The 45,058-nt window shown below is 68.7% G+C and carries 39 protein-coding genes, 2 tRNA genes and 2 pseudogenes (1 of these 43 running past the window's edge); 7 read left to right on the plus strand and 36 right to left on the minus strand.

The features are described 5' to 3' along the window. Positions 1-306, plus strand: partial view of a succinic semialdehyde dehydrogenase gene (locus AAGI91_01295; protein MEM1041242.1) — the 3' portion only. It extends 1,326 nt beyond the left edge of the window; only the last 306 of its 1,632 coding nucleotides appear in the window; its start codon lies beyond the left edge, outside the window; the stop codon is at positions 304-306. 46 nt (positions 307-352) lie between these two features. Here the strand turns inward: AAGI91_01295 and AAGI91_01300 are convergent. The 5 genes from AAGI91_01300 to AAGI91_01320 form a co-directional block, all read right to left on the minus strand. Further along, positions 353-425: transfer RNA gene (locus AAGI91_01300), tRNA-Glu, on the minus strand. A 49-nt stretch (positions 426-474) separates the two neighbouring features. Beyond that, positions 475-548: transfer RNA gene (locus tag AAGI91_01305), tRNA-His, on the minus strand. A 117-nt stretch (positions 549-665) separates the two neighbouring features. Further along, positions 666-3,011 carry a two-component regulator propeller domain-containing protein gene (locus tag AAGI91_01310; GenBank protein MEM1041243.1) on the minus strand — a complete coding sequence of 782 codons (2,346 nt, stop codon included), beginning with the start codon at positions 3,009-3,011 and terminating at the stop codon, positions 666-668. Positions 3,012-3,121: 110 nt separating this feature from the next. Then, positions 3,122-3,601 (minus strand): 6,7-dimethyl-8-ribityllumazine synthase, encoded by a 480-nt coding sequence (gene ribE / locus AAGI91_01315; GenBank protein ID MEM1041244.1) that lies wholly within the window; start codon positions 3,599-3,601, stop codon positions 3,122-3,124. Between the two features lie 207 nt (positions 3,602-3,808). Continuing rightward, positions 3,809-4,624, minus strand: coding sequence for a PHP domain-containing protein (locus AAGI91_01320; protein MEM1041245.1), 816 nt, complete (start codon positions 4,622-4,624; stop codon positions 3,809-3,811). A 237-nt stretch (positions 4,625-4,861) separates the two neighbouring features. On the opposite strand from AAGI91_01320, the gene AAGI91_01325 reads away from it, so the two are divergent. Next, positions 4,862-6,013, plus strand: a complete 1,152-nt coding sequence (locus tag AAGI91_01325; GenBank protein ID MEM1041246.1) for a lysylphosphatidylglycerol synthase transmembrane domain-containing protein — start codon at positions 4,862-4,864, stop codon at positions 6,011-6,013. Then, on the plus strand, positions 5,994-7,061 hold the full coding sequence (locus tag AAGI91_01330; protein ID MEM1041247.1) for a DUF72 domain-containing protein: 1,068 nt from the start codon (positions 5,994-5,996) through the stop codon (positions 7,059-7,061). Before AAGI91_01325 ends, AAGI91_01330 begins: the two co-directional genes overlap by 20 nt. A 4-nt stretch (positions 7,062-7,065) precedes the next feature. Here the strand turns inward: AAGI91_01330 and AAGI91_01335 are convergent, their stop codons facing one another. The 13 genes from AAGI91_01335 to aat form a co-directional block, all read right to left on the minus strand. Continuing rightward, positions 7,066-7,689, minus strand: a complete 624-nt coding sequence (locus AAGI91_01335; protein ID MEM1041248.1) for a helix-hairpin-helix domain-containing protein — start codon at positions 7,687-7,689, stop codon at positions 7,066-7,068. A gap of 88 nt (positions 7,690-7,777) precedes the next feature. Continuing rightward, positions 7,778-8,443, minus strand: coding sequence for a DUF480 domain-containing protein (locus tag AAGI91_01340; GenBank protein MEM1041249.1), 666 nt, complete (start codon positions 8,441-8,443; stop codon positions 7,778-7,780). Then, positions 8,443-9,186 carry an RNA pseudouridine synthase gene (locus tag AAGI91_01345; protein ID MEM1041250.1) on the minus strand — a complete coding sequence of 248 codons (744 nt, stop codon included), beginning with the start codon at positions 9,184-9,186 and terminating at the stop codon, positions 8,443-8,445. The genes AAGI91_01340 and AAGI91_01345 overlap by 1 nt, the downstream gene beginning before the upstream one ends. Further along, positions 9,176-10,105 carry a PHB depolymerase family esterase gene (locus AAGI91_01350; GenBank protein MEM1041251.1) on the minus strand — a complete coding sequence of 310 codons (930 nt, stop codon included), beginning with the start codon at positions 10,103-10,105 and terminating at the stop codon, positions 9,176-9,178. The genes AAGI91_01345 and AAGI91_01350 overlap by 11 nt, the downstream gene beginning before the upstream one ends. A 49-nt stretch (positions 10,106-10,154) precedes the next feature. After that, positions 10,155-11,888, minus strand: coding sequence for a Na+/H+ antiporter NhaC family protein (locus AAGI91_01355; GenBank protein MEM1041252.1), 1,734 nt, complete (start codon positions 11,886-11,888; stop codon positions 10,155-10,157). Positions 11,889-12,116: 228 nt separating this feature from the next. Continuing rightward, a complete protein-coding gene (locus AAGI91_01360) occupies positions 12,117-12,491 on the minus strand; it encodes an elongation factor Tu (GenBank protein MEM1041253.1) in 375 nt (124 codons plus the stop codon). Further along, the gene (gene prfA, locus AAGI91_01365) at positions 12,492-13,568 is read right to left on the minus strand and encodes a peptide chain release factor 1 (GenBank protein MEM1041254.1); all 1,077 of its coding nucleotides are present in this window, start codon (positions 13,566-13,568) and stop codon (positions 12,492-12,494) included. A gap of 78 nt (positions 13,569-13,646) precedes the next feature. Then, positions 13,647-15,482, minus strand: a complete 1,836-nt coding sequence (gene glmS / locus AAGI91_01370; GenBank protein MEM1041255.1) for a glutamine--fructose-6-phosphate transaminase (isomerizing) — start codon at positions 15,480-15,482, stop codon at positions 13,647-13,649. A gap of 72 nt (positions 15,483-15,554) precedes the next feature. Continuing rightward, positions 15,555-16,592 carry a 3-deoxy-7-phosphoheptulonate synthase gene (gene aroF, locus AAGI91_01375; protein ID MEM1041256.1) on the minus strand — a complete coding sequence of 346 codons (1,038 nt, stop codon included), beginning with the start codon at positions 16,590-16,592 and terminating at the stop codon, positions 15,555-15,557. A 60-nt stretch (positions 16,593-16,652) separates the two neighbouring features. Further along, positions 16,653-17,393 (minus strand): bifunctional demethylmenaquinone methyltransferase/2-methoxy-6-polyprenyl-1,4-benzoquinol methylase UbiE, encoded by a 741-nt coding sequence (ubiE, locus tag AAGI91_01380; protein ID MEM1041257.1) that lies wholly within the window; start codon positions 17,391-17,393, stop codon positions 16,653-16,655. A gap of 101 nt (positions 17,394-17,494) precedes the next feature. Continuing rightward, the gene (gene pfkA, locus AAGI91_01385) at positions 17,495-18,469 is read right to left on the minus strand and encodes a 6-phosphofructokinase (GenBank protein ID MEM1041258.1); all 975 of its coding nucleotides are present in this window, start codon (positions 18,467-18,469) and stop codon (positions 17,495-17,497) included. Between the two features lie 87 nt (positions 18,470-18,556). Further along, positions 18,557-19,480 (minus strand): N-acetylmuramoyl-L-alanine amidase-like domain-containing protein, encoded by a 924-nt coding sequence (locus AAGI91_01390; GenBank protein ID MEM1041259.1) that lies wholly within the window; start codon positions 19,478-19,480, stop codon positions 18,557-18,559. 77 nt (positions 19,481-19,557) lie between these two features. Further along, entirely contained in the window at positions 19,558-20,157 is a 600-nt protein-coding gene (aat, locus tag AAGI91_01395; GenBank protein ID MEM1041260.1) for a leucyl/phenylalanyl-tRNA--protein transferase, read from the minus strand. 120 nt (positions 20,158-20,277) lie between these two features. Here aat and AAGI91_01400 point away from each other — a divergent pair, with 120 nt between their 5' ends. Together AAGI91_01400 and AAGI91_01405 are read left to right on the plus strand one after the other, a co-directional pair. Continuing rightward, positions 20,278-20,775 carry a biotin/lipoyl-containing protein gene (locus tag AAGI91_01400; protein ID MEM1041261.1) on the plus strand — a complete coding sequence of 166 codons (498 nt, stop codon included), beginning with the start codon at positions 20,278-20,280 and terminating at the stop codon, positions 20,773-20,775. A gap of 63 nt (positions 20,776-20,838) precedes the next feature. Further along, complete coding sequence (locus AAGI91_01405; GenBank protein ID MEM1041262.1) at positions 20,839-21,816, plus strand: SDR family oxidoreductase; 978 nt, start codon at positions 20,839-20,841, stop codon at positions 21,814-21,816. Positions 21,817-22,294: 478 nt separating this feature from the next. Here the strand turns inward: AAGI91_01405 and AAGI91_01410 are convergent, their stop codons facing one another. The 17 genes and pseudogenes from AAGI91_01410 to acnA all read right to left on the minus strand — a co-directional run bounded on the left by AAGI91_01410 (position 22,295) and on the right by acnA (position 42,649). After that, complete coding sequence (locus tag AAGI91_01410) at positions 22,295-23,101, minus strand: ZIP family metal transporter (protein MEM1041263.1); 807 nt, start codon at positions 23,099-23,101, stop codon at positions 22,295-22,297. A gap of 64 nt (positions 23,102-23,165) precedes the next feature. Then, complete coding sequence (locus AAGI91_01415; GenBank protein ID MEM1041264.1) at positions 23,166-24,803, minus strand: AMP-binding protein; 1,638 nt, start codon at positions 24,801-24,803, stop codon at positions 23,166-23,168. 10 nt (positions 24,804-24,813) lie between these two features. Next, a complete protein-coding gene (locus AAGI91_01420) occupies positions 24,814-25,218 on the minus strand; it encodes a RidA family protein (GenBank protein MEM1041265.1) in 405 nt (134 codons plus the stop codon). A 58-nt stretch (positions 25,219-25,276) separates the two neighbouring features. Further along, a complete protein-coding gene (locus AAGI91_01425) occupies positions 25,277-26,452 on the minus strand; it encodes an acyl-CoA dehydrogenase family protein (GenBank protein ID MEM1041266.1) in 1,176 nt (391 codons plus the stop codon). Between the two features lie 108 nt (positions 26,453-26,560). Then, the gene (locus tag AAGI91_01430) at positions 26,561-27,385 is read right to left on the minus strand and encodes an enoyl-CoA hydratase family protein (protein ID MEM1041267.1); all 825 of its coding nucleotides are present in this window, start codon (positions 27,383-27,385) and stop codon (positions 26,561-26,563) included. A 74-nt stretch (positions 27,386-27,459) separates the two neighbouring features. Beyond that, the gene (locus tag AAGI91_01435) at positions 27,460-28,248 is read right to left on the minus strand and encodes an SDR family NAD(P)-dependent oxidoreductase (GenBank protein ID MEM1041268.1); all 789 of its coding nucleotides are present in this window, start codon (positions 28,246-28,248) and stop codon (positions 27,460-27,462) included. A gap of 105 nt (positions 28,249-28,353) precedes the next feature. Further along, on the minus strand, positions 28,354-30,630 hold the full coding sequence (locus AAGI91_01440) for a T9SS type A sorting domain-containing protein (protein MEM1041269.1): 2,277 nt from the start codon (positions 30,628-30,630) through the stop codon (positions 28,354-28,356). A 180-nt stretch (positions 30,631-30,810) separates the two neighbouring features. Continuing rightward, positions 30,811-33,129, minus strand: coding sequence for a bifunctional salicylyl-CoA 5-hydroxylase/oxidoreductase (locus tag AAGI91_01445; GenBank protein ID MEM1041270.1), 2,319 nt, complete (start codon positions 33,127-33,129; stop codon positions 30,811-30,813). A gap of 69 nt (positions 33,130-33,198) precedes the next feature. Beyond that, positions 33,199-33,834 carry a T9SS type A sorting domain-containing protein gene (locus AAGI91_01450; protein ID MEM1041271.1) on the minus strand — a complete coding sequence of 212 codons (636 nt, stop codon included), beginning with the start codon at positions 33,832-33,834 and terminating at the stop codon, positions 33,199-33,201. A 12-nt stretch (positions 33,835-33,846) separates the two neighbouring features. Then, a pseudogene (locus AAGI91_01455) lies at positions 33,847-34,323 on the minus strand (lamin tail domain-containing protein). Between the two features lie 84 nt (positions 34,324-34,407). Next, a pseudogene (locus tag AAGI91_01460) lies at positions 34,408-35,130 on the minus strand (endonuclease). A gap of 216 nt (positions 35,131-35,346) precedes the next feature. Beyond that, a complete protein-coding gene (locus AAGI91_01465) occupies positions 35,347-36,189 on the minus strand; it encodes a phosphosulfolactate synthase (GenBank protein MEM1041272.1) in 843 nt (280 codons plus the stop codon). A 158-nt stretch (positions 36,190-36,347) separates the two neighbouring features. Further along, positions 36,348-37,739 carry an MmgE/PrpD family protein gene (locus AAGI91_01470; GenBank protein ID MEM1041273.1) on the minus strand — a complete coding sequence of 464 codons (1,392 nt, stop codon included), beginning with the start codon at positions 37,737-37,739 and terminating at the stop codon, positions 36,348-36,350. Positions 37,740-38,077: 338 nt separating this feature from the next. Next, positions 38,078-38,974, minus strand: coding sequence for a LysR family transcriptional regulator (locus tag AAGI91_01475; GenBank protein MEM1041274.1), 897 nt, complete (start codon positions 38,972-38,974; stop codon positions 38,078-38,080). 126 nt (positions 38,975-39,100) lie between these two features. Then, complete coding sequence (locus AAGI91_01480; protein ID MEM1041275.1) at positions 39,101-39,385, minus strand: type II toxin-antitoxin system YafQ family toxin; 285 nt, start codon at positions 39,383-39,385, stop codon at positions 39,101-39,103. After that, entirely contained in the window at positions 39,385-39,645 is a 261-nt protein-coding gene (locus AAGI91_01485; protein ID MEM1041276.1) for a type II toxin-antitoxin system RelB/DinJ family antitoxin, read from the minus strand. The genes AAGI91_01480 and AAGI91_01485 overlap by 1 nt, the downstream gene beginning before the upstream one ends. Before the next feature lie 283 nt (positions 39,646-39,928). Continuing rightward, positions 39,929-42,649, minus strand: a complete 2,721-nt coding sequence (acnA, locus tag AAGI91_01490) for an aconitate hydratase AcnA (GenBank protein ID MEM1041277.1) — start codon at positions 42,647-42,649, stop codon at positions 39,929-39,931. 314 nt (positions 42,650-42,963) lie between these two features. On the opposite strand from acnA, the gene AAGI91_01495 reads away from it, so the two are divergent. Both AAGI91_01495 and AAGI91_01500 read left to right on the plus strand, forming a co-directional pair. Continuing rightward, positions 42,964-43,770 carry a lycopene cyclase domain-containing protein gene (locus tag AAGI91_01495; protein MEM1041278.1) on the plus strand — a complete coding sequence of 269 codons (807 nt, stop codon included), beginning with the start codon at positions 42,964-42,966 and terminating at the stop codon, positions 43,768-43,770. Continuing rightward, positions 43,767-44,786, plus strand: coding sequence for a Brp/Blh family beta-carotene 15,15'-dioxygenase (locus AAGI91_01500; protein ID MEM1041279.1), 1,020 nt, complete (start codon positions 43,767-43,769; stop codon positions 44,784-44,786). Before AAGI91_01495 ends, AAGI91_01500 begins: the two co-directional genes overlap by 4 nt. A gap of 89 nt (positions 44,787-44,875) precedes the next feature. On the opposite strand, the gene AAGI91_01505 is transcribed toward AAGI91_01500, so the two are convergent. Beyond that, the coding region (locus tag AAGI91_01505; GenBank protein MEM1041280.1) for a hypothetical protein at positions 44,876-45,058 on the minus strand (183 nt) is incomplete at its 5' end.

Raw genomic sequence — 45,058 nt, forward strand, 5'->3', positions numbered from 1 at the left:
TGGACGCGCGACCTCAGTGCCGGGCACCGCATCGCCGAGCAGATCGCGTGCGGTACGGTCGGCATCAACGATGGCTATGCGGCGGTATGGTCCTCGACCGACGCGCCGATGGGCGGCATGAAGCAGAGCGGCCTCGGGCGGCGGCACGGACGCGAGGGCATCCTCAAGTTCACCGAAGCCCAGACGATTGTGACCCAGCGCCTGGCCCCGCTGACGCCGTCGGCCTTCGGGCTGCCGATGAGCGCCTTCGCTGGGGTGGTGGACACCGCGTTTCGCCTCATCCGGCACCTGCCGGGGCTGCGCTAGGCACCAAACACAGAGGCCCCGAGCTACCGAAGCAGCTCGGGGCCGGTACCGCGTACGGGATTTGAACCCGTGTTACCGCCGTGAAAGGGCGGCGTCCTAAACCCCTAGACGAACGCGGCATGGGCTCGGCGGGGCGTGGGCCGCTGGGCGGGCCGCCCGGCCGAGCAGGGTGCCTGACGGGTTTTGAACCCGCGACCTCCGGAACCACAATCCGGCGCTCTAACCAGCTGAGCTACAGGCACCATGCGCTCCACGCGCATGGCGCAGAGAGGTCAAGATACGCGAACCCCCGGATTCGGTTCAACCACCCCGGCGCAGCGACGCGCGAAAATTCGCCCAAGCGGCGCGGCCTCGGGCCCCTAGCGGATCACCGCGATCTTGCCGTACGCCGTTCCCTCGCCGTCCTGCCCGGCCGCGGCCACGATGTAGACCCCCGACGGCACGAGGTCGCCCGTCCGGCGGTCGCGCCCGTCCCAGCGGACGCTCCCGCCGCGCGTGTCGAACGAGGCGACGACCTGCCCGTCGACCGTGAGCACGCGCACGTCGGCGCGGTCCACAAGGCCCGTGATGGCGATCTCCGGGAGCGCGCCGCCGCTGGCCCGCACCGGGTTGGGGTAGATAAACAAGTCCTCAGCCGTCGCCGAAGGCGCGAGGGCGTCGCCGTCGTAGCGGTAGACGCCGCCGCTCGTGGCGAAGTAGACGGCCCCGGTCGCGTCGTCGATGTCTACGGCCGCGATCACGTCCGACGGCAGCGGCGCGTTTTCGGTCGTGAAGTTGGCGAGGACCTCGTTGCCCTCGGCGTTGATCAGCCACGCCCCGGCGTCCGAGGCGAGCCACTTACGGTCCGCCGCGTCGACCGCGATGTCGAGCACGCGGAGGTCGCGCAGGAAGAACGACGCGCCGTCCGGCGTCCGCGTCCAGGTGATCTGCTGCGCCGGGTCGCCGACGAAGATGGAGCCGGGCGAAAAGACCGTCGCCAGGCCGCGCTCGGTGCCGATCCAAAGGCGTCCGCTGCGGTCCTCGACGATGGCGTTCACCTCGTCGCTCGGTAGCCCCGTCCCCACCGAGCCCGCCGACCGGACGACGGCCGCCCGGTCGTCTGCCACGTCCAGCGGGTCCGCGCCCGTGTCCAGGACCAGGAAGCCACTGTCCCGGTTGCCCGTAATCCACTTCTGCCCGAACGAGTCGATATAGACGCTCTCGTACGCATAGTTGGTCGAGACGCCGCTGGGACGGTCGAGGGCTGTCCACACGCCGTCGGGCGTACGCAGGTGCAGCGGCAGTGCGGCGAACTTGTTGGTCGCCCAGAGCCGCCCGCTGGCGTCCGTGTCCACGCCGTCGGCGATGATGAAGTCCGGGTTGCTGTCCGACGATTGCTCCAGCGTCGAGTTCTCCTGCGTGTACAGGGTCACCTCGTCGTCGGGGGCGTACTGAAAGACACCTCGGCCCTCAGTCCCGAACCACACGTTGCCCTGCGCGTCGGCATGGACCGTGCGGACGGTCGCGCGGTCAGGCAGCGCCCCGTTGGCGAGCGAGAAGTTGGTCCACGCTGCTCCGTCGAAGCGGGCGAAGCCGTTGATGCGGTCGTTGGGAGCCACAAACCCTGCCCAGACGTTCCCCTCCCGGTCCACGTCGAGGTCCAGGATGGCATTCGTAAGCGGTCCGTCGGGGATTAGTCTGAGGTCCGGCTCGACGACACCCGGCTCAAGCGGTTCGAGCAACGGAAACGCGATGAGCCCCTCGATGCGGTCTCCGACCCACACCCGGCCGTCCGGCCCGGCCGTTCCGCCCAGGAATCCCCCTGCCCCGGTCAGACGATAGCTGCTGACCTGCCCCGCCCCGTCGATTCGAAGCACCTGGAAGACTGCCGCGGCGATAAGGTCGTCGTCCAGCACGAACAGGTCGAAGAACGACCGCGTCGCAGACGTGAACCGCGTCCACTGCCCGTTCACGCGCCGGTATCCCCCGCCCGGCGTGACGATGTCGCCGTTGTTGGGATCCGTGATTCGCTCTGTGCCTGCGAAGAGCGTTCCGTCGAAGAACGCGAGGCTGAGCACGTCGGTCAGCGTATCGGTGTCCAGCGTCCAGGCCGAGGGCTCGCGCAGGTTCGGCGCAGCGAGCGGCGCGTAGGCGATGCCGCCGCGCGTCCCGACCCAGAGCCCGGGCTGCCCGTCGGGAAGTGGTGCCGGGACTACGTCCCCCACCGAGGTGCCGCCCGCGAGCGTGCCGAAGCGCTCATACGTGTCGCGCACCTCGCCCCGGACCGCGTCGAAGACGACGACGCCAAACTCGGTCGAGATGAGCAGCGAGTCGGCCGCCACGTCGATGCGGTTGATGCCGCGCGCGTTGAACCGGTCGGCCTGGGCGATTTCGAAGAAGGGCTGCACCTCGCCTGAGGTGGCGTCCACCCGGTCCAGCGCGCCGTCCGGGTAGCCAACCCACACCACATCGCGCGCCGCGTCGTACGTGATCGCCTCCACGTCCACGCCGCTCAGCCCATCGACGGGCGTGAAGCGTTCGATCTCGCCCGTGTCCGGCGCGTACCGGTAGACGCCGCCGTCGGTGCCGACCCAGAGCGCCTCGTCCGAGGCCGTCACCGCCTGGGCGTTGCGGAGCGAGGGAAAGGCCTGCCAGCGGTCGTCCTGAGCGGAAGCGGGGGACACCGTCAGAAGTAAGACGGCGAGCAGCAGAGGGAGTAGGCGCATCGGGAAGCTCCAGGGTGGATAGTGAACCGCGACGAGCACTAGATCAGGGCGCGGCTGGCTGGGGCGTAACGAACGGTCCGATGCAGAGCGTGTTGAGCAGGGTCAGAAAATTACGAACGGGAAGGGCCCAGCTCGCGCAGCAGGTTCACCATCTCGATGGCTCCAGCCGCCGCCTCGGCTCCCTTGTTGCCCGCCTTCGTCCCGGCGCGCTCGATGGCCTGCTCGATGGAATCGACCGTGAGCACGCCGAACAGGACCGGGACTCCGGTGCTGAGCGAGGCCTCGGCGATCCCAGAGGCTACGCCGCCGGCGACGTAGTCGTAGTGCGAGGTCGCTCCGCGGATCACCGCGCCGAGGCAGATGACGGCGTCGTAGGTCCCCGAGGCTGCCATCTTCTTCGCCACGAGCGGAATCTCGAACGCACCCGGACACCACGCCACGTCCACCGTGTCGAGGTCGGCCCCGTGGCGGCCGAGCGCGTCGAGCGCGCCGTCGATGAGAGGGCGCGTGATAAACTCGTTGAACCGCCCGGCTACGATGCCGAAGCGGGCACCGGAGACGACGAGCGGGCCTTCGATGAAGTTGGGCATGGGGGGTGATGCGGGGCGTGCGATGCGTGAGAGGCCAGTCAGAGGCTCAGACCTCAAAGGTACGCACGGGCAGGAGACGGTGCGCCTGCGGCGCGGAATGGGAGGAATGGGGAGAACGGGCGGAATGGGAAGAAGGGACGTTGGCGCGAAGCGCGAGGGTCTCGTTGACTTTCTCGGCTTTTCTTTCCACTCCTCCCACTCCTCCCATCACGCTGCTCGGCGCAGAGGGACCGTCCGGGCGACGGGTACCGTGTAGCGTCCGAAGCGCTCGTCGTCGCGCGGGTGGAAGCCGTGATAGTCCGAGCCGCCGGTCTCGAACAGGCCGAGGCGGCGCGCGACCGAGCGCCAGTGCTCGCGCAGGTCGTCGTCGTGCGCCGGGTGCACCGTCTCGATCCCGTCGAGGCCGACCGACGCGAGGTGCTCGGCGAAGCGGACCTGCACCCACGCGCCGGGATGGGCGAGCACGCAGACGCCACCCGCCGCGTGGACGAGCGCGATGAGCTCCTCCGCCGACGCCTTGCCCTTAGGCACGAACGCCGGGGCCCCGTTGCCGATGTACTGCTCGAAAGCCCCCTGCACCGTCTCGGCATGCCCGGCTTCGACGATGGCCCGGGCGATGTGCGGGCGGCCCACGGTTCCGCCGGCGGCGAGGTCCAGGACGCGCTCCAGCCGGATCGGGCGGCCGAGCGTGGCCATCCGGGCTGCGATCTCCTCGGCGCGCTCCCGCCGCTCCCGCCGGTACCGGGCGAGATGAGTCCGCAGCCCAGCGTCCTCGAGATCGAACCCATAGCCGAGGAGGTGGACATCGGTGCCGTTCACGTTCGCGCTCAGCTCGACGCCCGGGATGAGGTCGATCCCGTAGCGCCCGGCGGCGAGCGCGGCCGTCGGATAGGCCGCAAGCGTGTCGTGGTCGGTGACCGAGAGCACAGCGAGCCCGCGCAGGTAGGCCTTCTCGACGAGGCCCGGCGGGGAGAGCCGGCCGTCGGAGGCCGTGGTGTGGGTGTGGAGGTCGGCGCGAGGCATGGGGCGAAGGTACGGGCATCCCGGTGACAGCGGTGTGACGGTGCGCCTGCGGCGCGGAATGGGAGGAATGGGGAGAACGGGCGGAATGAGCAGACGAACGTCAGCGCGAAGCGCGAGGGTCTCGTTGACTTTCTCGGCTTTTCTTTCCACTCCTCCCACTCCTCCCACTCCGCTCTTCCCCGCCTTTTCTCCCCTCCGCTTCGCGCTGCCGCCTACCTTTGGCCCGCGATGTCCTCAATGCCCCTGCCTCCGCCCGACACGCTCGCACCCGGCGAGCGCACCGCGCACCGCTCGCCCTCGCTGCGCGGCTTGGTCGTGCCGGTGCTGCTGAGCGTCACGGTGCTAGGCCTCGTTCTCTATTTCACCTGGGAGCCGGACACGCTGGGCCGGATGACGCGCGGCCTGAACGCGGGGCTGCTTTGGCTGGCGTTCGGGATGGTCGGCGTGCGGATCCTGCTGGGCGGCGGCCGGCTGCGCTACATCTCGCACGGCACGCTCTCGCTCGTGGGCGGAATGCGCGGCGCGGTCGCGTGGGACTTTATGTCGGCCGTAACCCCGTCGGCCGTCGGCGGGGCGCCGCTGGCGGCCTACTTCGTGGCGAAGGACAACCGCATTCCGGTCGGCGAGGCGACGGCGATCCTGCTGTTCTCGATGCTGATGGACCAGATCTGGTTCGCGGTCTCGATCCCGTTTATCCTGCTCTCTTCGGTCTGGATCGAGGTGTTTCCCCCGTCGCTTGGCCTGGCCGGAGCGGGGACGCTGACGGTGTACTTCATCGGGATGATGCTGTGGGCGTGCTTCTTCGCCTACGCGACGCTCATCCGCCCACAGATTCTGGAGAGCGTGGCGACCTGGATCGTCCGGCTGAAATGGCTGCGCCGGTTCGAGGGCCGGGTCCGGCGCGAACTCGTCGAGTTGCGGCGGCGGGCGGCGGTGCTGCGCGGCCAGCCCCCGCACTTCTTCGTCATCGGCTTCTTCTGGTCGGCAGGCATCTGGCTGACGCGCTACGTGGCGCTGCTGCTGATCGTGCTCAGCGTCTACCCGCTTCTGGACGCCTTCACGTTCCTCGTCCGCACCGGCGGGATGATGCTCACCGCGATGGCGGTCCCCACGCCCGGCGGCTCCGGCGGGATCGAGGGGCTGTACGTGCTCTTCCTCGCCCCCCTCATCCCGAAGGCCATCGTCGGGGCGACGCTGCTGACGTGGCGGCTGATGGCCTACCACTTCTTCATCGCGGTCGGGTTCGTCATGACTGCCCTCGCGGTCAAGAGCCGCTTCGCTGGCCGGAACGGAGCCGACCGGAACGGGGCCGACCGGAACGGAGCCGACGCGGACGGCGTCGAGGCTCCACCGCCCGCGCCGCCCGCCCATGTCGAACCACTCCCCTGACGCCCTCGGCGTCGACGACCGCCGCGCTGACCTCGCGGCCTACGACTTCCGGCGCGTCCACCCGCGCCTCGCCTTTGGGACCGCCTCGGACCGCTACGCCGCGTGGATCGGGCAGGTCTACCCCGAGCGCTGGCAGAGCGAAATCCAGACCCGGAAGAAAAAGCTCGGCGGCCAGAGCTTCGAGGAGCGGCAGCTCCCGATTGCGTCCGTCGTCGACTATTTCAAGCACTTCTCGGTCCTGGAGATCGACTTCACGTTCTACCGACCGCTCCTGGAGGACGACAGCGAGCCGGGCAGCAACTACTTCGTGCTCCAGCAATACGCCGAGCACGCGCCCGGCGACGCGCGCTTTCTGCTGAAGGCCCCGCAAGCCTTCGCCGCGCGCACGCTGCGGCACGGCGGAAAAGGCGGGCCGCGCTACGAACCCAATCCGACCTACCTCGACGCCGACGCCTACACCCGGCAGTTCCTCGACCCGGCCGTCGAGCTTCTCGGCGAGCGCCTGCGCGGCATCCTCTTCGAGCAGGAATACACCCGCGTCGCCGAGAGTCCCGAGCCCGAGGCGTTCGTGGCAAACCTAGACGGGTTTTTCCGCAGGGTGCCGGACGAGGCCCAGACGCACCTCGAAGTCCGCTCGCCGCACCTGATCGTCCCGGCGTACGTCGACTGGCTGGAGGCGCGGGGCCTCGGGTTCGCCTTCAGCCACTGGCAGTACCTACCCTCGATCAAAGAGCAATGGGAGCGGACCGCCGGACGGCTCACGGCGGCCGACGGACACGTCGTGCTCCGGCTCCTCAACCCGCGTGGGACGTCGTACGCCGAGGCGTTTGCGCTGGCCTATCCGTTCGACGCGCCGGTGCCGAAGCTAGCCGAGACGAAGCAAGCGCGGCAGATGGTGGACGAGGCGACAGCCCTCGCCTACCGCGCTGCCGAGTCCGACCGGACGCTGAACGTGATCGCCAACAACCGGGCGTGGGGCAACTCCCCCGCCCTCGCCCAGGCCGTCGCCGCCCGCTTCCTCGACTTCGCCACTGCGCGTGGCGCGTGACCGACTAGGCTGCTCGGCGTAGCCGCAGGCGGGAGGCCTGTTCGGCCCCTTCCATCTCGGCGAGCGTGGCGAGGCGGTAGGCGTCGCGGCGGACGCGCTGCCGCCGGTCGAGCGCGGCCCACTGGAGGAGGCTGTTGAGCTGGAGCCGCAGCGCCGCCACCGTCTGCCGCCCGACCCCCTTGAGGCCGAGAAGTCGCCCGTCGTACGCCGCCCGTTCGAGCGCGTCGAGGGTCGTCACGCCGAGGTCGTCCACGATCTGGCGCGCGAGCGCCCGGCTGATGCCCGGCACCGAGGCGAAGAGGACGACGGGGTCGAAGGCGTCGTCGGCACGCGTGCGGCGCCCGAGGTAGCCGGTCTCGATGTAGCGGGCGATATGCGCGCTCAGACTCTCACCGACGCCGTGGATCTCCATGAGCGCGTTGACGCCGCGCTCGGCATAGACCTCGGCGAGCGGCGTGGCGTACTCGCGGATTGCCTGGGCCGCGTTGTGGTAGGCCCCGATGCGGTACGGGTTGGCGCCTCGCTCTTCGAGCACGTCGGCCATCTGGTCGAGGACGGCAGCGATCTGCTCGTTCGTCGGCGCGTCGGGGGCGACCGGTTCGGTCGCGGTGTTTTTCGTCGTGGTCATCGGTCTGCTCTGGCTGGTTAACCCCTCAGGATACGCAGGCCAAGTGCCACCGTTATGTCGCACCACTCCAGTATAACACAATCCCATCCTATTCGAACTGGCGGCGGAAATCGCTGAGTGCCTCGCGCAGCTCCTGAAGCTCAGCCTCTAGCCTCTCGACCCGCTCTTCCAGCGCCTCTACCCGGTCCCCTTTCTCCCGTGCCGATTGCATCGCGGGCGAGAAGCTCGACGACGGCGTCTCGCTTTCTTCGACCTCGGGGGTCCCGGCCAGCAGGTGTGCCCATCGCGCCTCTTTCCGGCCCGGCTGCACCGGCAGCTCCACCGCGAGCGGCTCCTCCCGCTCGGCCAACCCGTGCAGCGTCGCCTCGGCAACCTCCAGCGACGCAAACGCGTGCATCCGCCCCGTCCGCCCGCGCACCTCGCCTGCAGTCTGCGGCCCGCGCAGCATCAGCACCGCAAGCGCGGCGACGCCTGCTTCGCCAAGCCCAAAGTGGTGGTCGAGCAGGTGGCGGTATTTCGTAGACCGGCTGCCGGCGCGGTCGCTCGTCCCGGCGAGGCCGCGCCGTATCAGGCTGTCGAGCGCCGTTGCCACGGCGTGACCGTCGAGGTCCATCACCGGGTCGCGGCCCGTCTTCTGGTTGCAGGCGGCGACGAGCGCGTTGAGCGTCATCGGGTAGTAGTCCGGCGTGGCGAGCGCCTTCTCGGCGAGCGCTCCGACGACGCGGACTTCGGCGGGGTCAAGCGGGGTGTCCATCAGGCTTCCACGGTAGAGCGAACAAGGTCGTCAAAATACCCGTCCCACGTCGAAGGTGGCAGGGCAGAAAACGACATCGGCTCGCGCTTTGTCGGGTGCTCGACGGTCAGCCGGTAGCTGTGGAGCGCGAGGTTGCGCCCGTCGAATTCGCGCTTGGCCCCGTAGCGGAGGTCGCCGAGGATCGGGTAGCCGAGCGCGGCAAGCTGGACCCGAATCTGGTGCGCCCGCCCGGTCAGCAGTTCGACCTCGACGAGGCTGACTGCGCCCGATTTGGTACGGTTGCTCGCGAGCGCCTGCCAGCGCAGTTCGGCGCGCTTCCCCTGCGGGTGCCCCGGCTTGACGACGCGGACGTGCCGGTCGATTTTGGCGAGCCAGTCTTCCCGGCTTCCCTGCCCGGTGAGGCGGCCTTCGACGAGGGCGAGGTAGCGCTTCTGCGGGGTGCGGCGGCGGAACTGGTCGCTCAGGCGCGACGCCGACTTCGAGGTCCGGGCGAGGACCAGGACGCCGGAGACGGGCCGGTCGAGCCGGTGGACGAGGCCGAGAAAGACGTTGCCCAGCTTGTCAAATTTGTTTTTGAGGTGCGCTTTGCCGAGCGTCAGCAGGTCGGCGTCGCCGGTGTAGTCTTCCTGCACGAGCAGCCCTGCCGGCTTGGAGACGGCGAGCAGGTGGTTGTCGAGGTAGAGCACCTCGAACCGTGCGCCGTCTGCTCGCCTCACCGCGCCCTGCTCTGGACTATCGCGCATCGAAGAAATCCCACAGCACTTCGCTAGCCATGATCTCCTGGCTCGTACGCCCTACTAAAAAAGGCGGTAGCGGGTCCGTGAGGCTCCCCGGCCATGTGTGCCCCCCGCCCTCGACCCGGTAGAGCCGCACCGACGCCTGCTCGTCGCACGGCGCGGCGTCGTAAATCAGGACCTGCGTGCCGTCCGGCTCGGCGTCGATCGTCTCTGTCAGGCGCGGGGCCGGACAGCCGTTGAAACCGGCCCAGCGGCGGGCGGCATCCTCGATGCCGAGCATGTTTTCCTCCGGGTCACCGGCGTAGGGTACGAGCGTGTCTTCGGTGCCATGCACGAAGGCGACAGCCACCGGCTCACTCGGCCCCTGGGTGGTATCTAACTCGTCGGATACGGACCCAGCCACCGTCCCGATACCGCCGACGAGATCGGCTCGCTCGACGGCGAGGCGCTGCGCCATGAAGCCGCCGTTGGACATCCCCGCGGCGAAGACGCGGTCCGCTGGAATCGGGAAACGGTCGCGGACGCGCCGGACCACCTCGGCCAGGAAGCCAACATCGTCCACGCCGCGCTGGTCGGCAGGCGTGGTGCCTCGGCCGTCGGCCCAGCTTCGCGCCACGCCATCAGGGTAGACGACGACGAACCCCTCGCGGTCGGCGATCTCGCTGAAGCCGCTGAAGTCGCGCATGGAGGCCCCGCTGCCGAAGCGCCCGTGGAGCGCGAGCACGAGCGCGTCCGGCTCGGGCGTCGGGGGCAGGTGGACGAGCAGCGAGCGCGTGCGCCCGTCGTAGTCGACCTCGAGTGCGAACTCCCCAACACCTGTCGCGGCGTCGAGCGGGCCCCAGGCGCTTCCGCCCTCGGGCGGCGTGACCGGGGTCGTACAACCAGCGAGGACGGCTACAGCAGCAAGCGCGACAGAGAAACGCATAACACATCGGGGTTGGCAGAGACCCAAGCTACCACGCGTCGGCGCTCCGTCAACCCCGTACTGTTTCCGTGGCCTCGACCGGCTCGCCGAAGAACCGCAGCCCCGCAAGGAGTACGACCGCCGCGACGGGCAGGCAGAGCCACCACGGCACCCCGAAGCCCGCCGGCAGCGTCCCGAGCAGGATCGCCCCGGTCCCGACGAGGAGCGCGTACGGAAGCTGCGTGCGGACGTGGTCAATGTGGTCGCACCCCGAGGCGAGCGACGAGAGGATCGTCGTGTCCGAGATCGGCGAGCAGTGGTCGCCCCAGACGGCCCCGGCGAGGACGGCCGAGACCGACGAGTAAAGAATGTGGTAGTGCTCGGGTTCGGCCATGCCCTCGGCCGAAAGGACGCCCCACGCGAGCGGGACAACGAGCGGCATCAGGATCCCCATCGTCCCCCAGCTCGACCCCGTCGAGAAGGCCGTCGCGGCGGCGAGGAGGAAGACGAGCGCCGGGACGAGGCCGACCGCGAGGCTCCCCGAGAGCCTCAAGACCAGCCAGTCGGCCGTGCCGAGCGCGTCGTTGACGCCGGAGAGCGCCCATGCGAGGATCAGGATGATGATCGCCAAGAGCATCGCCTTCATCCCGGCGTACCACGCGTCGAGCGCCTCGGTGAGCGTCAGGATCCGCTGCCCGACCGAGAGCGCGACCGCGACGACGACCGCCAGGAGCGACGCCCACAGCATCGCCCGGTACGAGTCGGCCGACGAGATGATCTCGCGCACCGAGTCGCCCTCCCCCGTCGCGAAGAGCCCGCCGACGACCCCCACGATGAGGACGAGGATCGGGACGACGGCGTTGAGCGCGCGGGCGGGCGTCGACTCGTCGGGGACGAGGACGCTCGACTCGGCCTCGGCCTGCTCGATGTCCGAGCCGGGGCGGAAGAGCTGGCCGGTCTGCCGGGCGCGGCGTTCGGCGGCGAGCATCGGCCCGAAGTCGCGCTGCCACGCGGCGACGGCGAGGACGAAGAGGATCGCGAGGACCGGGTAGAAGCTGTAGGCGAGCGAGTTGAGGAAGACCGAGTACGCCGCCTCGTCGTAGCCGTCGATCCGGGCGACGGCCTCGCCGATCAGCCCGACCTCGTACCCGATCCACGTCGTCACGAGCGCGAGCGAGGCGATGGGCGCGGCGGTCGAGTCGACGATGTAGGCCAGCTTCTCGCGCGAGATGCGGAGCCGGTCCGTGATCGGCCGCATCGTCCCGCCGACAATGAGCGTGTTGGCGTAGTCGTCGAAGAAGATTGCCAGGCCGAGGAAGCTCGTCGCAAGCTGCCCCCGCCGCGCCGAACTCGCCCACGCCACGACCGCGCTGACGATCCCCTTCGTCCCCCCGTTCTTCTGGATGACCCCGACGACCCCGCCGATCATGAGCGTGAAGATGATGATCGCCGCGTGGTCCGCGTCGGCGAGGGCCTGGAGGACGTAGACCTGGACTGTGTCGAGGAGCCCGAGCCAGAGCCCGTCGATCCCGCCGCGCACGAGCCAAGCCCCGATCCAGATGCCTGCGAAGAGCGCTGCCACCACCTGCCGAAACGCGAGCGCCGCCGCAATCGCCACGAGGGCGGGGACGATGGAGAGCCACGTTGGGACCGGTTCGGCGGGTTCCTCGGCTGGCGGAGCCTCTAGCAGTACCGGCGCGTCGGGCGGCGCTGCCGGCGGCACACTCTGCGGCTCCACCTGCGCCCCGAGCGCAGTCAGCCCGGCGAGGCCGAGAAAAAGAACGAGGAGGGTGCGCTGTTGCATGGAGCTAAGAAGTCCGGTTCGCAGCCGGAAGTTAGCGCAACGGCCCCAATCCCTGTTGCCGATCCTCTTCCACGTCGTCCCCGCGCAGGCGGGGACCCATCGGCCGGTGCCAGCCAGTGGATCCCGGATCGGGGTCCGGGATGACGTACTTGGTAGTCCGAAGTAGCCCTCGTACTTCCGTCTTCGGCTATCACTTCAGCTTGCGGGGCACGTCCTTGCGCGAGGTCGTCATTCCCGGCAACTCTCAAGCGCATTCGGGTCACGTTCCAGTGTCTCCCGCGCTGCCCGCTCTAACTCTAGCAATTCAAGAACGACACCCTGTCCGACCACGCGAGCACCTTCACGCCACTCGAAAGGCATCCCTGACGTGACCTTTCCGTAGTGGCACTCTGGACTGAGGAGATGGAGATACGTCTCGAACGTCTGCCCCGGCTCAACCTGCTCAACACCGATGTATTCTGGCAGAGCGTCCCAGTCTCGACCGCTGTAGTAGAACTGAGGTCGGTAACCCCGAACAGCAGGTGTTTTTCGACCCCCTTCCTCAGTCAGGACAAGCGTAATCCGAGCGCGTATGTCGTATCGGAGTTCGATCACAACAGCCATTCATCCGCTCAGGCGCTCGGCGTTCTCGGCCATGCGGAGGGCGGCGATGATGGCGTCGAGGTCGCCGTTGAGGACGTCCTGGAGCGCGTGGTTCTTGTCGTCGCCCGTGAGGCGGTGGTCGGTGACACGGCTCTGGGGGTAGTTGTAGGTCCTGATCTTCTCGGACCGGTCGCCGGAGCCGACGAGGGCGCGGCGCTGCTCCGAGCGCTCAGCGTTGATCGCGTCGAGCTTGGCCTGGTAGAGCCGGCTGCGGAGGACGCGGAGCGCCTTGTCTTTGTTCTTGTGCTGGCTCTTCTCGTCCTGGCACGTCACCACGAGGCCCGTCGGTTTGTGGGTGATCCGCACGGCGGAGTCGGTCGTGTTGACCGACTGCCCGCCGGGGCCGGACGAGCGGTAGACATCGATTTCGAGGTCGTTGGCGTGGATCTCGACGTCCACCTCCTCGGCTTCGGGGAGGACGGCGACGGTCGCAGCGGAGGTGTGGATGCGGCCCTGGCTCTCGGTGGCGGGAACGCGCTGCACGCGGTGGACCCCGCTCTCGTACTTCATCGTCCCGAACACCTCGGGGCCTTTGACCGAGAGCGTGATTTCTTTGAACCCACCCTGCGCGCCCTCGGTGGCGTCCATCATCTCGATCTTCCAGCCGCGCTGCTCGGCGAAGCGGGTGTAGAGCCGGAGGAGGTCGCCGGTGAAGAGGCTGGCCTCGTCGCCGCCGGTGCCGGCGCGGATTTCGAGGATCGCGTCTTTGGCGTCGGCGGGGTCTTTGGGGATAAGCGCGAGGCGGAGCGCCTCCTCGGCCTTCGGCAGCTTCGCCTCGATGCCTTCGAGTTCGAGGGCGGCCATCTCGGCGAGTTCGGGATCGTCACCCCCAGCGAGTTCGCGGAGGTCGTCGGCTTCCTGCTGCAGCGCCTCGACGCGCTCGATCTTCGCCTTCAGGTCGGTCAGTTCCGAGTGCTCGCGCCCGAGGTCGGCAAGCTGCGTCGGGTCAGTGGCGACCTCAGGCGTCGCCATCAGGCGCTCGACCTCGGCGTGGCGGGCTTTGATGTCGCGGAGGGTCTCGTCGGGGATGGAGGTCATCGGCGGCGGGCATTAAACGGACGTAGGGGTTTGATTAATCAAACCCCTACGCCGGGAAAGGTACGAAACGTTTGCGTCCTACTCGACCGTGACGCTCTTGGCGAGGTTGCGCGGCTGGTCCACGTTACAGCCGCGCAGGACGGCGACGTAGTACGACAGCAGTTGGAGCGGGACGACGGTCAGCAGCGGCTCCAGGCACTCGAGCGAGCGCGGGACGTGGAGCACCACCTTGCACAGGTCGTCGAGCTCGTGGTTGCCCTCTTCGGTGATGGCGATCACGGCGCCTTCGCGGGCGGCGACCTCCTCGATCCCCGAGACCACCTTGTCGTAGATCGCGTCCTTCATCGCAATCACGACGACCGGCATGTGGCGGTCGATGAGGGCGATGGGGCCGTGCTTCATCTCGGCCGCCGGGTAACCCTCGGCGTGGATGTAGGAGATCTCCTTGAGCTTGAGCGCGCCTTCGAGCGCGACAGGGAAGTTGCAGCCGCGTCCGAGGTAGAGGAAGTTGTCGGCGGCCACGTAGTCCTGCGATAGCTTCTCGATCACCTCGCTCTGGGCGAGGACGCTGCGGATCTGGTCCGGGACGGCTGCGAGGCCTTGGAGGAAGGTGCGGAAGGTCTCGTCGCAGAGAGTCCCGCGCTCCTTGCCGACGGCGAGGGCGATCATCGTGAGCACGACCACCTGGGCCGTGAACGCTTTCGTGCTCGCCACCCCGATCTCCGGCCCAGCGTGGAGGTAGACGCCCGCGTCGGTCTCGCGGGCAATGGTCGAGCCGACCGTGTTGACGACGCCGAGCGTGAGGATGCCGGCCTCCTGCGCCTGCCGGACGGCGGCGAGCGTGTCGGCGGTCTCGCCGCTCTGGGAGATGACGAGGACCACGTCGCCGTCCTTGAGGATGGGGTCGCGGTAGCGGAACTCGCTGGCGTACTCGACCTCGACCGGGATGCGGGTGTGCTTCTCGATGAGGTACTCGCCGACGAGGGCGGCGTGCCACGAGGTGCCGCAGGCGCAGATGATGATGCGCTCGGCCCCGACGAGCTGGGGCATGACGTCGGTGAGCCCGCCGAGGCGGACCCGGTTGTCGCCGAGCAGGACGCGCCCGCGCATCGCGTTCTCGAGGACCTCGGGCTGCTCCATGATCTCCTTGAGCATGAAGTGCTCGTAGCCGCCCTTCTCGATCTCCTCCAGGTTCCACTCGAGGGCGTGGACCTCCTTCGCCACCGGCGCGCCGTCGATCCGGGAGACCTCGTAGCTGTCGCGGCGGACGACGGCCATCTCGCCGTCGTTGAGGTAGACCACCTTGCGCGTGTACTCGATGAACGGGCTGGCGTCGGAGCCGATGAAGTGCTCGCCCTCGCCAATCCCGAGCAGGAGCGGGCTGCCGTTGCGCGCCACGACGAGCATGTCGGGCTCGTCCTGGGAGACCGCGACGAGGCCGTAGGCGCCGTCGACCTGCGTCAGCGCCTGGCGGACGGCCTCGGCAAAGGAGAGGTTAGCCTCTTTCTGTACGTCGTCGATGAAGTGCGCCAGCACCTCGGTGTCGGTGTCGCTCTCGAACGCGTAGCCCTTCTCGGCGAGGCGCTTCTTGAGGACGGCGTAGTTCTCGATGATGCCGTTGTGGATGATTGCGAAGCGACCGCTGCCTGCGGTGTGCGGGTGGGCGTTGACGTCGTTCGGGACGCCGTGCGTAGCCCAGCGTGTGTGCCCCATCCCGACGGTGCCGTCGACGGGCTCACCGCTGAGGACCTGCTCGAGTTCGCTGACCTTACCCTCCTTCTTGCGCACCTTGACGGTGCCGTTGAGGACGGCGATGCCGGCGGAGTCGTAGCCGCGGTACTCGAGGCGCTTCAGTCCGGTGACGAGGATACCGCTGGCCTCGCGCTCGCCGATGTATCCGACAATGCCACACATAGAGGTAATATTCTAGGAAAGTGAAGGGAGGTGCGTCTGAAGCATAACGCAAGGCACCGGTCGATGCACGGCCTACACAGAGGTTTCGTGCGCCGCCCGCATCGGCCGGCCGACGGCGTCGGCCACGAGGCGGAGTTGCCGCATCATGTCGGAGAACTGCTCGACGAAAAGCGACTGGGGGCCGTCGGAGAGGGCGCGCGGGGGGTCCGGATGGACCTCGACGAGGAGGCCGTCGGCACCCACCGCCACGGCCGCCCGCGCGAGCGGGACGACCTTGTCACGCAAGCCCACGGCGTGGCTCGGATCGACGAATACGGGGAGGTGACTGCGCTGTTTGACGACCGGCACGGCGGAGAGGTCCAGCGTGTTGCGGGTGGAGGACTCGAAGGTGCGGATACCGCGCTCGCAGAGGATGACGTGCGGGTTGCCGCTTGCCATTACATATTCGGCGCTCATAAGCCACTCCTTAATGGTGGCACTGAGCCCTCGCTTGAGGAAAACTGGCGTCTCGGTCTGCCCCACGGCGCGGAGCAGGTCGAAGTTCTGCATGTTGCGCGCGCCGATCTGGAACACGTCGGCGTGGGCCGCGACGAGGTCCACCTGCGACGGCGTCATGACCTCGGTGATGACGCGGAGGCCGTGGCGGTCGGCGACGGTGCGGAGCAGACGGAGCCCTTCTTCGCCGAGCCCCTGGAACGAGTAGGGCGAGGTGCGCGGCTTGAAGGCCCCGCCGCGCAGAAACGTCGCGCCCTCGGCCGCCACGGCCGCCGCCGCCGCGTCGAGCTGCTCCTCGCTCTCGACCGAGCACGGCCCGGCCATGACGATGACCTCCTCGCCGCCGACCGCGACGCCCTTGACGTCGATCACCGTGTTCTCTTCCTGCCAGGACCGCCCGACGTACTTGTACGGGCTCGTGACGCGGGCCACGCTCGCGACGCCGCCGAGGATCTGGATGTGGCGCACGTCGAAGTCCGGCTGAACGCCCGCCGCACCGAGGACCGTCTGGTGCCCTCCGACGACGGGCTGCACCGCGAAGCCGTACGCTTCGAGGCGCTCGGTGACAGCGGCGACTTGGGCCTCGGTGGCCCGCTCCTGCATGACGACGATCATAAGCGTGGGGTGGCGAGAGTAGGCCGGGAGGTACGTTCCTGGCGGGGCCGGGTTCTGTGTCTACGGGTGTGGCACGACGCCTCCGTAGAGCGAGGCCACGCCGAACGTGAGGCGCTGCTCGCGCAGGCCGTCGAAGCCGGCCTCGGCCATCGCGCGGAGGAAGTCGTCGCCGTCGGGGAAGGCCTGGATGGACTCGGGGAGATAGGCGTAGGCCCCGCTGTCGCCCGAGACGGCGCGCCCGACACGCGGCAGGACCTGGCTGGAGTAGAACCCGTAGAGCTGCTTCATCGGGAAGGCGCGGGGTCGGCTGAACTCGAGGACGACGAGCGCCCCACCGGGGCGGAGGACGCGGCAGAGCTCCCGCAACCCGGCTCCGAGGTCCTCGAAGTTGCGGACCCCGAAGGCAACCAGGGCGAGGTCGAACGCGCCGTCCTCGAACGCCAGGTTCTCGGCGTCGCCGCGCTGGAGCGTGACCCGGTGGTCGAGCCGGCGCTCGCGGAGCTTGCCGCGCCCGACCTCCAGCATCTCCTCGGCGATGTCGACGCCGATCACCTCGCGCGGCCCGAGCTTGAGCGCCTCGACAGCGAGGTCGGCCGTGCCCGTGGCCACGTCGAGGACTCGGCGCGGCGGGCGGTCGAGCGCGGCCCCGGCCATCTTGACGGCCTGCTTGCGCCACCGGACATCGATGCCGAGCGAGAGGACGCGGTTGAGGAGGTCGTAGCGCGGCGCGATCGCGTCGAACATCGACTCGACCTCCTGCTTCTTGCCTGCGACTTCGCCGATGGGGGGTTTGTGGGACATGGGGTAGCTCTTGGCTTGTAGCTTCTGGCTTGTAGCTCTTGGCTACCGGCTTCCGGCTGAAGCCCGAGAGCCAACAGCCAGAAGCCGACAGCCAAGAGCGTTCAACTTAGCAGGTCACTGAGGTTTAGCAGCTCGTAGTCGATCTGCTTCTTGCGGTCGCAGACCTGGCGGATCGGGGTCAGCTTGACGTCGCCGTTGACGACGCCGACCATCACGCTGTCGTGCCCTTCGAGGAGTGCCGTGACGGCCGCCGAGCCGAGACGGCTAGCGAGGACGCGGTCGCGGGCCGTGGGCGAGCCGCCGCGCTGGACGTGCCCGAGGATGCACACGCGCAGGTCGATGGGTGCGAACGCCTCGTCCTCCTGAAGGGCCTCGGCGATCTTCACCGCCCCGCCCATGTCCTCGCCCTCGGCGACGACCACGATCGACGAGCGGAGCTGGCTCACCATGAGCGACAGGATGCGCTCCTTGATCGCCGACATCTGGGTGAGCGTCTCGGGGATCAGCACGAGCTCGGCCCCGCCGCCGATGCCGCAGTTGAGCGCGATGAAGCCCGCGTCCTGGCCCATCACCTCGATCAGGAACAGCCGGTTGTGCGCGTCGGCCGTGTCGCGGATGCGGTCGATGTTCTCGATGGCCGTGTTGAGCGCGGTGTCGTAGCCGACGGTCTCGTCGGTCCCGAAGAGGTCGTTATCGATCGTGCCCGGGCAGCCGACGACGGCGGTGCCGTGCTCCTCGTGGAGGAGCGCTGCGCCGCGCAGCGTGCCGTTGCCACCGATTGCGACGAGCGCGTCGATGCCGGCCGCGTGCAGGTTCTCCGCCGCCCGCGTCCGGCCCTCGGGCTGGCGGAAGGCGTCGGAGCGCGCCGTCTTGAGGATCGTCCCGCCCTTGCCGAGGATGTTCGAGACGCTCTGCCGGTCCATCTCCACGAAATCGCCCTCGATCAACCCAGCGTAGCCCTGCCGGATGCCGACGACTTCCAGCTCCTGCGCGACCGCGCGGCGGACGACCGCCCGGAGGCAGGCGTTCATGCCGGGCGCGTCGCCACCGGACGTGAGCACGCCGATTCGGAGAATGTCAGACATGGCAGGTCGGCTGAGCGATATGCGTAGGGGCGACCGGCCGGCCGCCCCCATGGTGAGGCGTAAAATACGGCGGTTTCTTCAACCGCTGGTGCCGGGCGCAAGCGGCCGAGCGACGATAATGCCCGTCTGGACGCGGTTGCCGGCGATGTAGTCCGCGAGGTCGTCGGAGACCTTGACCTCGCCGGTGAGCGAGGCGTGGAGGAAGCCGGTCCGCTCGCCGTCTTTGAGCACAAACCCGGTGTGGGTCACGTCGAGGCCGTCGATGTCGGTCGCGGTGGCGATGATGTCGCCCGCTTCGAGTTGACCGTAGATGCCCCGGATGTCGTCCTGTGGCACGTAGTAGAGGTCGTGACCGCGCAGCCCGGCCTCCACGCCCTCGATGCAGGCAAAGAGGCTGTCGCTCCGAGCATCGCCCGCGGCGAGCTTCGGGTAGGCCTCGCGGTGCCCGCTGATGAAGTCGATAGTCTTGTCGAACGGCTCGCCGACGTCCTGGGTGATGAGGCGGACGTTGCCGCGGGCGTCGTTGTCGCGCATCCAGTCGGTGAAGTAGTGGAGGCGGCTGCAGTAGCCGTCGAGCGCGCCGCCCCGGTAGCGGAGCGCTTCGAGGTTGGCCACGTAGGCGTCGTAGCTCGGCGTCCCGGCCTGCACAGCCTGGGCGATGGCGAGGACGTTCTCGACGTACGTCACACAGTCGAACCCCGTGAGGTCGACGACGAGCGCCTCCTCGGCGGTCCGGTCGAGCGCGCCCTCGACGTAGGGCCGCCCGAGGAGTTGGAGCCCGACGGCCTGCACGATCTCGCCGAGCGGGCGCGCTACGAGGTTCTGCTCCTGGGCGTAGGCCACGACCGCCTCAAACGTCTGCGCCGTCGAGGAGTCCGGCGCGGCAGGTGCGTCCACGGCCTCCGCCTGCGCGATGGGTGCCGCGACCGGCTCCTCCGCCGGCTCGGAGGCGCAGGCGGTGAGGAACAGAGCAGCGAAAACGATGGACGGTACGCGGTTCATGGGAGCACATAACGTGAACGAGGGTGGTAGTACGCCGCGCTGCTGCCGTTTGTCCGCGTGCCGGGTTAAAACTTCGTTCAGTCCCACCGCGCCTTCACCGCGAGCGCTTCGGCCAGCCGCCGCTCGTACTCAGTGCGCGGAATCTCGACCGCGCCGAAGCGGGCGAGGTGCGGCGTGACGAACTGCACGTCGAGGAGCCTGAACCCGCCCTGCCGAAGCCGGCGGACGAGGTGGACGAGCGCCACCTTCGACGCGTCGCGCGCGCGGTGGAACATCGACTCGCCGAAGAACGCCCCGCCGAGCGCGACGCCGTAGAGCCCGCCAACCAGCTCGCCCTCCTGCCAGCACTCGACCGAGTGCCCGAACCCGAGCCGGTGCAGCGCGGTGTAGGCCGCCACGACCTCGTCCGAGATCCAGGTCGTCTCCCGGTCTGGCGCCGGAGCTGCGCACGCCCGCATCACCGCCTCGAACGCCCGGTCCGCCGTCACCTCGAACGCGGCGCGGCGGACCAGCTTCGCGAGGTTCTTCGGGACGTGGAACCCGCCGAGCGGGAGCACGCCACGCGGGTCAGGGGCGTACCAGTAGACGGCGTCGCCCTCGTCGGGGTCGGCCATCGGGAAGAGGCCGCGCCGGTAGGCGTAGAGCAGGAGGTCGGGCGTGAGTGGCGGATCGGCCACGGGGCGTAGTTTACAGTTTACGGTTCCTAGTTTCCTAGTTCAGCGCACCGATCAGTCTTGCCGAACCAGAACGCGAAGCCTTGCCGCAGGCAAACTAGGAACCACAAACTAGAAACCATCATGCAATTCCAGGCCCTCGTCCACGACCGCACGGTCGACCTCGCGCTCGACGGCACCGATCTGACCGTAGACGGCGAGGCCGTCGAGGCCCGCGTCGAGCGCATCGCCGAGCGCGAGGTGCTCCTCCTCCTCGACGGGCAGAGCTACTCGTTCACCGCCGAGCCGCAGCGCGACGGCACGCTCGCCCTCACTCACGCCGGGCAACGCCTCCAGGTCAGACTCAAGAACGAACGCGACCTCCTCCTCGAGCAGTTCGGCATGGACACCAGCGACTCCGCCGCCGAGCGCGAACTCCGCGCTCCGATGCCGGGCCTCGTCCTCTCCGTCCTCGCCGAGCCGGGCCAGGAGGTGCCCGAAGGCACGGGCCTCGTCGTGCTGGAGGCGATGAAGATGGAGAACGAACTCCGCGCCGCCGCCGCCGGCACCGTCGCCACCGTCCACGTCGAGCCCGGCCAAGCGGTCGGTAAGAACGACCTCCTGGTTTCATTCGCCGAATAGCTGATTGAGTGATTGGCTGATTGTGGCTCCCAATCACCCAATCAGTCATTCCCCAATCACCCAATGGTTCTGGTTACCGGCGCAACTGGTTTCCTCGGCTCGGTCCTCGTCCGCCAGTTGTTGGGCGCGGGCGAGACCGTCCGCATCCTGCGCCGCGGGACCTCGTCACTCGATCTGCTCGGCGAACGCGCACACCACGTCGAGCACGCGGTCGGGGACGTGACCGACGGGGCAAGCGTCCGGGCGGCGATGGAGGGCGTCCGGTGCGTGTACCATGCGGCGGCGTTCGTCGGGTTTGGCGGGAGGAAAGATGCCGAGCGCCTGCACGCGGTCAACGTGGCGGGCACGGCCCACGTCGCCGACGCGGCGCGCGAGGCCGGAGTGCGGCGCCTCGTCCTCACCTCCAGCCAGGCCGCGTTCGGCCGGCCGGAGAAGGAGGGCGCGGTGATCGACGAGACGGCAGAGTGGACCGTCTCGCGGATGAACACGGCCTATGCCCGGAGCAAGCACGCGGCCGAGCTAGAGGTGCACCGCGCGGTCGCCGAAGGGCTCGACGCCGTGATCGTCAACCCGGCCGTGATCTTCGGGCCAGGCCGCGCGGGCGAGAACACGACGGAGATCGTAGACCGGGTGCGGCGCGGGCGGATGCCCGTCGCCCCGGCGGGCGGGACGAGCGTCGTCGACGTGGAGGACGTGGCGGCCGGGCACCGGGCCGCGATGGCGCGCGGCGAGACCGGCGAGCGCTACTTCCTCGGGTCGGAGAACCTCCGCTGGAAAGAGATCTTCGGCACCCTGGCCGAGGCGTTCGGCGTGCCAGGGCCGAAGCTGGTCCTCGCGCCGGGCCTGGCGATGGCCGCCGGGAGCCTGTCCGAAGCCGCCGCCCTCGTCACGCGCCAGCGCCCGACGCTGACGCGCGAGACGGCGCGCATCTCGGGCCGGGCCTACCGCTACAGCAACCGCAAGGCGCGCGAGGAGCTAGGCGTCACCTTCCGCCCCTTCCGCGCCACCGCCGAGCGCATCGCCGCCAGCTATGCTCGCTGAAAGCCAAGTGGGGGCAGGAGTATGAGTTTCATCTGGATGGCCGTGAGTGCCTCCGTATTGCTCCTCCAATCGACGATCTCGCTCTGCTTCGATACCGGCCTCGCCCAATCGTTCGAGATCGCTGAGATAAGCCTCATACAGTTCAGGCAACTTTGATATGGCGGTCATTTCGTCTCCGTAATGATGTACCAGAATACGCCACCAGCCCCACGCACTACAGCGGATAACACAGCGCATCTCAACCCATGTCAGCCAGGATAGGCTAGGCATCATGGGGTCTCTGCCTCCAGCATGAATAACGCCCCAGCGGTACCCATCCAGATGAATAGCCACTTTCTCAAGTGAACGCTCACCCACATACATATGGGGCCGACAAGCAATAGAGGCGAGGATCTGTGAAAACGTTACCTCATCTGATTCCGTGATTTTATCTTCGCTCATGGTGTTATTCAGAGGCGTCGGAGAGGGTTGGAGCGCTTCAATGCCGCGCGTCGAAGCCGAGGACGGCGGGGAGCAGCATCACCCCGACGCCGAGGAGGATCATCACGAGCTGCCACACAGACTTCGTCGCCGGCACGCTGTGGTGGTGGTGCAGCTCCGGGATGAGGTCGCTCCCGGCGACGTAGAGGAACGACCCGGCCGTCAGCGGGAGCAGGTAGTCCGCGTAGCCCTCGACCTGCGACCCGACGACGAGCGAGACGACGGCCCCGACCATCGCCGCGAGAGCCGAGAGGAAGTTGTAGGCCAGCGCCCGCTTCGGCTCCATTCCGCCGTAGACGAGCACCCCGAAGTCGCCGATCTCCTGCGGGATCTCGTGGAGCATCACCGCCGCCGTCGTCACGACGCCTGCCGGGACAGAGACGAGGTAGGCCGCCGCGATCACCGCCCCGTCGATCAGGTTGTGGGCCGCGTCGCCGACGAGGTTCATCGTCGCAAACGGCTTGACCGGCGGGGGCTCGGCGTCGAGCGCGGCGGCGACCTCGTGCTCGGCGGCGACGCCCGCCACGCCGTGGTCGTGCCGCCAGTGGAGGAACTTCTCGAGGACGAAGAACGCGATCACGCCGGCGAGGACGAGCAGGCTCGCCGTCTGGTCGCCGAGCGCGGCGAAGGACCTCGGGATGAGGTGGATCACCGCTCCCCCGAGCATCGCCCCGACGGCGAACGAGACGAGGAGGAAGACGATCCGCTCCAGCCGCGCCGCGTTGAGCGAGAGCGTGAACACGCCGACGAGCGAGACGAGGCTGACAAGGAGCACGCTGCCGAGCGCGTAGAGCCAGAGGTCCATCGGCGGAGGTCCGTCGGAGATGCAGATGAAGGCGGAGGGCCTACTGCCGGGCAGAGCCTTTGTTCTAGGCAGCGTTCTCCTGCTCGCGGAGCGAAGCGTCCCGGAGCCGGAAGCGCTGGAGCTTGCCGGTCTGCGTGCGCGGGAGGGCGTCCAGGAAAGCAACGGCGCGGGGGTACTTGTACGGCGCGATCTCGGCCTTGACGAAATCCTGCAGCTCCGCCACGAGTGCATCGCTCGCCTCCACCCCCTCGCGGAGCACGATGAACGCCTTGACGAGGTGCCCCCGCGCCTCGTCCGGTACGCCGACCACCCCGCACTCGCCGACCGCGTCGTGCGTCAGGAGCACGCTCTCGACTTGCAGCCCGGAGACGTTGTAGCCCGAGGTGATGATCATGTCGTCGGTGCGCGACTGGTAGTGGAAGTAACCGTCGTCGTCCACGAGGTAGGCGTCGCCGGGGTAGTTCCAGCCGTCCCGGACGTAGGTCCGCTGCCGTTCGGGGTCGTCGAGGTAGCGGCAGCCCGTCGGGCCGCGCACGGCGAGGAGGCCGACCGTCCCGGGGGGGACCTCGTTGCCGTTCTCGTCCACAACTTTTGCTTCGTAGCCGGGAATAGGCTTACCGGTCGTACCGGGCTTGATCTGGTCTTTCGGCGCGGAGAGGAAGATGTGCAGCATCTCGGTCGAGCCGATGCCGTCGATGATCTTGATGCCGGTCGCTTCGTGCCACGCGTGGAAGGTCGGGGCCGGGAGCGGCTCGCCGGCCGAGACGCACTGCCGTAGGCTGGAAACGTCGAACGCGTCGAGACGGTCGAGCATCGCCCGGTAGGCCGTCGGCGAGGTGAAGCAGACCGTCGCGCCGAAGTCGTGGATCGTCTGGAGGATCGCCTCGACGCTCGGCTTCGGGATGAACGCGCACGAGGCCCCGACCCGCATCGGGAACAGCAGGTCGCCGCCCAGGCCGAAGGTGAACGCGAGCGGCGGCGACCCGATCACGATGTCGTCCGGCCCGAGGTCGAGGCAGGAGGCCGGGAAGGCGTCGCAGATGGCGAGCACGTCGCGGTGGAAGTGCGCTGTCGCCTTCGCCTTGCCGGTCGTGCCGGACGTGAACCCGATCAGCACTACGTCGTCGGCGGCGGTGTCGACGGCCTCGAAGTGGTCCGGCTTCGAGGCCATCCGGGCTTCGAGGTCGTGGTCCGTGTCGGCATAGAAGTAGGCGACGGAGGTCAGGAGGTCGGTCTCACCCTGGGTTTTGCCTAGTTCGTCGCGGAAGCGGGCGTCGCAGAGGGCGTGGCTGACGCGGGCCTTCTCTACGGTGTAGGTCAGCTCGTACGAGCGCAGCAGCGGCATCGTCGTCACGCAGATGCCGCCGGCCTTGACGACGGCGAACCAGCACGCGGCCAGGCGCGGCGTGTTCGGCCCGCGCAGGAGCACCCGGTTGCCGGGGACGAGGTCGAGATCGTCGACGAGGACGTGCGCGATGCGGTTGACCTCGGCGAGGAACGCAGCGTAGGTCTGCGTCCCCTCGGCCGTGCGGAAGAGCGGGCGGTCGGCGTGCCCGGCGTCCACGGCGCGCTCGAGGAGTTCGACGGCGCAGTTGAGGCGCGGCGGGTAGGCGAAGGTGCCGCCAAGCAGGAGGTCCGGCCACAGGTCGTGCGGCGGGAGGTGGTCGCGGGCGAAAGGGTCGCGGTGGGCAGAAGGCTCCATCGGCTCAGCGTCAGGTCTGTTTCTGAGCATACGGTACGACTGCCGTGGCCTCAATTTCCACTAGGGCACCCGGTTCGAGCAGGTCGGCGACCTCGACGAGCGTCATCGCCGGGTAGCGCGGCCCGATCACGGTGCGGTACACCTGCCCGATCTCGGCGAGGGCCGCGTTGTAGGCGTGCTTGTCGGTGACGTACCACGTCATCCGGGCGACGTGCTCCGGCCCGGCCCCGCCCTCGCGCAGCACGGCGAGGATGTTGCGCAGCGCCTGCTCCGTCTGCGCCGCGAGGCCGTCGGCGAGCCGCTCGTCGGCGTCCCACCCGATCTGCCCCGCGACGAACAGCAGCCGCCCCTCAGCGAGGATGCCGTTGGCGTAGCCCTTCGGTCGCGGCCAGTCTGGCGGTTGGAGAGTAGTCATGGCTGGAGAATGAAAGGCGTGGAAGGAATGGAGGGCAAGGAATCGAAGCGGCTGTGCTTCAGCCTGTATTTTCTTCCGCTCTTTCGCTCCTCCGGTCTTCCGCTCTCAGAAGCTGCCGGGCGATGACGAGGTGCTGGACTTCGGTCGCGCCCTCGTAAATGCGGAGCGGGCGGATGTCGCGGTAGAGGCGCTCTACGACCGAGCCGACCGTCACGCCGTGCCCGCCGAAAAGCTGAACCGCTGTGTCGATCACACGCTGCGCGGCTTCGGTAGCGTACGCCTTCGCCATCGCCGCCTCTTTCGTTACGCGTTCGGCCCCGGCGTCTTTGGTCCACGCGGCGCGGTAAACCATGAGCGCGCTCGCGTCGATCTCGGTCGCCATCTGCGCGAGTTGGCTCTGGACGACGGGCAGGTCGGCGAGCGTCCCGCCGAAGAGTTCGCGTCGGCGGACGTGGCCGAGGGCTTCGCCGAGCGCCCGGCGGGCGAAGCCGAGCGCGGCGGCTCCGACCGTCGTGCGGAACACGTCGAGCGTCGAGAGCGCGATCCGCATCCCCTGCCCCACCTCGCCAATCAGCGAAGAGCGCGGCACGCGGCAGTCGGCGAAGCGGAGCGTCCCGAGCGGGTGCGGCGCGATGAGCGGGATGTCGGCCGCGACTGTCAGGCCGGGCGTGTCGGCATCGACGACGAACGCGCTGAGGCCCTTCGACCCCTCGCCGGTCCGGGCAAACACGGTGTAGAAATCGGCGATGCCCGCGTTCGAGATCCAGGTCTTCTCGCCGCTGAGCACGAAGGCGTCGCCGTCCGGCGTGGCCGTCGTGGCGAGGGCCGACACGTCTGACCCAGCCTCTGCTTCCGAGAGCGCAAACGCGGCGATCTTTTTGCCCTGGGCGACGGCGGGCAGGTAGGCGTCGCGCTGCGCGTCGGTGCCGAAGAGCGAGACCGGCCCGGCCCCGAGGCCCTGCATCGCAAAGGCGAAGTCGGCGAGCGCCGAGCGGTAGCCGAGCGTCTCGCGTGCGAGGCAGAGGCTCCGCACGTCGAGCCGCTCGTGCCGACCGGCGGGCGCGGGGACGCAGAGCGTGAGCCACCCCGCCTCGCCCAGCGCCCGGACGAGCAGCCGGCACGCCTCCGCGTCGTCTTCCGGTGCCTCATCGACGTGCGCCTCCGCCCACGCGTCGAGGTCGCGCGCGAGGCCGCGGTGACGGTCCTCGAAAAACGGTAGGGCGAGATGGGTCACAGGACAGAGGACAGAGGACAGAGGACAGAAAGGTAGTCGCGGAGCGCGACGGGGTCGGCAAATTTCGCGGTTTTTATTCCACTCTCCCACTCCCTCAGTCCCACTCCCTCAGTCGCCCTCGAAGGTGGGACGTTCTTTGGCGACGAAGGCGCGGTAGGCCCGCTCGAAGTCGCGCGTCTGCATGCAGATCGCCTGGGCCTGGGCCTCGGCCTCGATGGCCTGCTCGATGCCCATGCTCCACTCCTGGTCGAGCATCGTCTTGGTCATCATGTGGGCGAAGGTCGGGCCGTGGGCGAGCCGGTGGGCCAGCTTTTGGGCCTGCTCCAATACGTCGCCCGACTCGGCAAGTTGGTTGTAGAAGCCCCACGCGTGGGCCTCGGTGCCGCTCACCGAGCGGCCGGTGTAGAGCAGTTCGGCGGCACGGCCCTGGCCGATGATGCGAGGCAGAATCGCGCACGCCCCCATGTCGCACCCCGCGAGGCCGACGCGGGTGAACAGAAAGGCCACCTTGCTCTCCGGCGTCCCGACGCGGAGGTCGGACGCCATCGCCATGATCGCCCCCGCACCGACGCACACGCCGTCGATGCTCGCGATGACCGGCTGCGGACAGCCCTTGATCGCCTTGACGAGGTCGCCCGTCATCCGGGTAAACCGGAGGAGCGCCGGCATGTCCATCTCCGTCAGCGGCCCGATAATCTCGTGCACGTCGCCTCCGGAGGAGAAGTTGCCGCCCGCGCCTTCGAGCACGACCGCCTTGACCTCGTCGGCGTAGACGAGCGCGCGGAAGGTGTCGCGCAGCTCAGCGTAGCTCTCGAACGTGAGCGGGTTCTTCCGCTCCGGACGGTTGAGGGTGACCGTGGCGACGCGGTCGGCGAAGGACCAGCGGAAGTGCTCGGGGGCGAAGGTCGTGGGGTCGAGCGAAGCAGTAGCCATGCCCGGAATAAACGGACGAACCGGGCCAAAAGAAAAGAGGGGCGGGTGCTCACTCGGCACCCCGGCCAAGAGCGCTATACCTCGCCGCCGGCCACGACGAGCGCGTGCCCGGTGACGGCGGCCTGCTCGGGGTGGCACAGCCACGCGACGGCGCTCGCCACCTCCTCCGGCGAGAGCATCCGCTCGAGCGGGCTCTGCCGCTCGAACCCGGCCCGAAGCTCCTCCGCCGAGCGCCCGGTCTTCTCGGCGAGCGCCCCGACCGAATCCGCGACGAGGTCGGTGTCGGTGTAGCCCGGGCAGACGGCGTTGACGGTGACGCCGGTCTTGGCGACTTCGAGCGCGAGCGCCCGCGTCAGCCCGACGAGGCCGTGCTTGGCCGCGCAGTAGGCCGCGACGTACGGGTAGCCCTTCATCCCGGCCGTCGAGGCGACATTGACGATGCGCCCGTGCCCCGCCTCGGTCATGCCGGGCAACGCGTGGCGGATGCAGCGGTAGGCGCTCGTCAGGTTGACATTGAGCATGGCGTCCCACCGGTCGGGTGGCATCGCAGCGAGCGGGACGCTGTCGACGGCCCCGGCGTTGTTAACGAGGATCGCCACCGGCCCGAGCGCACCGCGGGCGGCGGCGAAGGCCGCCTCGACCTGCGCCTCGTCGGTCACGTCGGCCGGCACCGCCGCAAAGGCTTGCGGGTGGGCGTCGTCGAGTTCGCCCGCGAGCGCGCGGAGCGGCTCCGGCGTCCGGCCGAGGAGCGAGACCGACGCCCCCATCGCGGCCAGCCGCCGGACAATCGCGGCTCCGATCCCCCGCCCGCCGCCGGTGACGACGGCGTGGAGGTCGGCGAGCGGGCGCGGCGTGTCAGGCATCGGAGTGGGCATAGGGGGTTGGTGGTTCTGCACTGAAGCGAGGGCCTCTCCCGTCCGAACGCGTCGGCGGGAGAGGCCCTTTGCGTTGCCGCTTTGGCTACCGGACTAGCGCAGCAGCGTCAGGCGCTGCGTCTGCGAGCGGCCGGCTTCGGTGGTCAGGCGCGCGACGTAGGCACCGCTCGGCAAGTCCGTCGCGTCGAAGACGAGGCGGTGCAGCCCGGCCTCGAACCGGCCCTCGGCCAGCACGGCCACCTCGCGGCCGAGCACGTCGAAGACCGCCAGCCGCACCTCCGCGGCCTCCGTCAGTTCGACCGGCAGGATGGCCGTCCGGGTGAACGGATTCGGGTAGGCCGCGCCGAGCGCGAAGCCCGCCGGACCCGAGGCGCGCGCCGACACCGCTTGCTCGGTCTCGTCCCACGTCCCAGCTTTGTCAACGGCCCATGACGGAGCATCACCCGGGCCGCCCGTCGTGATTTGGAGGTCGAACGTCTCGGTGTCCACGGCCGCGTTCGGGAATTGGCCGACACTCAGCGTGTAGGTGTAGCTCCCGGAAGGAGCGGGATCCGGAATGGGCTGCACAAACGCCTGACTGATGGTCGCACCAGCCGGCACCGTGCCACTCTGGATGAGCCCCTGCGCCACCGTGCTGCCTCCACTCGTGGCCGTGAACCAGAGGTCCCCCGAAGCCGCGCTGCCGGTGTTGTTGGCGACTGCGTAGTCGAACGTCACCGATCCCCCGGACGCGACGACAATTGGGGAACCGCCCGGCGAGGTGTTGACCGCGGTCAGGTCGAAGTTCGGCGACACGCCCGAGTCTACCGACAGTTCGGCGACGCGGGTGGCGTACTCGTTGGAGGAGGTCGACGGCATGTACTCGGTCGTGAACCAGAACGAGCGGTCGTCCGAGGGGTCAACCGACATCATGCTGTAGTCGCCCCACCGCGAGCGGCCGCCGAAGTTGCCGGTCTGCACGCCGCCGCCGGTCTGAATCTCGGTCTCCGGCACGTTCAAGACACCCGTTCCGCTCTGGTCTGCCGTCTGGGCAGCGAAGCGGATCGCGGGGAAGAGGCTAGAACCCGAGACCGAGTAGCCGACGGCGATGTCGCCGGCTCCGTTCATCGCCACCGATCCCATCCAGCGGTTGAGGCCGTCGTTCGGCGCATACGTGCCCTGCTGGTAGAGGTCCCAGCCGGAGCCGCTGTTGCCCGCGCCGTTGCGGAGTTCGTACCACCGGACGCCGGCTCGCTCGCCGAAGCCGGGCTGCACGTCCACGGTGTGGTTGAGCACGAGCGTCTGCCGGTCGCCGAAGTTCCGGTACTGCGCCCGGTGCATCAGCCGGTCGCCGATCACCTCCAGCCCGGCCCCCGGTGACGGCTGCGGAATCGTGCCGGAGTACGGGCTGTAGGGCGCGACCGTCGGCTCGTCGAGCAGCGAGAACGTCGAGGCCGAGGGGTTCGCCCAGTTCACGTCGAGGGCGAACACCTCAAGGTCGGTCCCGTCGGGCAGGCCGGGGAACAGGCCGGGGGTCCCGGCGGGCGGAGCCGCGCCGTCCGCGTCGGCGGGGAGAAAGCCGCCAGCCGTGTTGCTCGGAATCGTGAAGAACACGGCGTCGGCCGGGAGGCCCTGGAGCATCGCGTCGCGCTCGAAGGCCATCGCCTCCTGGCGGAAGGGACCGTCGAAGAAGATGTTAGCCGTCGCGTAGTAGGCATCCGACCAGACTCCGATTTTGGGGTAGTCCGGGAAGTAGTCCAGCGTGAACTCGTACTGGTGGTACGACCCCGTCGGGTCGGGCGTCGTCGAGACGGCGAAGCAGAGGGCGAAGTCGCCGAAGCCGAAGAGGCCCTCGATCATGAACTGCATCGCCACCCAGCGGTCGGCCATCTCGTCGTAGAGGATGATCGGGTCGCCGTCGTTGCGGAAGTCGCACGGGCCGCCGAGTCCCTGCCAGAAGAAGTTGCCCGCGACCGGCCCGAGGAGCGTGGTACCCTGCTTGTCGTAGAACTGGGCGGTGCCATTGATCCACTGCACGTAGTGGTTCGGCCCCACGTCGCCGTTGGTGTCGGGCGGGAAGATGAACGGCGACTCGGCCTGGGGGATACCCTCGAAGTTCTGGACCACCGTCCCGGTGGCGCTGCTGTTCCGGCCTGCCGCGCCGGTGTCGAGGACGGAGTCCGTGAGATCGGGACTTTCCGGGCGCTGGCCCTTGTCGGCGAAGCTGTGGAACTTGTTCGGGACCACTGCCGGGACCAGCGTCCGGGCTTGGCCTGGCCGGTCCGGCAAGGTGCGCAGCGGCTCCGACGTGTTGACGCGGCTCGCGGAGATCACGCGCGGCGCGGTCTCCTGGGCGTACGCGGGCGCGGCCAGCAGGCAGGCGAGGGCCATCAGAAGTCCCGCCCGGGTGTGAGCGAGGCAAGGTAGACGTAAAGAGAAAGTCATTCGAGTCACGGGTTTGGGGACGGAGAACGGACAGCCCATGATACTACCGTATCGCGGAGACGCCACGCGAAATGCTACCCCGCGTGGGTACCCTGGGCAGCCACTCTACACGTCACGCAGCGAAGGCTACCTAGTCGGCTCGCGCCGGCGCTCGAAATACCGTTCGAGCTGGCGCTTGCCGGCGAGGTATTGGGACGGCCACCACTGGCCGGTGTGGCCGAGTTCGGCCGCGGCGCGGAGCGTCCAGTGCGGCACGCCGAGGTGCGGCCGGGCGAGGAGGCACAGGTCGGCCCGCCCGGCGGCGAGGATCGAGTTGACGTGGTCCGGCTCGTAGATATTCCCGACCGCCATCACCGGCGCGCCGGTCTCGAGCCGGATGCGCTCGGCGAACGGCGTCTGCCACATCCGCCCGTAGACCGGAGCCTGCTCCGGGTGGACCTGCCCGCTCGACACGTCGATCAGGTCGGCCCCGTGCTCGCAGAACGCCCGCGCCATCTCCACGGCGTCGTCCACCGTCGTCCCGCCCTCGACCCAGTCGACGGCCGAGAGGCGGACGCTGATCGGTCGGTTTTCGGGCCACGCGGTGCGGAGGGCGGCGAAGACCTCCAGCGGGTAGCGCAGCCGGTTCTTGACCGAGCCGCCGTAGGCGTCGGTGCGCCGGTTGGTGAGGGGCGAGAGGAACGACGAGAGGAGGTAGCCGTGCGCGCAGTGGAGTTCGAGCCAGTCGAACCCGGCCTCGGCTCCGCGCCGGGCGGCGGCCACGAAGTCGTCCCGGACCCGGTCCATGTCGGCGCGGTCCATCGCGCGCGGCGTCTGGTTGTGGGGGAGGTACGGCAGCGCCGACGGTGCGAGGAGCGGCCAGTTGCCATCGCCCAGCGGCGCGTTGTCGTCGCCCCCGGCGTCCCACGGCTTCTGGACCGACCCCTTCCGCCCGGCATGCCCGAGTTGGAGCGCCACCTTCGCCGGGCTCTGCCCGTGGATGAACCGGACGATGCGGGCGTAGGCCTCGGCCTGCTCGTCGGTCCAGAGTCCAGCACAGCCTGGCGTGATGCGCGCGTCGGGCCCCGTGCACGTCATCTCGGTGAACACCAGCCCTGCCCCGCCGAGCGCCCGCTGCCCGAGGTGGACGAGGTGGAAGTCTGTCACGACGCCCTCCTCAGCCGAGTACATCGCCATCGGCGAGACGGCGATCCGGTTCGGCACCTCGACCCCGCGCACCCGGTACGGCACAAACATCGGCGGCACTGCTTCGCTCCCCTTCTCCGCTCTTCCGTTCTTCCGCTCTTCCGCGCTTCGCCCCGCCCACCACCGCTCGTACTCGCCGAGCCAGTCGGCGTCGCGGAGGCGGAGGTTCTCGTGGCTCACGCGCTGGCTGCGGGTGAGGAGGCTGTAGGCGAACTGCTCCGGCGGCAGGTGGCCCCGGAGTTCGACCGACTCGAACCACTCAGTCGAGTTGCGCGCCGCGTTCTGGAGGCGCAGCACCTCGACCCGCCGCTCGTCTTCGTAGGCCGACAGCACGGCGCACAGATCGCCCCCTTCCTCGGCACCGACCAGCTTGTCTGCCAGGGCGATCGCGCTCTCGAGGGCGAGCTTCGTCCCGGAGCCAATCGAGAAGTGGGCCGAGGCGGCGGCGTCGCCAAGGAGGACCTTGCTGCCGTGGTGCCAGCGCTCGTTGGTCACCTTCGGGAAGCGGAGCCACATCGCCGGGCCGTCACGGTGCGGGCTGTTGTCGAGGAGCCGGTGGCCCCCGAGGGTGTCGGCGAAGAGGGTTTCGCAGAAGGCGATGCTCTCCGCCTTGTCCGTCCGGTCCAGCCCGGCCGCGCGCCACGTCTCGTCGGTGCACTCGACGATGAAGGTGCTCGTGTCGTCCGAGAACTGGTAGGCGTGGGCCTGGAACCAGCCGTGCTCGGTCTCGCGGAAGTCGAACGTGAAGGCCTCGAACGGGCGGTGCGTCCCGAGCCACGTAAACCGGTTCCGCTGCGGCTCGACGGCCGGGCGGAACTGCTCGGCAAACTCGGCCCGCAGGCGGCTGTTGATGCCGTCGCACCCGACGACGAGGTCGGCCCCGAGCGCGTCGATGTCCTCGACGCAGGTGCCGTAGTGGAGGTCGACGCCGACGGCCTCAGCGCGGGCGCTTAGAATCTCCAGAAACCGGTGCCGCCCAACGCCGATGAACCCGTGCCCCGACGACCGGACCGACTGGCCCCGGAACAGCACTTCGATGTCGTCCCAGTGAGCAAGCTCGGCTTCGGTCTGGGCCGCCACGGCTTCGTCGGCGGCGCGGAGGTTCTCCATCGTCCCGTCGGAGAAGACGATGCCCCAGCCGAAGGTGTTGCCGCGCGGGTTCTGCTCGTAGACGGCGACGGGCCAGTCCGGGCAGCGCTTTTTGAGGAGGATCGAGAGGAAGAGACCGGCGGGGCCTCCGCCGATGCAGGCGACGTTCACAGCAGTCGGGGTTGGTCTGCCCCAACCTACGACATCGCATCGCACCGAGGCACCGCTACCGAACGACGGTTAGCGCACGACAGTTACGCGCTGCGTCTCGACCTGCCCCGCCGCGCTGAGCCGGACGAGGTACGTCCCGCTCGGCAAGCCGGCACCGCCCAGGGTCGCCGTGTGGAAGCCTGCGTCGAGCGTGCCGTCGGCGAGGACCGCGACCTCGCGCCCGAGCAGGTCGTAGACGGTCAGCCGTACGGTTCCGGCTTCGGAGAGGGCAAACTCGACGGTCGCGGCCTCGCGCACCGGGTTCGGGTAGACCGGTGCCAGGCCAAACGCGACCTCAGCCCGAGACGCCGCCGACGTAGCCTTTTCGAACGTGAAGCTGTCGGCGTCGACTTCCTCGCCGCCGCTCGTGAGCGTGAGCGTCAGGGTATAGGTCCCCGCCGGAGCCGCGCCCGGCACGGCCTCCGTGAACGTAATCGGCCCAATGGAGCCGCTCGCGGCGACCGGCACCGTCTGCGGCCCCTGGACCGGCCCGAAGGTCGATCCGTTCGGAAGCGTCGCGCTGATCTCGGCGGTGACCACCTGCGCCGACGCCGTCGTGTTGGTGAGCGTGACGGTGTAGGAGAGCGACCCGCCCGACGCCGCGATGACGACCGGTGCCCCGACCGGCTCGATGTCGGCCGTGACAGCGGGCGTGGTCTCGCACACGAGGTCCGTCGTGCCGAGATCATCGAAGCTGTTGTTGGGGAAACCGGCGTAGCGCTCGGCCGGGTCGAACGCGTCGTTCGGGTTGGTGTCGGCCGTGCAGTCGGCCGCGCGGCGGAGCGTGTTGTCTTTGGTCGAAGTCAGGCCGCTCCCCCACTCGTCGCCGGGGTCGAACCCGACCTGCCCGAGCGCGTCGATCACGTCGCTGCCCCGGCGCAGCACAATCGCGTCGTTGCCGTTCCAGAGGAAGTCATTCGTCCTGAAGTCGGACGCGGCGAGGATGGCCGGGTCGGCGCTGTCCTCGGCGATCACGAACACGTCGCCCGCCGCGACGGTCCCCGAGAGGTTGAGGGTCGTCCCGGCGAAACCGTTGCCGTTGAAGTAGACCTCCAGCGTGTAGCCCGCGAGGTCGACCGCCGCGTCGGTGCCGTTGAAGATCTCGAGCGCCTTGTTGAACGACGAGCCCTCGACGTACTCCGAGATCAGGAGGTCGGCCGCCTCGCCGCCCGGCCCCCCGCCGCCGGTGTCCGGGTCGAAGGCGCGGCGGGCGAGCGTGGAGTCGAGCACGAACGGGTTCTCGTTGCCCTGCTCGGAGGCGATGAAGCTGCTCCGGTCGGCCTCGAACGTATCGACCGGGTCCTGGGCGTGCCAGTCGAGGAGGGGGCCGAGTTGGAGGTCGAGGAAGTCCGACGTGAGCTGCGAGCGCCAGACGGCGTAGACGTAGAACATCGCCCGCGCCGCGTTGCCCTTGTGGTCCTCGCGCGGCTCGAACTCGCCGAAGTAGCCCGGTGGCGGGCTGTCGTCGTCGACCTCGCTCCACTCGTCGAGCGCGAAGCTCGGGATGCTGGGCTGCTGCTGGTCGAGCCGGAACCAGGTGTCGGTCTCGGCATCGGGGATCTCGGCGAACGGGCTGTTGCCGCGCGCGGCGTTGACCTCCTCGCGGGTCGGGAAGAGGTTGTGCATGTCGCTCCGCTGCGGCTCCGTCCCCATCCCGAGCGACTGCGGCCAGGTGTGCTCGGTGTTGACCCCCTGCGCGAGCGCGCTGCTCGACGGGTCGCCCGAGAGGACGATCGTAAACCCGGTGTAGACCGCGCGGAGGGTGCCGTTGCGGGCCTGCTCCCAGCCGTAGAGCTCGTCGCGCGCCGGCCCGTAGCCGAGCGTGCCGGTCGGGCTGTAGTCGGCGTCGATGGCGTCCAGGAGCGCCTGCCCTTCGAGGCCGGGGTAGAGCACCGTCTGTGCCTGTGCGGGCGGCGGGAGGAGCAGGCTGGCGACGGCGAGGAAGAACAGAGCAGAGCGCATGAGCGAGCGGAAGGCAGAATCGGGCGAGTCTCATAAACATACTCCTGCCCCCAAGCATCCCCGTCTGCGCGAGGATGAATTGGCCAAAGAGACCGACCTGCTCCAGCTAAACCAGCTACCGAGCCCACTGACCAAACAGACACAGGGGCAGTCCCGGAGGGCCGCCCCTGCGCTGTAGCGTTAGGCTGGGAGGTCGTGCCTGCGTGTAGGCAAAGCTTACTTGTAGGTCACGATCCGGCCCCAGACATCGTTCGTGCCCCAGATGCCCTGGCGGGTGCACTCGAGCTGGACGATCTGGCTGTGGTCGACGAAGACGTTGACCTCGGGGCCGTAGTTCTTGATGTACCACTTGAACACCTGCGGGTCGGCCGCCTCGAACATCAGGTTCCCGAGGCCGAGCTCGTTGATGAAGCTCGCCGGGACGTCGACGCGCCAGGGGTTGGCGTTCTCGGTGATGCCCTCGGACTCGATCATGATGATGTAGGCCCCGGCGTCGATCATGCGCTGGGCCTGCTTGATCGCGTAGCCGACGTCCTGGACGCCCTCGCTCTCGAGCTCGCCCGCGACGGTGTCGCCGCCGGCACCGAACTGGATGCCGACCTCGGGCTTGGCCTTGAGGCCGGCCTTCTGCACGTCCTCGATCACGCGGAGCCAGTCGTCGGTCGGGATCGAGATGAAGCCCGTCGAGATCTCGATGATGTCGAAGCCGAGCTCCTTGCACTCGGCGATGTACTTCTGGACGGCGTCCTTGCCCTTGGTGAGGACGTACTCGATGAAGCCGCCGGTCGAGACGAGCACGCCGTACTCGTGGGCGAGGTCGTTGATGGCGCGGATCTTCTCCGGGTTCATGAAGGTGAACGAGCCGCCGGCAAACTTGATGCTGTCCACGTAATTCCCCGAGGTCTCGAGGATGTCGCGGAAGTAGCGCTCGCCGAAGTTCGAGTAGTAGGCGGCGCGGATCTCGGTCAGGCCCGTCGTGCGGGGCTTGGCGCTCCGGTCGTTGCGCTGGAGCCACTCGAAAGCGACGGGGTTGGTCGTGAAGTCGTTGGTTACTTGCATGGCTGTGTTTTCTAGGCGAGGGTGATATGGAGGGCTGTCTGGAAACCCAGGGAGGTTGTCATCCTGAACTCGTTTCAGGATCTGAAAGGGGAGGGCTAGGAGTCCTCACGAGATCCCGGATCGGGGTCCGGGATGACAGTTGAGTTTCCAATCACGCCCTAAGCGAGGGTGAGGGTTTTGGACGAGACGGGGTTGACCTGGCCGAGCAGGTCCATCAGGTCGGCGAGGGTGTGGTTCTCGAAGTCCCGGACGAGCTCGACGATGCGGTCGAGGTGGTCGGCCTCGGCGAACGGCGCGGCGAGGTTGCGGAACTTCTGCCCGACGAACGCCCACGAGGCCGGGCGCGTGTGGAAGCCCTCGTAGTCCACCTTGTCCTTCTCCAGCAGGCGACCGTCGCGGAGGTGGATCGCCATGTCGTTGGCCTCCTGGTCCGGGAAGCGCGCCGAGTAGTCGGGGTTCTCGTAGACCTCGACCTTCTTGAGCAGCGTCTGGATGTCGTCGCGGAGGATGCGGTCGGACTCGTACTGCGCAGGCAGCACGTTGCCGTCGAGGACGGCGGCGGCCATCATGTAGGGGAGGCTGTGGTCGGCCTCCTCCTTGGTGCGGATGTTCTTCTTGCCGCCCTCCTCGCCCCCGCCGATGATGTGGTAGGCCACGTCGAAGGTGTGGAGCGTGATCTTCTCGATGTCGGCCGGGTCAAAGTCGTGCTCCTCGCGGAGCTCGATGAGGCCCTCCAGGGTCGCCTGCGAGTGGATCTCGGCGTTGTACTTCTTGAGGATCGTCCGGGTAACGCGCTCGAGGTCTTCCTTCGACCAGTCGATCTCGAAGTCGCCGGCGATGGACTCCTTGAAGCCCTTGTTGCCCTCGAAGACTTCTTCCGGCCCGGTGATGCCGCGCATCGCGAGGAAGGCCGAGTGGGTTGAGGTCCAGCCGGTCGACGGGAAGGCGAGGCCCTTCCAGTTGGAGAGGTTGCCGGTCCGGGTGACGCGGAGGGCGTTGTAGGCCGTCGCGGCAATCGCGATCGCGTTCGCCGTCTTCTCGGGCGAGAGGCCGAGCGCGTAGGCGGCTCCGGCGGCGGCACCGTAGGCCCCCTGCACGGTGTGGTCGAAGCCCTTGGCGCGGACCGGGGCGACGTCGCTCAGCCGGCACTGCACCTGGTAGGCGATGCCGAGCGCGGTCAGGAACGTCTTGCCGTCGATCCCGCGGTACTCGCCCGCGGCGAGGACGGAGCCGATGTTGTCCGACGGGTGGCAGGTCTCGCCCTTGGCGAGGTAGCTGTCGTTGAAGTCGAGGTAGCGGACGAGGGCCGAGTTGAAGAACGAGGCGCGGTCCGGGGCCGTCCGGCCGCCGCCGACGAGCGTGGCGAGCCCGCGCCCGCCGAAGTCTTCGGTGTGGCTGCGGATGCGGCGGATGGGTGGGCCTTCGAGCGCGCCGATGGCGCAGCCGAGCGAGTCGAGGAGCCGGATCTTGAGTTCGCGGAGGGCGTCGCTCGACAGGTCGCCGAACGAGCGGCTGGCGGTGAACTGGGCCAGCTTCTGTACGTCAGTCATAGGGGTGAGTAGTTGGGGTTGAGGTAGCATTCCAACATCTCTCCTCGCCCCCGCCTCGCGCAATCGCCTCAGGCGATCCCGCTGATTCGAGGAGCTTGCCGTGCAGATTCAACGTGGGCGTGTCAGGATGCGGACAGGTAGGGCGTGCTCGCCGAGCGCGCCGCGCTGTGGAGGAGCGGTCCCGGCGAAGAAGCGGTCCCGGCGGACGCCTCCCCCCGTCCCTCCCTCTGGCTCGATGCCGTGTCCCGACGTTGCCGCGCTGATCCCGCATCACCCCCGGTTCGCCCGTGCACCGCTGCGGTAGGGGCGTATCGCAATACGCCCCTACGACGGCTCGCTTAGGCCGGCCGGCTTTCCTGCGCTGGAACGACGGCCGCGATCTCGTCGATGAGGCGCTTGACGATCCGCGTCTTCTCGAACCCCCGGCTGGTGACGAGCCGAACGTCGAGCCTGGCCTGGATGCCGGGGACCGCGCGGAGGTGCGCCCGCTGGTCCTCGGGGAAGAACGGCCGCGCGATCGTCGGGACGAGCATGGCCCCGCCGTTGACCTGGATGATGTTGCGGATCGTCTCCAGGTTGCCCTTCGGGTACCGGATGGTGAAGTGCTCCTCGTCGTCGAAGCGGGCCCCGAGCTGGCCGTGCAGGATCGCCCGGAGGTCTTCGTGGACGAGCACCCGGCCGAGGTCCACGTCCTCGACCGTGAACCCGGCGTCCGAGGCAAACTGGGTGGCGTAGACGAGCAGTTCCTCGCGGTAGAGCGTGTGCTCGTAGTACTCCCGCGCTAGCGACGGCGCAATCATCACGGCGGCGTCGATGTCCTCGTCGGCCAGCAGGTCCTCGATGCGGCGGCTGCCGATTTCTAGGAGTTCGAGGTGGAGATCGGGGTACTTCCGCGCGAGCGCCCGGATGAGATGGGGCGCGAGGTACGGGGCGAGGACCTCGGTGATGGCGAGGCGCATGTGGCCGGAGACCGTGTTGTCCCGGCGCTCGGCGATGCGGACGAACTCCTTGCGCAGGTGCAGGATCTCGCGCGCCGTCTCGATCAGGTCGACGCCCTTGAGGGTCGGGACGACGGGCGTCCGCGTGCGGTCGAAGATGATGATCCCGTACTCGCGCTCGAGGCGCTGGATCTCCTTGCTCAGCGTCGACTGGGCCACGCCGCAGTCGAGGGCCGCGCGGTGGAAGTTCTGGTGCCGCTCGACGGCGATGATGTAGGTGAGCTGCTGGAAGTTCATGCGCCGGACCTCGGGGTTCGTACGCCCCGTCCGCCGCGCAGTTGCTTCACCGGCTGCTCGTCCGGTCGTTCCGACCATGCCGTCTCCAGCGCTGTGCTGAGGAAACTGCGGAGGGCACGGGGTTCGTCACTTTTTGAACAGGTCCGCGTGCGTCCCGGTACGGATCAGCACGACCTCCTCGTCCGTCGCCTCGTAGATCAGCAGCCAGTCCGGCTCGACGTGGCACTCGCGGGTCCCCTGGTATTCACCAGCGAGGGCGTGGTCGCGGAGCCGCTCTTCCAGCGCTTCCCCTCGTGCCAGCTTCTCGATCACGGCCCGCAGTTTGGCTACATCCTTCCCTCGCCGTTTCGACCGCTTCGCGTCGCGCTTGAACTGCGAGGTCCGGCGCAGCGTCTTGGCCCGCGCTGCCATCAGAGGCCGAGGTCGTCGAAGAGCGCGTCGGTAGAATCAAAGCTGGCGAGGCCGTCCCGCGCCTCGGCCTCACGGAGCGCCTTCCGGGTCGTCTCGTTCGGCATCTTCACCTCGAACGGAAGGCCGCGCCGGAGCTGAACCTGCCGGTAGAACAGCGTGATCGCCTGGCTAGCCGAGAGGCCGAGGTCGCGGAAGACGGATTCGGCCTCGCGCTTCGTGTCGGGATCGATCCGGGCAGAGATGGTGGCGGTCTTGTTCATGGCGTCGAGGGACTCGGGTGTAGTGCAATGTACCTACAGCGTCAACTCGGGTTGCAAGGGTCCACTCCCGTTCTCAGGAAGGGCGAGCGCACATCCCTGACCCTCCTACCGCACCCCTTTCCCCTCGTCATCTCGACCAAGCGCGGCGCTGAGCCCTTCGATCTCGTGCAGCGTTCCGAGATCGTAGTCAAGTAGCCTCCATGCCAGGGGATCTGCCCGGAGGACATCAAGCCTCTCCGGGGGGAGCCGTGTTAGGTAGCAGCGGAGCATCCGCCCGACCAGCCTACGCCGTCTCCAGCGCGGTGCTGAGGAAGTCGCGGAGGACGTAGTGCAGGATGCCGCCGTGGCGGTAGTACTCGACCTCGATTGGCGTGTTGAGCGCGACCGTCACGTCGAATGAGACCTCGGTGCCGTCGGCTTTTGTCGCGGTCACGGTCAGGTTCTGGAGCGGCTTCACGTCGTCGGTCACGGGGACCGAGAAGTGCTCGGTGCCGTCGAGGCCGAGGGCTTCGGGGTCCGCGCCGTCCTTGAACAGCATCGGGAGGACGCCCATCCCGCCGAGGTTCGAGCGGTGGATGCGCTCGAACGACTGCGCGATGACCGCGCGGACGCCGAGGAGGATCGTCCCCTTGGCCGCCCAGTCGCGCGACGAGCCCATGCCGTAGTCGTTGCCGGCGAGGACGACGAGCGGAGTGCCCGTCTCGCGGTAGCGCATCGCGGCGTCGTAGATGTAGGTCTGCTCGCCAGTCGGGAGGTAGGTCGTCCAGCCGCCCTCGGTGCCGGGAGCCATGCGGTTGCGGAGGCGGATGTTGCCGAACGTACCGCGCGTCATCACGCGGTCGTTCCCGCGCCGGGAGCCGAACGAGTTGAAGTCCTTCGGCTCGACGCCGCGCTCCTGCAGGAAGCGGCCGGCGGGCTCGTCCTTCGGAATCGCGCCGGCAGGTGAGATGTGGTCTGTCGTCACCGAGTCGCCGACCTTGACGAGCACGCGGGCGTCGTCGATGGGCGCAATCGTCGGCACCTCGGGCGTCACGTCGAGGAAGAACGGCGGCTCCTGGATGTAGGTGCTCTCGTCGCTCCAGGCGAAGAGCGCGCCGCCCTCGACCGGCATCTCGTTCCAGCGCGGGTTCGAGTCCTCGATCCCGTCGTACATCTCGGCGAACTGGCTCGGCTTGACCGAGGCGTTGATGGCGTCGAGGATCTCCTGCTGGCTCGGCCACACCTCGTTGAGGAAGACCTCCTTGCCGTCGGCGTCGGTGCCGATGGGGTCGTTCTGGAGGTCGATGTCGACGGTGCCGGCGAGCGCGTAGGCGACGACGAGCGGCGGCGAAGCGAGGTAGTTGGCCTTGACGAGGGCGTGGATGCGGCCCTCGAAGTTGCGGTTGCCGGACAGCACACCCGAGACGATCAGGTCGCCGTCGGTGATGGCCTTGGCGACCGGCTCGGGGAGCGGGCCGGAGTTGCCGATGCACGTCGTGCAGCCGTAGCCGACGAGGCTGAAGCCGAGCTTGTCGAGGTACGGCTGGAGGCCAGCCTCGTCGAGGTACTCGGTGACGACGCGGCTGCCGGGCGCGAGGCTGGTCTTGACGTAGGGCTTGACGCTGAGGCCGCGCTCGACGGCCTTCTTGGCGAGCAGGCCCGCGGCGAGCATCACGCTCGGGTTCGAGGTGTTGGTGCAGCTCGTGATCGCGGCGATCGTCACGTCGCCGTGCTCCATGTCGAGCGCGTTGCCCTCGTCGTCTTCGTAGCGGCCAGTGTTGTCGAGGGCGTCTTCCTTCAACCCAAAGCCCTGGGGTGAGGCGGGGCGCGTGAGGCTCTCGCGGAACTCGCCCTGCACGTTCGGAAGCGTGATCCGGTCCTGCGGGCGCTTGGGCCCGGCGAGGCTGGGCTCGACCTCGGCGAGGTCGAGTTCGAGAACCGAGGCGAACTCCGGGTCGGGGGTGGCGTCGGTCCGGAAGAGGCCCTGGAGCTGGGTGTAGCGCTTGACGGTCTCCACGAGTTCGGGCGAGCGGTTGGTGCGCGCCATGAAGTCGAGCGTCTCCTGGTCGATGGGGAAGAAGCCCATCGTCGCGCCGTACTCCGGGGCCATGTTGGCAATCGTGGCGCGGTCGGGGAGCGACATCGACGAGAGGCCGGTCCCGAAGAACTCGACGAACTTGCCGACCACGCCGTGGGCGCGGAGCATCTGGGTGACAGTGAGGGTGAGGTCGGTCGCCGTGACGCCCTCCTTGAGCTGGCCCTTGAGGCGGAAGCCGACGACCTCGGGCATGAGCATGTAGATCGGCTGCCCGAGCATCGCCGCCTCAGCCTCGATCCCGCCGACGCCCCAGCCCATCACGCCGAGGCCGTTGATCATCGTCGTGTGGCTGTCGGTCCCGACGAGGGTGTCGGGGTAGACGACCGGCAGGCCCTCGTCGGTCGGTGCCTGGAGCACGGCCGTGGCGAGGTATTCGAGGTTGACCTGGTGGCAGATGCCGCGCTCGGGCGGGACGACGGAGAAGTTCTCGAACGCGTCCGCCCCCCACCGCAGAAATTCGTAGCGCTCCTGGTTGCGCTGGTACTCGATGTCGGCGTTGATCTGGAACGCCTTCGGGAGCGCGAAGGCATCGACCTGGACGGAGTGGTCGATGACGAGGTTGACCGGGACGCGGGGGTTGATCTCGTCGGCGTCGGCCCCGTTGCGCGCCATCGCCGAGCGGAGGGCAGCGAGGTCAACGACCGCGGGGACGCCGGTGAAATCCTGGAGGAGCACGCGGCCGGGCGTGAACGGCACCTCCGTCTGCGCTGGGCTCGCCGGCTCGTAGGCCGCGAGCGCCCGCACGTCCTCTTCGCGGATGCCGACGCCGTCGAGCGTGCGGAGCGCCCCTTCGAGCAGAATCTTGATCGAGAACGGCAGCCGGTCGAAGTGCGGGCTGAGGTCTCGGACGGCGTCGAGCCGGTAGAGGTAAGCCGACCCGGAGCCGGTGTCGAAGGTGTCGCGCGCGCGAAAGGGGTCGGTATTCATCCGGGGAAGCGTTGGTAGCAGGGGGCTGGGTCGAGATTAGACGCGGCAGGCGGAGGGTTTGTTTTTCAAGACCTGGCCTAGAGAGCGCAAGATACAGCATCGCGCTGGCCTACCTTTCTCCGCCGGGGCTCCCTTCTCGGGATCTCGGGAACTTCGGCGGAAGTTGCTGTTCAGAATGAATAGAGCACCGCCCGGTGCCGCAGCGACGCCGGGGGCGAGACGCCCCGACGCGATGCGCTGCGTTCTTTGCCCTTCCTTTCGCTCCCGGCAACCGCCGGAACCACATCGCGGGCTGCGGAGGCCGCCCGCACTCTATGACCTATCTCCAGTTCCACTTCGTCTTCACCCTACCGGCCATTCTGGCGCTGCGGATGGCCGGTCCACGCCTAGAGCGCCGCGACGGGTTCAAGGCCACCCTCTCGCTCGCCCTGATCGCACTCATCGCGTTCGCCTACACGACGCCGTGGGACAACTACCTCGTGCAGACCGGCGTCTGGGGATACGGCCCCGGCCGCGTCCTGGCGACGGTAGGCCACGTCCCGATCGAGGAGTACATGTTCTTCGTGCTCCAGCCTATCCTGACGGGCTTCTGGCTCTACCACCTGATCTGGGGCCGCCTGGCGGACCGGCTGGGCCCGGAGCCTAACACCCAGCCGTCGGCCGCGGCGCGCTGGACTGGGACCGTGGGCTACCTTGCCGGAGCACTCGTGGGGGCCTTCCTGCTCGCCCCCGAGCCGACGCGCTACCTCGCGCTGATCCTCGTCTGGGCTTGCCCGGTGCTCGCCGTGCAGTGGGCCTACGGCGGCCACCACCTCTGGCGGCTCCGCCGGCTAGTCTTCTGGGCCGTCGCCGTCCCGACCCTCTACCTCTGGGTCGCGGACCGGATCGCGCTCGCGCTCGGCATCTGGCACATCTCGGAGCGCTTCACGACGGGCATCGCGCCGGGCGGCCTTCCGCTCGAAGAGGCGCTGTTCTTCCTCGTGACGAACGTGCTCGTGGTGCAGGGCCTGGTGCTGATGCTCCATACCTGGGGCGTGGAGGCCGTGCGGCAGCTTGACCTGCCCGCCTTCGCGGCCCCTCGGCGCACCGGGTCGCGCGCACCGGTCCACGCAGAGGTGTGACGTACGCTCCGCCCGTCTCGGCCGGCCGGACCGTCCGCCCAGCCGTTTGGCTGGGCTGGCTCTCCGTCCCGACCCTCGTACTGGCGGCGGCGCTCGGGTTGAGGACGGAGGGCGCATGGCTCTACGCTCCGTTCATCGTGAGCATCGTGCTCTTCGGGCTGCCGCACGGGGCCGTAGACCACCTCGTGCTCCTCCGGCTCGACGGATCGCCACTCCGGCTTCGGCCGCTCGTGCGCGTCCTAGCGGTCTACCTCGCCCCCGGCCTCGCCTACCTCGCGTTCTGGTTCGTCGCACCGGTAGCGGCGTTCGTGTTCTTCATCGCCATGACGTGGTTCCACTGGGGGCAGGGCGACGTGCACAGCCTGTTGGTCCTCACCGGCGGGCGGCATCTGCGGGCACGGTGGCAGCGGGGCCTCGCGCTCGTCGTGCGCGGCGGGATGCCGATGCTCGTTCCCCTCCTGGCCTTTCCCGAGACCTACCTCGGCGTGGCGCAGTCGGTGGTTGGGGCGATCCTGGGAGACGGTGCCGTTGCGTCCTCCGTATCGCCCGCCGTGCGCCTGGGTGCAGGCGCGGGTTTCGGGCTGCTCGTCGCGCTCCACCTCGCCGCCGGGTGGGCCGCCAGCACGCCGGCGACACGGCGCGACTGGATCGTCGACGCCGCCGAGACCGTCATGCTGGCGGTGTTCTTTGCCACGGTGCATCCGCTCCTCGCCGTCGGGGTCTACTTTTGCCTGTGGCACGCGGTGCGCCACCTCGTTCGCATCGCACTGACGGCCTCAGAAGCCCCGCCGCCGGTCCGGGTGTCGGGCACCGGCTACCTGGCGCACGGGGTCGTGATGACGGTCCTGGCCCTCGGCCTGCTCGCCGGGCTCTACCTGCTCGTCCCGGTCACGCCCGACTCAGTGGGCGACCTCGTGGGGCTGTACCTGCTGCTGATCTCGACGCTCACGCTGCCCCACGTCTGGGTCGTGGTCCGGATGGACGCGGAGGAAGGGGTTTTTCGGCGGGGAGGGTAGGGAGGATTGGTTCGGCGTGGAGGGCAGGGAGAGCAAGAAGGGAGAAGCGCCCGCGCGAAGCGCCCCCGCGGAGGTGTTTTTTTATGGTTTTATTTTAACAACCACCACACCCACAACACACCACACCGGGGGGCGACCTGCTCGTAGGCCGCGAGGTAGCGGGCCAGCAACCCGGCATCGAGGCTAGGGCAGCGGGCGGCGAGCCAGCCGGCGTCGCGGCGGAGGCGGGCAGCGAGGAAGCCAGCCGTCCGGGCGTGGAGCACGACCCCGAC

It is taken from the genome of Bacteroidota bacterium (genome assembly GCA_038746285.1).
Taxonomy (GTDB): domain Bacteria; phylum Bacteroidota; class Rhodothermia; order Rhodothermales; family JANQRZ01; genus JANQRZ01.

Coding starts and splice junctions, on each gene's coding strand:
- AAGI91_01310 (MEM1041243.1), bottom strand. CDS start 3,011: ATGCGCCTACTCCCTCTGCTGCTCGCCGTCTTACTTCTGACGGTGTCC.
- ribE (MEM1041244.1), bottom strand. CDS start 3,601: ATGCCCAACTTCATCGAAGGCCCGCTCGTCGTCTCCGGTGCCCGCTTC.
- AAGI91_01320 (MEM1041245.1), bottom strand. CDS start 4,624: ATGCCTCGCGCCGACCTCCACACCCACACCACGGCCTCCGACGGCCGG.
- AAGI91_01325 (MEM1041246.1), top strand. CDS start 4,862: ATGCCCCTGCCTCCGCCCGACACGCTCGCACCCGGCGAGCGCACCGCG.
- AAGI91_01330 (MEM1041247.1), top strand. CDS start 5,994: ATGTCGAACCACTCCCCTGACGCCCTCGGCGTCGACGACCGCCGCGCT.
- AAGI91_01335 (MEM1041248.1), bottom strand. CDS start 7,689: ATGACCACGACGAAAAACACCGCGACCGAACCGGTCGCCCCCGACGCG.
- AAGI91_01340 (MEM1041249.1), bottom strand. CDS start 8,443: ATGGACACCCCGCTTGACCCCGCCGAAGTCCGCGTCGTCGGAGCGCTC.
- AAGI91_01345 (MEM1041250.1), bottom strand. CDS start 9,186: ATGCGCGATAGTCCAGAGCAGGGCGCGGTGAGGCGAGCAGACGGCGCA.
- AAGI91_01350 (MEM1041251.1), bottom strand. CDS start 10,105: ATGCGTTTCTCTGTCGCGCTTGCTGCTGTAGCCGTCCTCGCTGGTTGT.
- AAGI91_01355 (MEM1041252.1), bottom strand. CDS start 11,888: ATGCAACAGCGCACCCTCCTCGTTCTTTTTCTCGGCCTCGCCGGGCTG.
- AAGI91_01360 (MEM1041253.1), bottom strand. CDS start 12,491: ATGGCTGTTGTGATCGAACTCCGATACGACATACGCGCTCGGATTACG.
- prfA (MEM1041254.1), bottom strand. CDS start 13,568: ATGACCTCCATCCCCGACGAGACCCTCCGCGACATCAAAGCCCGCCAC.
- glmS (MEM1041255.1), bottom strand. CDS start 15,482: ATGTGTGGCATTGTCGGATACATCGGCGAGCGCGAGGCCAGCGGTATC.
- aroF (MEM1041256.1), bottom strand. CDS start 16,592: ATGATCGTCGTCATGCAGGAGCGGGCCACCGAGGCCCAAGTCGCCGCT.
- ubiE (MEM1041257.1), bottom strand. CDS start 17,393: ATGTCCCACAAACCCCCCATCGGCGAAGTCGCAGGCAAGAAGCAGGAG.
- AAGI91_01390 (MEM1041259.1), bottom strand. CDS start 19,480: ATGAACCGCGTACCGTCCATCGTTTTCGCTGCTCTGTTCCTCACCGCC.
- AAGI91_01400 (MEM1041261.1), top strand. CDS start 20,278: ATGCAATTCCAGGCCCTCGTCCACGACCGCACGGTCGACCTCGCGCTC.
- AAGI91_01405 (MEM1041262.1), top strand. CDS start 20,839: ATGGTTCTGGTTACCGGCGCAACTGGTTTCCTCGGCTCGGTCCTCGTC.
- AAGI91_01410 (MEM1041263.1), bottom strand. CDS start 23,101: ATGGACCTCTGGCTCTACGCGCTCGGCAGCGTGCTCCTTGTCAGCCTC.
- AAGI91_01415 (MEM1041264.1), bottom strand. CDS start 24,803: ATGGAGCCTTCTGCCCACCGCGACCCTTTCGCCCGCGACCACCTCCCG.
- AAGI91_01420 (MEM1041265.1), bottom strand. CDS start 25,218: ATGACTACTCTCCAACCGCCAGACTGGCCGCGACCGAAGGGCTACGCC.
- AAGI91_01430 (MEM1041267.1), bottom strand. CDS start 27,385: ATGGCTACTGCTTCGCTCGACCCCACGACCTTCGCCCCCGAGCACTTC.
- AAGI91_01435 (MEM1041268.1), bottom strand. CDS start 28,248: ATGCCTGACACGCCGCGCCCGCTCGCCGACCTCCACGCCGTCGTCACC.
- AAGI91_01440 (MEM1041269.1), bottom strand. CDS start 30,630: ATGGCCCTCGCCTGCCTGCTGGCCGCGCCCGCGTACGCCCAGGAGACC.
- AAGI91_01465 (MEM1041272.1), bottom strand. CDS start 36,189: ATGCAAGTAACCAACGACTTCACGACCAACCCCGTCGCTTTCGAGTGG.
- AAGI91_01470 (MEM1041273.1), bottom strand. CDS start 37,739: ATGACTGACGTACAGAAGCTGGCCCAGTTCACCGCCAGCCGCTCGTTC.
- AAGI91_01475 (MEM1041274.1), bottom strand. CDS start 38,974: ATGAACTTCCAGCAGCTCACCTACATCATCGCCGTCGAGCGGCACCAG.
- AAGI91_01480 (MEM1041275.1), bottom strand. CDS start 39,385: ATGGCAGCGCGGGCCAAGACGCTGCGCCGGACCTCGCAGTTCAAGCGC.
- AAGI91_01485 (MEM1041276.1), bottom strand. CDS start 39,645: ATGAACAAGACCGCCACCATCTCTGCCCGGATCGATCCCGACACGAAG.
- acnA (MEM1041277.1), bottom strand. CDS start 42,649: ATGAATACCGACCCCTTTCGCGCGCGCGACACCTTCGACACCGGCTCC.
- AAGI91_01495 (MEM1041278.1), top strand. CDS start 42,964: ATGACCTATCTCCAGTTCCACTTCGTCTTCACCCTACCGGCCATTCTG.